60 protein-coding genes and 2 tRNA genes (1 of these 62 cut by a window edge) are annotated in these 54,295 nt (G+C 69.7%); 33 read left to right on the top strand and 29 right to left on the bottom strand.

From position 1 onward, the window contains the following. Positions 1 to 811, top strand: the 3' portion of a protein-coding gene (locus tag EDF64_RS14515; RefSeq protein ID WP_133520688.1) for an AI-2E family transporter. It extends 332 nt beyond the left edge of the window; only the last 811 of its 1,143 coding nucleotides appear in the window; the start codon falls outside the window, past its left edge; it ends in the stop codon at positions 809 to 811. 464 nt (positions 812 to 1,275) lie between these two features. Here EDF64_RS14515 and argG read toward each other — a convergent pair whose 3' ends face one another. The 3 genes from argG to EDF64_RS14500 form a co-directional block, all read right to left on the bottom strand. Continuing rightward, complete coding sequence (argG, locus tag EDF64_RS14510) at positions 1,276 to 2,718, bottom strand: argininosuccinate synthase (protein WP_133520687.1); 1,443 nt, start codon at positions 2,716 to 2,718, stop codon at positions 1,276 to 1,278. Between the two features lie 133 nt (positions 2,719 to 2,851). Next, positions 2,852 to 2,923 (bottom strand) — tRNA-Arg (locus EDF64_RS14505). Positions 2,924 to 2,936: 13 nt separating this feature from the next. Further along, a complete protein-coding gene (locus EDF64_RS14500; protein ID WP_133520686.1) occupies positions 2,937 to 4,040 on the bottom strand; it encodes an epoxide hydrolase family protein in 1,104 nt (367 codons plus the stop codon). Positions 4,041 to 4,145: 105 nt separating this feature from the next. On the opposite strand from EDF64_RS14500, the gene EDF64_RS14495 reads away from it, so the two are divergent. Continuing rightward, positions 4,146 to 5,015 (top strand): PrsW family glutamic-type intramembrane protease, encoded by an 870-nt coding sequence (locus EDF64_RS14495; protein WP_133520685.1) that lies wholly within the window; start codon positions 4,146 to 4,148, stop codon positions 5,013 to 5,015. A gap of 112 nt (positions 5,016 to 5,127) precedes the next feature. Next, positions 5,128 to 5,988 (top strand): CPBP family intramembrane glutamic endopeptidase, encoded by an 861-nt coding sequence (locus tag EDF64_RS14490; RefSeq protein WP_133520684.1) that lies wholly within the window; start codon positions 5,128 to 5,130, stop codon positions 5,986 to 5,988. Positions 5,989 to 6,075: 87 nt separating this feature from the next. On the opposite strand, the gene EDF64_RS14485 is transcribed toward EDF64_RS14490, so the two are convergent. From EDF64_RS14485 to EDF64_RS14475, 3 genes are all read right to left on the bottom strand, one after another. Beyond that, positions 6,076 to 6,570, bottom strand: a complete 495-nt coding sequence (locus EDF64_RS14485; RefSeq protein ID WP_071292221.1) for an HNH endonuclease — start codon at positions 6,568 to 6,570, stop codon at positions 6,076 to 6,078. A gap of 399 nt (positions 6,571 to 6,969) precedes the next feature. Beyond that, on the bottom strand, positions 6,970 to 7,902 hold the full coding sequence (locus EDF64_RS18610) for a C40 family peptidase (RefSeq protein ID WP_133520683.1): 933 nt from the start codon (positions 7,900 to 7,902) through the stop codon (positions 6,970 to 6,972). A gap of 320 nt (positions 7,903 to 8,222) precedes the next feature. Continuing rightward, entirely contained in the window at positions 8,223 to 8,918 is a 696-nt protein-coding gene (locus tag EDF64_RS14475) for a metal-dependent transcriptional regulator (RefSeq protein WP_133520682.1), read from the bottom strand. A 196-nt stretch (positions 8,919 to 9,114) separates the two neighbouring features. On the opposite strand from EDF64_RS14475, the gene serC reads away from it, so the two are divergent. Beyond that, entirely contained in the window at positions 9,115 to 10,230 is a 1,116-nt protein-coding gene (gene serC / locus EDF64_RS14470; protein ID WP_133520681.1) for a phosphoserine transaminase, read from the top strand. 113 nt (positions 10,231 to 10,343) lie between these two features. Here the strand turns inward: serC and EDF64_RS14465 are convergent, their stop codons facing one another. Together EDF64_RS14465 and EDF64_RS14460 are read right to left on the bottom strand one after the other, a co-directional pair. After that, the gene (locus EDF64_RS14465; protein ID WP_133520680.1) at positions 10,344 to 11,135 is read right to left on the bottom strand and encodes a DUF3027 domain-containing protein; all 792 of its coding nucleotides are present in this window, start codon (positions 11,133 to 11,135) and stop codon (positions 10,344 to 10,346) included. Beyond that, positions 11,135 to 11,512, bottom strand: a complete 378-nt coding sequence (locus EDF64_RS14460; protein ID WP_133520679.1) for a cold-shock protein — start codon at positions 11,510 to 11,512, stop codon at positions 11,135 to 11,137. Before EDF64_RS14460 ends, EDF64_RS14465 begins: the two co-directional genes overlap by 1 nt. Positions 11,513 to 11,568: 56 nt before the next feature. On the opposite strand from EDF64_RS14460, the gene EDF64_RS14455 reads away from it, so the two are divergent. From EDF64_RS14455 to EDF64_RS14430, 6 genes are all read left to right on the top strand, one after another. Further along, the gene (locus EDF64_RS14455; protein WP_133520678.1) at positions 11,569 to 11,868 is read left to right on the top strand and encodes a hypothetical protein; all 300 of its coding nucleotides are present in this window, start codon (positions 11,569 to 11,571) and stop codon (positions 11,866 to 11,868) included. A gap of 28 nt (positions 11,869 to 11,896) precedes the next feature. Continuing rightward, complete coding sequence (locus tag EDF64_RS14450; protein ID WP_133520677.1) at positions 11,897 to 13,687, top strand: helicase-associated domain-containing protein; 1,791 nt, start codon at positions 11,897 to 11,899, stop codon at positions 13,685 to 13,687. Between the two features lie 58 nt (positions 13,688 to 13,745). Continuing rightward, positions 13,746 to 15,443 carry a DNA repair helicase XPB gene (locus EDF64_RS14445; protein ID WP_133520676.1) on the top strand — a complete coding sequence of 566 codons (1,698 nt, stop codon included), beginning with the start codon at positions 13,746 to 13,748 and terminating at the stop codon, positions 15,441 to 15,443. A 51-nt stretch (positions 15,444 to 15,494) separates the two neighbouring features. Continuing rightward, positions 15,495 to 16,190 carry a response regulator transcription factor gene (locus EDF64_RS14440; protein WP_017888045.1) on the top strand — a complete coding sequence of 232 codons (696 nt, stop codon included), beginning with the start codon at positions 15,495 to 15,497 and terminating at the stop codon, positions 16,188 to 16,190. 61 nt (positions 16,191 to 16,251) lie between these two features. Further along, complete coding sequence (locus EDF64_RS14435) at positions 16,252 to 17,988, top strand: sensor histidine kinase (RefSeq protein WP_133520675.1); 1,737 nt, start codon at positions 16,252 to 16,254, stop codon at positions 17,986 to 17,988. Positions 17,989 to 18,283: 295 nt separating this feature from the next. Beyond that, positions 18,284 to 19,189, top strand: coding sequence for an endonuclease domain-containing protein (locus tag EDF64_RS14430; RefSeq protein ID WP_133520674.1), 906 nt, complete (start codon positions 18,284 to 18,286; stop codon positions 19,187 to 19,189). A gap of 164 nt (positions 19,190 to 19,353) precedes the next feature. On the opposite strand, the gene groL is transcribed toward EDF64_RS14430, so the two are convergent. The 6 genes from groL to EDF64_RS14400 all read right to left on the bottom strand — a co-directional run bounded on the left by groL (position 19,354) and on the right by EDF64_RS14400 (position 24,166). Beyond that, positions 19,354 to 20,976 carry a chaperonin GroEL gene (gene groL / locus EDF64_RS14425; protein WP_133520673.1) on the bottom strand — a complete coding sequence of 541 codons (1,623 nt, stop codon included), beginning with the start codon at positions 20,974 to 20,976 and terminating at the stop codon, positions 19,354 to 19,356. A gap of 281 nt (positions 20,977 to 21,257) precedes the next feature. Beyond that, on the bottom strand, positions 21,258 to 21,461 hold the full coding sequence (locus EDF64_RS14420) for a cold-shock protein (RefSeq protein ID WP_022903461.1): 204 nt from the start codon (positions 21,459 to 21,461) through the stop codon (positions 21,258 to 21,260). A gap of 214 nt (positions 21,462 to 21,675) precedes the next feature. Further along, positions 21,676 to 22,260, bottom strand: coding sequence for a LytR C-terminal domain-containing protein (locus EDF64_RS14415; RefSeq protein ID WP_133520672.1), 585 nt, complete (start codon positions 22,258 to 22,260; stop codon positions 21,676 to 21,678). After that, a complete protein-coding gene (locus tag EDF64_RS14410; RefSeq protein WP_243736403.1) occupies positions 22,257 to 22,586 on the bottom strand; it encodes a DUF3263 domain-containing protein in 330 nt (109 codons plus the stop codon). Before EDF64_RS14410 ends, EDF64_RS14415 begins: the two co-directional genes overlap by 4 nt. A 96-nt stretch (positions 22,587 to 22,682) precedes the next feature. Next, positions 22,683 to 23,678: a DUF2332 family protein gene (locus EDF64_RS14405; RefSeq protein ID WP_133520670.1), complete on the bottom strand. Its 996-nt coding sequence runs from the start codon at positions 23,676 to 23,678 to the stop codon at positions 22,683 to 22,685. Beyond that, on the bottom strand, positions 23,678 to 24,166 hold the full coding sequence (locus EDF64_RS14400) for a GNAT family N-acetyltransferase (RefSeq protein WP_133520669.1): 489 nt from the start codon (positions 24,164 to 24,166) through the stop codon (positions 23,678 to 23,680). Before EDF64_RS14400 ends, EDF64_RS14405 begins: the two co-directional genes overlap by 1 nt. 67 nt (positions 24,167 to 24,233) lie before the next feature. Here EDF64_RS14400 and msrB point away from each other — a divergent pair, with 67 nt between their 5' ends. Together msrB and EDF64_RS14390 are read left to right on the top strand one after the other, a co-directional pair. Beyond that, on the top strand, positions 24,234 to 24,653 hold the full coding sequence (gene msrB, locus EDF64_RS14395; protein ID WP_133520668.1) for a peptide-methionine (R)-S-oxide reductase MsrB: 420 nt from the start codon (positions 24,234 to 24,236) through the stop codon (positions 24,651 to 24,653). Positions 24,654 to 24,688: 35 nt separating this feature from the next. After that, positions 24,689 to 24,761, top strand: a tRNA-Thr gene (locus EDF64_RS14390). Between the two features lie 65 nt (positions 24,762 to 24,826). Here EDF64_RS14390 and EDF64_RS14385 read toward each other — a convergent pair. Together EDF64_RS14385 and EDF64_RS18295 are read right to left on the bottom strand one after the other, a co-directional pair. Beyond that, on the bottom strand, positions 24,827 to 25,921 hold the full coding sequence (locus EDF64_RS14385) for a site-specific integrase (protein WP_166645751.1): 1,095 nt from the start codon (positions 25,919 to 25,921) through the stop codon (positions 24,827 to 24,829). Between the two features lie 34 nt (positions 25,922 to 25,955). Further along, the gene (locus EDF64_RS18295) at positions 25,956 to 26,819 is read right to left on the bottom strand and encodes a hypothetical protein (RefSeq protein ID WP_166645750.1); all 864 of its coding nucleotides are present in this window, start codon (positions 26,817 to 26,819) and stop codon (positions 25,956 to 25,958) included. A gap of 123 nt (positions 26,820 to 26,942) precedes the next feature. Here EDF64_RS18295 and EDF64_RS14380 point away from each other — a divergent pair, with 123 nt between their 5' ends. From EDF64_RS14380 to EDF64_RS14320, 13 genes are all read left to right on the top strand, one after another. Beyond that, positions 26,943 to 27,152, top strand: coding sequence for a helix-turn-helix transcriptional regulator (locus EDF64_RS14380; RefSeq protein WP_243736402.1), 210 nt, complete (start codon positions 26,943 to 26,945; stop codon positions 27,150 to 27,152). Next, positions 27,152 to 27,601, top strand: a complete 450-nt coding sequence (locus EDF64_RS14375) for a hypothetical protein (protein WP_133520666.1) — start codon at positions 27,152 to 27,154, stop codon at positions 27,599 to 27,601. The genes EDF64_RS14380 and EDF64_RS14375 overlap by 1 nt, the downstream gene beginning before the upstream one ends. Next, complete coding sequence (locus tag EDF64_RS14370; protein WP_133520665.1) at positions 27,601 to 27,825, top strand: hypothetical protein; 225 nt, start codon at positions 27,601 to 27,603, stop codon at positions 27,823 to 27,825. Before EDF64_RS14375 ends, EDF64_RS14370 begins: the two co-directional genes overlap by 1 nt. Continuing rightward, the gene (locus EDF64_RS14365) at positions 27,825 to 28,127 is read left to right on the top strand and encodes a hypothetical protein (protein WP_133520664.1); all 303 of its coding nucleotides are present in this window, start codon (positions 27,825 to 27,827) and stop codon (positions 28,125 to 28,127) included. The genes EDF64_RS14370 and EDF64_RS14365 overlap by 1 nt, the downstream gene beginning before the upstream one ends. 78 nt (positions 28,128 to 28,205) lie before the next feature. Continuing rightward, entirely contained in the window at positions 28,206 to 28,532 is a 327-nt protein-coding gene (locus EDF64_RS14360) for a helix-turn-helix domain-containing protein (protein WP_133520663.1), read from the top strand. Positions 28,533 to 28,775: 243 nt separating this feature from the next. Continuing rightward, on the top strand, positions 28,776 to 29,195 hold the full coding sequence (locus EDF64_RS14355) for a hypothetical protein (RefSeq protein ID WP_133520662.1): 420 nt from the start codon (positions 28,776 to 28,778) through the stop codon (positions 29,193 to 29,195). 59 nt (positions 29,196 to 29,254) lie between these two features. Further along, complete coding sequence (locus tag EDF64_RS14350; protein ID WP_133520661.1) at positions 29,255 to 29,659, top strand: helix-turn-helix domain-containing protein; 405 nt, start codon at positions 29,255 to 29,257, stop codon at positions 29,657 to 29,659. Further along, positions 29,656 to 30,195, top strand: a complete 540-nt coding sequence (locus EDF64_RS14345; RefSeq protein ID WP_133520660.1) for a hypothetical protein — start codon at positions 29,656 to 29,658, stop codon at positions 30,193 to 30,195. Before EDF64_RS14350 ends, EDF64_RS14345 begins: the two co-directional genes overlap by 4 nt. Before the next feature lie 12 nt (positions 30,196 to 30,207). After that, positions 30,208 to 30,573, top strand: a complete 366-nt coding sequence (locus EDF64_RS14340) for a hypothetical protein (RefSeq protein ID WP_133520659.1) — start codon at positions 30,208 to 30,210, stop codon at positions 30,571 to 30,573. Positions 30,574 to 30,670: 97 nt separating this feature from the next. Further along, positions 30,671 to 30,913, top strand: a complete 243-nt coding sequence (locus EDF64_RS14335) for a hypothetical protein (RefSeq protein WP_133520658.1) — start codon at positions 30,671 to 30,673, stop codon at positions 30,911 to 30,913. A 253-nt stretch (positions 30,914 to 31,166) separates the two neighbouring features. Further along, positions 31,167 to 33,830, top strand: a complete 2,664-nt coding sequence (locus tag EDF64_RS14330) for a phage tail tape measure protein (protein ID WP_133520657.1) — start codon at positions 31,167 to 31,169, stop codon at positions 33,828 to 33,830. 465 nt (positions 33,831 to 34,295) lie between these two features. Continuing rightward, positions 34,296 to 35,150, top strand: coding sequence for a hypothetical protein (locus EDF64_RS14325; RefSeq protein ID WP_133520656.1), 855 nt, complete (start codon positions 34,296 to 34,298; stop codon positions 35,148 to 35,150). 73 nt (positions 35,151 to 35,223) lie between these two features. Continuing rightward, a complete protein-coding gene (locus EDF64_RS14320) occupies positions 35,224 to 35,523 on the top strand; it encodes a hypothetical protein (RefSeq protein WP_133520655.1) in 300 nt (99 codons plus the stop codon). Here the strand turns inward: EDF64_RS14320 and EDF64_RS14315 are convergent. Together EDF64_RS14315 and EDF64_RS14310 are read right to left on the bottom strand one after the other, a co-directional pair. After that, complete coding sequence (locus EDF64_RS14315) at positions 35,520 to 35,975, bottom strand: hypothetical protein (protein ID WP_133520654.1); 456 nt, start codon at positions 35,973 to 35,975, stop codon at positions 35,520 to 35,522. The genes EDF64_RS14320 and EDF64_RS14315 overlap by 4 nt on opposite strands. A 299-nt stretch (positions 35,976 to 36,274) precedes the next feature. Continuing rightward, complete coding sequence (locus EDF64_RS14310) at positions 36,275 to 36,571, bottom strand: hypothetical protein (RefSeq protein ID WP_133520653.1); 297 nt, start codon at positions 36,569 to 36,571, stop codon at positions 36,275 to 36,277. A gap of 320 nt (positions 36,572 to 36,891) precedes the next feature. On the opposite strand from EDF64_RS14310, the gene EDF64_RS14305 reads away from it, so the two are divergent. Beyond that, positions 36,892 to 37,617, top strand: coding sequence for a DUF2510 domain-containing protein (locus EDF64_RS14305; protein WP_133520652.1), 726 nt, complete (start codon positions 36,892 to 36,894; stop codon positions 37,615 to 37,617). 48 nt (positions 37,618 to 37,665) lie between these two features. Continuing rightward, positions 37,666 to 38,583, top strand: coding sequence for a hypothetical protein (locus tag EDF64_RS14300; protein WP_133520651.1), 918 nt, complete (start codon positions 37,666 to 37,668; stop codon positions 38,581 to 38,583). Positions 38,584 to 38,607: 24 nt separating this feature from the next. Here EDF64_RS14300 and EDF64_RS18290 read toward each other — a convergent pair whose 3' ends face one another. After that, positions 38,608 to 38,745: a hypothetical protein gene (locus tag EDF64_RS18290; protein WP_166645749.1), complete on the bottom strand. Its 138-nt coding sequence runs from the start codon at positions 38,743 to 38,745 to the stop codon at positions 38,608 to 38,610. Between the two features lie 108 nt (positions 38,746 to 38,853). Then, a complete protein-coding gene (locus EDF64_RS14295; protein ID WP_133520650.1) occupies positions 38,854 to 39,051 on the bottom strand; it encodes a hypothetical protein in 198 nt (65 codons plus the stop codon). A gap of 120 nt (positions 39,052 to 39,171) precedes the next feature. Between EDF64_RS14295 and EDF64_RS14290 the strand changes: the two genes are divergently transcribed. Next, complete coding sequence (locus tag EDF64_RS14290; protein WP_133520649.1) at positions 39,172 to 39,465, top strand: helix-turn-helix domain-containing protein; 294 nt, start codon at positions 39,172 to 39,174, stop codon at positions 39,463 to 39,465. A gap of 271 nt (positions 39,466 to 39,736) precedes the next feature. On the opposite strand, the gene EDF64_RS14285 is transcribed toward EDF64_RS14290, so the two are convergent. From EDF64_RS14285 to EDF64_RS14275, 3 genes are all read right to left on the bottom strand, one after another. Continuing rightward, a complete protein-coding gene (locus EDF64_RS14285) occupies positions 39,737 to 40,444 on the bottom strand; it encodes a DUF3800 domain-containing protein (protein WP_166645748.1) in 708 nt (235 codons plus the stop codon). 266 nt (positions 40,445 to 40,710) lie between these two features. Next, positions 40,711 to 41,742, bottom strand: a complete 1,032-nt coding sequence (locus EDF64_RS14280; protein ID WP_133520647.1) for an aldo/keto reductase — start codon at positions 41,740 to 41,742, stop codon at positions 40,711 to 40,713. A 142-nt stretch (positions 41,743 to 41,884) separates the two neighbouring features. Further along, on the bottom strand, positions 41,885 to 42,664 hold the full coding sequence (locus EDF64_RS14275) for an alpha/beta fold hydrolase (RefSeq protein ID WP_133520646.1): 780 nt from the start codon (positions 42,662 to 42,664) through the stop codon (positions 41,885 to 41,887). On the opposite strand from EDF64_RS14275, the gene EDF64_RS14270 reads away from it, so the two are divergent. Then, the gene (locus EDF64_RS14270; protein WP_243736401.1) at positions 42,663 to 43,475 is read left to right on the top strand and encodes an NAD(P)H-hydrate epimerase; all 813 of its coding nucleotides are present in this window, start codon (positions 42,663 to 42,665) and stop codon (positions 43,473 to 43,475) included. The two genes, EDF64_RS14275 and EDF64_RS14270, sit on opposite strands and share 2 nt — an antisense overlap. A gap of 22 nt (positions 43,476 to 43,497) precedes the next feature. Here the strand turns inward: EDF64_RS14270 and EDF64_RS14265 are convergent, their stop codons facing one another. Continuing rightward, positions 43,498 to 44,439: a 2-deoxy-5-keto-D-gluconate 6-phosphate aldolase domain-containing protein gene (locus tag EDF64_RS14265; RefSeq protein ID WP_133520645.1), complete on the bottom strand. Its 942-nt coding sequence runs from the start codon at positions 44,437 to 44,439 to the stop codon at positions 43,498 to 43,500. Positions 44,440 to 44,498: 59 nt separating this feature from the next. Here EDF64_RS14265 and ypfJ point away from each other — a divergent pair, with 59 nt between their 5' ends. Further along, positions 44,499 to 45,392: a KPN_02809 family neutral zinc metallopeptidase gene (gene ypfJ / locus EDF64_RS14260; protein ID WP_133520644.1), complete on the top strand. Its 894-nt coding sequence runs from the start codon at positions 44,499 to 44,501 to the stop codon at positions 45,390 to 45,392. Positions 45,393 to 45,411: 19 nt separating this feature from the next. Here ypfJ and EDF64_RS14255 read toward each other — a convergent pair whose 3' ends face one another. Then, positions 45,412 to 46,317, bottom strand: a complete 906-nt coding sequence (locus tag EDF64_RS14255) for a DsbA family protein (RefSeq protein WP_166645747.1) — start codon at positions 46,315 to 46,317, stop codon at positions 45,412 to 45,414. Positions 46,318 to 46,556: 239 nt separating this feature from the next. Between EDF64_RS14255 and EDF64_RS14250 the strand changes: the two genes are divergently transcribed. Further along, on the top strand, positions 46,557 to 47,657 hold the full coding sequence (locus EDF64_RS14250) for an ABC transporter ATP-binding protein (protein ID WP_133520642.1): 1,101 nt from the start codon (positions 46,557 to 46,559) through the stop codon (positions 47,655 to 47,657). Positions 47,658 to 47,806: 149 nt separating this feature from the next. Beyond that, positions 47,807 to 49,120 carry a DUF4032 domain-containing protein gene (locus tag EDF64_RS14245; RefSeq protein ID WP_133520641.1) on the top strand — a complete coding sequence of 438 codons (1,314 nt, stop codon included), beginning with the start codon at positions 47,807 to 47,809 and terminating at the stop codon, positions 49,118 to 49,120. Positions 49,121 to 49,194: 74 nt separating this feature from the next. Here the strand turns inward: EDF64_RS14245 and rlmB are convergent, their stop codons facing one another. The 4 genes from rlmB to EDF64_RS14225 all read right to left on the bottom strand — a co-directional run bounded on the left by rlmB (position 49,195) and on the right by EDF64_RS14225 (position 53,380). Then, positions 49,195 to 50,205, bottom strand: coding sequence for a 23S rRNA (guanosine(2251)-2'-O)-methyltransferase RlmB (gene rlmB / locus EDF64_RS14240; protein ID WP_133520640.1), 1,011 nt, complete (start codon positions 50,203 to 50,205; stop codon positions 49,195 to 49,197). Between the two features lie 28 nt (positions 50,206 to 50,233). Further along, entirely contained in the window at positions 50,234 to 51,643 is a 1,410-nt protein-coding gene (gene cysS / locus EDF64_RS14235; protein WP_133520639.1) for a cysteine--tRNA ligase, read from the bottom strand. A gap of 17 nt (positions 51,644 to 51,660) precedes the next feature. Further along, positions 51,661 to 52,836, bottom strand: a complete 1,176-nt coding sequence (gene ispF / locus EDF64_RS14230; protein WP_133520638.1) for a 2-C-methyl-D-erythritol 2,4-cyclodiphosphate synthase — start codon at positions 52,834 to 52,836, stop codon at positions 51,661 to 51,663. A 61-nt stretch (positions 52,837 to 52,897) separates the two neighbouring features. Continuing rightward, positions 52,898 to 53,380 (bottom strand): CarD family transcriptional regulator, encoded by a 483-nt coding sequence (locus tag EDF64_RS14225; protein WP_017888066.1) that lies wholly within the window; start codon positions 53,378 to 53,380, stop codon positions 52,898 to 52,900. A 162-nt stretch (positions 53,381 to 53,542) separates the two neighbouring features. Between EDF64_RS14225 and EDF64_RS14220 the strand changes: the two genes are divergently transcribed. Further along, a complete protein-coding gene (locus EDF64_RS14220; protein ID WP_133520637.1) occupies positions 53,543 to 54,136 on the top strand; it encodes a hypothetical protein in 594 nt (197 codons plus the stop codon). Positions 54,137 to 54,295: the final 159 nt, after the last annotated feature.

Genomic DNA, 54,295 nt, shown 5'->3' with positions numbered 1-54,295 from the left:
CGTGGTCTCGCAGTGGCCGGACCTGCAGAAGTCGGCGCTCCGCGGCTTCGACCAGCTGCAGGACTTCGCGTCGACGCTCCCGATCTCGATCGACCAGTCGCAGATCGACGAGGCCGTGAAGGGCATCCAGGACTTCGTCACCAGCTCGCAGTTCGGCTCCGGAGCCCTCGCCGGGGCCTCGGCCACGGCGAACTTCCTCACCGGCCTCGTGCTGATGATCGTCGTCCTGTTCTTCTTCCTCAAGGACGGCCCGCGCATCTGGGAGTTCCTGCTCCGCCCCTTCACGGGCGAGCGCTACCAGCGGGCCCGTCGCGTCGGTGACCGGGTCGTGCAGACCCTCGGCGGCTACGTCCGCGGCACGGCGACCGTCGCAGCCGTCGACGCCATCGGCATCGGCGTCGGCATCGCGATCGTCGGCGTCCCGCTCGCGCTCCCCCTCGCCGTCGTCGTGTTCATCACGGCGTTCATCCCGATCGTCGGTGCGACCGCAGCCGGCATCCTCGCGGCCCTCGTCGCCCTCGTCGCGCTCGGCCCCGTGCAGGCGCTGATCGTGGTCGGCATCGTCGTGCTCGTCAACCAGCTCGAGGGCAACCTGCTCCAGCCGGTCCTGATGGGCAAGACGCTCAAGCTGCACGGGCTCGTCATCCTGATCGGCCTGACCGCCGGTACCGTGCTCGCCGGTATCACCGGGGCGATCATCTCGGTGCCGCTGCTCGCCGCCGCGTGGGGCGCGATCCAGGTGTGGGACGGGCCGGACAAGCCCGCTCGTGCGTGGCGGCAGAAGCGCGTGGAGACCGCCGAGGCGCGCTGACGCGGGACGTCCGGACTCTCGACGGGGGGCGCGGTGCCGGCTGGCACCGCGCCTCCCGTCCGTCTGCGGGCGGGCGGGCGCGGGCGGTCGCGGTCGGTCGCGCCCGTCGCCTGCGCTCTGACGCGACAACGTCGATGTCGTACGACAACGGATGTGTCACTTGCGCGCGGACGCAACCGTTGCACGCGCCCCCAAGCGACAACGTCGACGTCGTACGACAGCGGATGTGTCACTTGCGCGCGGACGCAACCGTTGCACGCGCCCCCAAGCGACGACGTCGACGTCGTACGACAACGGATGTGTCGCTTGCGCGCGGACGCAACCGTTGCACGCGCCTCCAGTTGCACACGCCCCGGAGCGACAACGCCGACGTCGTACGACAACGGATGTGTCGCTCGACGCCGGCGCAGCACGACGAAGGGGGCCTCCGCACGACGCGGAGACCCCCTTCGAGTGCGCAGCGGTCAGTCCGTGCCGGAGTCGAAGGCCGCGCCCTCGGACGCGGCGTCCGTCGCACGGCCGAGCGCGTCGTCGGCATCCGACGTGACGACGGCGCCGCCGAGGATCTCCTCGGACTCGCCCGCCTCGAGCCGGCCAACCAGGTCACCTGTCGCGCCGCCGATCAGCCCGGCGGCGGCGTACTGCTCGAGACGCGCACGGGAGTCCGCGATGTCGAGGTTCCGCATCGTGAGCTGGCCGATCCGGTCGTCCGGGCCGAAGGCCGCATCGCCGACGCGCTCCATCGACAGCTTGTCCGGGTGGTACGACAGCGCCGGACCCGTGGTGTCGAGGATCGTGTAGTCGTCGCCGCGACGCAGACGCAGCGTGACCTCGCCGGTGACCGCCGAGGCGACCCAGCGCTGCAGCGACTCGCGGAGCATGAGGGACTGCGGGTCGAGCCAGCGCCCCTCGTACATGAGGCGGCCGAGACGGCGACCCTCGTTGTGGTACGACGCGACGGTGTCCTCGTTGTGGATCGCGTTGAGGAGGCGCTCGTACGCGATGTGCAGCAGTGCCATGCCCGGGGCCTCGTAGATGCCGCGGCTCTTCGCCTCGATGATGCGGTTCTCGATCTGGTCGGACGCACCGAGCCCGTGGCGACCGCCGATGGCGTTCGCCTCGTACACGAGCGCGACCGCGTCGGCGTACTCGACGCCGTTGATCGCGACCGGGCGACCGGCCTCGAAGCGGACGGAGACGACCTCGGTCGCGACGTCGACGTCGTCACGCCAGGCGGCGACGCCCATGATCGGCTCGACGATGTCCAGGCCGCTCGAGAGCTCCTCGAGGCTCTTGGCCTCGTGCGTGGCACCCCAGATGTTCGCGTCCGTCGAGTACGCCTTCTCGGTGGAGTCGCGGTACGGGAAGCCGCGTGCGACGAGCCACTCGCTCATCTCCTTGCGGCCGCCGAGCTCCTCGACGAACTCGGAGTCGAGCCACGGCTTGTAGACGCGCAGGCGCGGGTTCGCCATCAGGCCGTAGCGGTAGAACCGCTCGATGTCGTTGCCCTTGTAGGTGGACCCGTCGCCCCAGATGTCGACGCCGTCCTCTTTCATGGCGCGGACGAGCATCGTGCCCGTCACCGCGCGGCCGAGGGGCGTCGTGTTGAAGTAGGTCTTGCCGCCGGAGCGGATGTGGAACGCGCCGGTCTGCAGGGCGACGAGGCCCTCTTCCACCAGGGCGCTCTTGGCGTCGACCAGGCGGGCGATCTCGGCGCCGTACTCGTGGGCGCGGCTCGGGACGGCGTCGATGTCCGGCTCGTCGTACTGGCCGATGTCGGCCGTGTACGTGCAGGGGATCGCTCCCTTCTCGCGCATCCAGGCAACGGCGCAGGAGGTGTCGAGACCCCCTGAGAACGCGATGCCGACTCGTTCGCCGACGGGGAGACTGCTCAGGACCTTGGACACGGGGTCAATCGTACGGGGAGTCCGGGGCGTCCTACCGTCCAGCGCGACGGTTGTGGAGAACCGAGGCGACCCGATGTCGCAGAAGTGCCCCTGGAGGGTGCTGCAGGGACTCGAACCCCTTCGACCTGCGAAGTGCCCCTGGAGGGACTCGAACCCCCAACCGTTTCCTTAGGACGGAACTGCTCTTCCATTGAGCTACAGAGGCTGGCCCGACCACTCTACCGGCGGAACGGCTCCAGGAAGGTGCGGAGCTCGTCGACGAACACCTCCGGCTGCTCGAACGCCGCGAAGTGCCCACCGCGCTCGAGTTCGTGGTGGTACACGAGGTTCGTGGTCCGCTCGAACCACTCCCTCGGCGCCCGCACCAGGTCCCCCGGGAAGATCGAGAACCCCGACGGCACCTCGACCCGGCGTGCCATCTGCTCCGCCGGCACCGCGGCGTTCGCGTGGTACATCCGCATCGACGACCCGATCGTCTCGGTCGCCCAGTACTCGGTGAGGAGCGCGAGCACCTCGTCCCGCGTGTACACCGACCAGAGGTCCCCGTCGCAGTCGCTCCACGACCGGAGCTTCTCGACGATCCACGCCGCGAGCCCGGCCGGGGAGTCGTTCAGCGCGACCGCGACGGTCTGCGGTTTCGTCCGGTGCAGCATCGCGTAGGCGCCCTCGGCCGTCCGCCACCGATCGGTCTCGGCGACGAACGCCTGCTCGGCCGCGGTCAGCGTCGACGGATCGAGCCCCGGCCACGCGAGACCGCCGTCGATGCGGTGCACGGCCACGACCCGGTCCGGGTGGTCGAGCGCGAGGTACCGGACGACGTGCGTGCCGATGTCCCCGCCGGACACCGCGAACCGGTCGTACCCGATCTCGGTCATCAGCGTCGCCCACATCCCGGCGACCCGGCGGGCGTCGATCGGCTGCGGCGGCGCCTCGGAGAACCCGTAGCCGGGCATGTCCGGCACGATGACGTCGAACCCGGCCTCGACGAGCATCGGCAGCACCTTCCGGTACCGCCACCCGGAGTCCGGCCAGCCGTGGGCGAGCAGGAGCGGCAGGGCGTGCGGGGTACCGGCGCGGGCGTGCAGCACGTGGACGCGGATGCCGTCGACGACCACCCGGCGCGAGGGCAGCGCCGCCAGCGCGGCACGGTGCGCGTCGAAGTCGAAGCCGTCCGCCCAGTACTCGACGAGGGGCCGGAGCTCGTCGACGTCGACCCCGAGCGACCACCCGACCCCGGACGGTGCGTCGGGCCACCGGCTGGCACGGAGGCGTGCGCGCAGGTCGGCGATCGTCTCGTCGTCGATGAACGGGGTGTCTGCCATGGCCCGACGCTACGACGCACCCCCGACGAACGCACGCCGTGGAAGCACGGGCACGGACACGGCCAAGGCCCCCGGCATCCTCAGCCTGCTGATAGTTTCAGCATCATGTCGCGACCCCGGGGGACCGCACCGCTCATCGTCGGCCTCGGGGGCGCTGTCGTCGGTGCTCTCCTCGGGTACTGGGGTGGCAGCCTGATGCTCTCCGGCGGCCGCGAGGCCACGGTCGGGGACGGCCTGCCGCCGTACTCGCTCGTGGTGGTGGTCCTCGCCGCGATCATCGGCATCGGCGTGCCGCTGGTCGCGATCGCGTGGTACTTCCGGCAGAAGGTCTCGCTGACCGGGCACCCCCACCGCGTGCAGGCGCTGTGGATCGGCCTCGCCTGGGGAACCATCGCGATGCTGCTTGCCGGCGCCCTGAACGGCCCGGCCACGATGCTGCCGGGCGGCGCGATCTGGCCCGGCCTGGTCGAGGAGTTCCTGAAGCTCCTGGTGCCGGTCATCCTGCTGCTGTCCTCCCGCACGTACCGTTCGCCGCGGCTCGGCGCCTGGCTCGTGCTCGTCGCCGCAGCCTGGCTGGGGTTCCTCGAGGGGGTCAGCTACATCATCACCTCGCTGGACCCGATCCTCGACGGTGGCCCGGCGCCGTCCGACGCACCGTTCGTCATGATGATGGACGTCGTCGTCCGCATCATCGCCGAGGTCTCGCACCCGCTGATGACCGTGGGGGCCGCGGTGATCATCTGGCTCGCTGCGAAGACGCTGACGGCGGGCAGGGCGGTCGGTGTCGGCCTGCTCGCGTACCTCGGCGCCGCCGCGATCCACGGCCTCAACGACGCGGTGATCGACGGACCCATCCGCGACTGGAGCGTGCCGGCGAGCATCGTGCTCGAAGCCGTGTACGCGGTCGCCGTCTTCGTGTTCTGGTTCCGACCGCAGGTGCTCCGGCTGCAGCGGGACCGGAGCGACGCGCGGTGAGACCACGACCGGGACACCGCACGACGAACCGACCGAGCCAGCGCCCGACGAACCGACCGAGACACCGCACGACGAACCGACCGAACCAGCGACCGAGCCACCAGGGGATCAGATGACGGACCAGACGACGGACCAGACGCACGCGAACGCTTGGCAGCGGTTCTGGCAACGGGGCGGCTGGTGGCGCGCGGTCCTCCTCGCAGCCCTGTACCTGGCCGTGTACCTGGGCCTCGGCCAGCTCCTCGGCCTCGTCATCCGGCCGTACATCGACCTGGACGACCCGTACGGCGACACGACGAGCGTGCTCCTCGGGTCGATCCTGCCGATCGGCCTGATGGGGCTGCTGCTCCTGGCGTTCGCGGCGACGCTCGGCTGGGTGCCGCGGCTGTTCCACCGCCGTGCCGACCGGGCGCCGCGGTGGATGTGGATCGCCGTCGTCATCACGATCGTGCCGCCGGTCCTCAAGGTCTTCGGAACCGACTGGTCCCGCTTCACGCCGACGCTGGTGCTCGCGATCCTGTTCTTCGGCCTCTGCGTCGGGTTCGCCGAGGAACTCCTCACCCGCGGCTTCGCCGTCGAACTGCTGGAACGTCACGGGTACAGCGAGCGAGCGGTCTTCGTCCTGTCGTCGCTCGTCTTCGGACTGATCCACCTGCAGAACCTGCTCGGCGGCGGCAACCCGCTGCTCGTCTTCGCGACCGTCGGCTACGCGATGGGCTTCGGCGCGATGATGTTCCTCGCGCTCCGCGTCAGCCGCTGGTTGATCGCACCGATGCTCCTGCACGCGCTCACCGACCCGACGACCCTGATGGCGGTCGGCGGCCTCAACGACGCGCACGCGGTGGTCACGGGTGGCTCACACGCCCTCGTCACCTTCGCGTCGCTCTTCAACTTCGTCTACATCGTGTTCGGGATCGTCGCGATCTTCCTCCTGCCGGGCCGCCGGGCGCGCGCCCTGGACCGGACCAGCTGACGGACTGGAGGCGCGTGGCGAGCCCGCCACGCGCCTCCAGTCCGTCACGGCGACAGCCGCGACGACCGCGACAACCGCGACGGGCCGCTACGCGGCCACCAGGTACTCGTCCCACTCGGACTGCGGACGCTCGATGCCGCGCACCACCCACGACGACCCGTGCGGCGCCTTCGGGCGGAAGCGCAGTCGCCAGCCCATCTCCTGCGGGGTGCGATCGCCCTTGGTGTTGTTGCAGGCGAGGCAGCAGGCGACGAGGTTCTCCCACGAGTCCTCACCACCCCGGGAACGCGGCTGGACGTGGTCGATCGTGGTCGCGTGCCGGTCGCAGTACGCGCACCGGTTGGCGTCCCGGCGCAGGACCCCGCGCCGGGAGACCGGCACGAGCCGGGAGTGCGGAATCCGCACGTACCGGGTCAGGATGATGACGGACGGACGGTCGTAGGAGGACGTCGAGCCCGTGACCGGGTGTTCGAGGTCCGCGGCGACGATGGCGGCCTTCTGGTTCATGACGAGCACGAGGGCCCGACGGAACGAGATCACCGCGAGGGGCTCGTAACCGGCGTTGAGGACGAGAGTGCGCATGGGTTCCCTTCCGACGTGCCTGGACGGCTTCCAGGCGGTGCGGGTGCGTCGGGCCGGGGCGCCGCTCAGGTGACCGTCGCTCGCGTCCACGACCCCGGAACCACGAAGAGCACCACCCGGAAGGGCAGTGCTCGCGTCATGCGGGGGTGTGCTCGTGCACGCAGGCGGTGGTCGACCATATGTCGACGTGCGCGCGCCGACCCATGGTGCGGGTCGTGCGGAACGATGACATGAGGTCTCCCTGGGCGGACCGGATCGGACCGGTGCAGCGTCAGGGTACGTCAGAAACCGGCCCGGCACGAGGGTGTGCGGGCCGGTTTCGGCGATGTTCACGGGATCGACGCACCGCGGTCGTGCCCGGCGGCGGGCAGCTGGTGCGCCGGGCAGCGCTCGGCCGGGTCAGATGCCGAAGCGGACGATGTGGTAGTCGCTGGTCCAGATCGGGCGGATCGACACGGAGCCGCCGGGCTTCGGGGCGTCCATGATCATGCCGTTGCCCATGTAGAAGCCGTCATGCGCCTCGTTGTTGAAGATGACGACGTCACCCGGCTGCGCCTCGGACTCGGGGATCGTGGTGCCGGCCTGGTCCTGCAGCGGCACGGAGTGCGCGAGGTTGATGCCGTACTGCGCGTAGACGAACATGACGTAGCCCGAGCAGTCGAAGCCCGACGGGTCCGCGCCGCCGAAGACGTACGGGGTGCCGATGTACTGCTTGGCGGTGGCGACCACGGCCGGCAGCGAGAACGGCGTGTTCGCGGCGGTCGAGGACGCGACGTAGTCGGACGCGGTCGGGCCGGTGTAGGCCGCGTACTGCGACGCGGTCTGGGCACGCGCTGCCTGCGTGGCGGCGGCCTGGGACGCGGCCTGCTTGGCGGCTGCCGCTGCGGCCTTCTGCGCGGCCTCGGCGTCGAGCGTCGACTGCGCGGTGGCGCCGTAGCCGTCGCGGCTGGTGCCGGCGAGGGCGACCGCGTCGGACACGGAGAAGTTCTGCGCCTCGGTGGTGCGGATCGCACGCTGGGCGTTCGCGGCGTCGGTGGTGCTCGACTGCTGCGTGGCGGCGAAGGCCGGGGCGACCGCGACGGTGCCGAACATGCCCGCGGCCACGGTCAGGACGACCGGTGCGAGGAAGCGACGCTTGCGGGCCGACGAGCTCGCCTTCGTGGCGGCGGCGGTGCGAGCGGCCTGCGCGGCACGACGACCACCGGGGAGCGGTGCGTCACGGACGGGCGTCACGCGCGCCGTCCGGGTGCGGGTCGCGTCGGTCTCGCCCTGCCGGGCTGCGCGGCGCGAGAGCGGGGCATCGGTGGCGTTCGCGGTATTCGTCGGGTTCACGGGCGTCTGTGCGTCCGCGGCGGAACCGGTCTGCGTCAAAGGGGTGTCTCCGGCGTCTCGTCATCACGTCCGCGTGGGTGACCGCGGCCGCGCAACCCCATCCGTTCGTCATCGTTTCCGATCGAGACAGGAGACGGGTTCGAGACGTCCTGTCACGGGTCCTGGGCCTCGTGGGTGGCCGGCGGACTCGTCGAGTGTACGTGCCGACCGTTACCTTGTCGAGATGAAAACGCCGCTTTGTAACGGTTCGGTCAAGAAGCCCTGATCAGCGGGCAGAACGAACCGTTCCCCCAGTTGCGGGGGCGTTGCGGCCGGAACCGCTACGAGCGCTCGATGTAGACGTGCTGCGCGACCTCGCTCGGCAGCTCGATCCCCGAGTCCTCGCCGTCGACGCGGACGGCCACGTAGGCACCGGCCCGCTGCACGCTCGCCAGGCGACCCGGCATGACACCGGCCGACCGCAGCTGGTGCAGGAGCTCCGGCTCGAACTGGACGGGCTCGCCCAGGCGGCGGATGACCCCGGTCGCGACGGCGTCGGTGCCCTCGGTCGCGGCGACGATGTTCTGCACGCCGTCGAGGAACCCGGCGGCTGCGGGGCCGCCGATCTCGGCCAGGCCGGGGATCGGGTTGCCGTACGGCGACTCGGTCGGGTTGCCGAGCATCTCGAGCAGGCGGACCTCGACCTGCTCGCTCATGACGTGCTCCCAGCGGCAGGCCTCGTCGTGGACGAACGCCCAGTCGAGTCCGATGACGTCGGAGAGCAGCCGCTCCGCCAGGCGGTGCTTGCGCATCACGTGGGTCGCGCGGGAGCGGCCCTCTTCCGTGAGTTCGAGGTGCCGGTCGCCGGAGACGACGACGAGTCCGTCGCGCTCCATGCGGGCGATGGTCTGCGAGACCGTGGGGCCAGAGTGCCCGAGGCGCTCCGAGATGCGAGCGCGCAGCGGAACGATCGCCTCCTCCTCGAGGTCGAGGATGGTGCGGAGGTACATCTCCGTTGTGTCGACGAGATCGGTCACGGTCCGCCTCTCATGTCTGGGCCCAGCGCGCCCCACCCTACTTGTTCGAGGCGTCCAGGACTGACCAACACTTGCGTGGTGCAAGAAACTCCCGTCCGACGCGGGTCGGGGACGGCCTGGAGGCGCGGCGCACGTCCGCCCCGTCCGGCCGGTGCACGGTCACGAGCGCTGGGATACCGCTCGTTAGGATCGGTGCATGGCAGACATCGTCATCCCCGCCGACCTCCTCCCGACCGACGGACGATTCGGCTGCGGCCCGTCCAAGATCCGTGGCGCGCAGCTCGAGTCCCTCGTGACCCGCGGGGCGACGATCCTCGGCACCTCCCACCGCCAGAAGCCCGTCAAGGACCTGGTCGGCAGCGTGCGCGCCGGCCTCGCCGACCTGTTCGACCTGCCCGAGGGCTACGAGGTCGTCCTCGGCAACGGCGGGTCGACCGCCTTCTGGGACGCCGCCGCGTTCGGGCTCATCGAGCGCCGCGCCGAGAACCTGTCCTTCGGCGAGTTCGGCTCCAAGTTCGCCAAGGCCGCCGCAGCCCCGTGGCTCGAGGCGCCGCACGTGCTCGAGGCCCCCGGCGGCTCGCTCGCGTCGCTCGAACCCGTCGAGGGGGTCGACGTCTACGCCTACCCGCACAACGAGACCTCGACCGGCGTCATGGCGCCCGTCGTCCGCGCCGCGGGTGACGACGGCGCCCTCACCGTGGTCGACGCGACGAGCGCTGCCGGCGGCGCGGCGTTCGACGTCAGCGCCACGGACGTCTACTACTTCGCGCCGCAGAAGAACTTCGCCTCGGACGGCGGCCTCTGGCTCGCGCTGTTCTCCCCCGCCGCCCTCGAGCGCGTCGAGCGCATCGCGGCGAGCGGTCGGTACATCCCCGAGTTCCTGTCGCTCAAGAACGCCGTCGACAACTCGCGGCTCAACCAGACGCTGAACACCCCGGCGCTCGCCACCCTGATCCTGCTCGACGACCAGGTGCAGTGGATCAACCAGTCCGGCGGGCTCGCGTGGGCCGACACCCGCACGAAGACCTCGTCCTCGACGCTGTACGACTGGGCGGAGTCGGTCGACTACGCGACGCCGTTCGTCAGCGTGCCGGAGCACCGGTCGCAGGTCGTCGCCACGATCGACCTCGACGACTCGATCGACGCGAAGGCCGTCGCCGCGACCCTCCGCCAGAACGGCATCGTCGACACCGAGCCGTACCGGAAGCTCGGCCGCAACCAGCTCCGCGTCGCGACCTTCACGGCGATCGACCCGGACGACGTCGCCAAGCTCACCCGCGCGATCGACTACACGGTGACCGCGCTGCGCTGACCCGGCGTCGCGCGCACGAACGCCGACAGCCCCACGGGATCCCGTGGGGCTGTCGGCGTTCGTGCGTTCGCGGTGTGTTCGTGCGTTCGCGGTGTGCTCGTGTGTTCGCGGTGTCAGGACCGGTGGTGGTCCGGGTCGGTCTCGCCGGCGTCGAGCTGGTCGACCTCGAGGTCCTCGTCCGGGTCCACCGGACGGACGCGGCGAGCGCGGCGGCGAGCGCCACGGGACGGCTGCGGGGCGTCGTCGGTGTCCGTGTCGTCGTCCGCGTCGGCGTCGTCCTCGTCGGCGTCGAGTTCGTCGACGTCCACGCCGTCGATGTCGTCGTCGTCCGACTCGTCGAGGTCGTCCTCGTCGGTGTCGAAGTCGTCGTCATCGTCGGACTCGTCGTCGTCGGACTCGTCGTCGTCCGAGTCGTCGTAGTCGGCGTCCTCGTCGTCGTCGGCCTCGTCGTCGGTGTCGTCGTCGTCGGTGTCGTCGTCGTCGGTGTCGTCGGTGTCGTCGTCGCCGTCGAAGTCGTCTTCGTCGTCGGTGTCGTCCTCGTCGTCGTCGTGCGCGTGCTCGGCGTCCTGCCCGGCCCGGTACTCGGCGAGCCGGTCGGACCACGGCACCCACTCGGGCGCGACCAGCGAGCCGTCGCCCGGCATGAGCTCGACCTCGAGCACGCTCGGCTCGTCGCCCTCGACCTGGGCGATCGAGACGGTCCAGCGCCAGCCCGGGTAGCCGGGCATGCGGTTGGCGAACAGGACGGAGACGACGCCGTCGCCCTCGTCGACGGTGCCCGCGGACGCCCCGACCGTCGATTCCGGGGTCACCTCGAGCAGGGCCTGCCGCGCGAGCGCGGTGAGGTCGGGACCGGGAACCGGTGCAGTGGGCTCCGAGGCGGAGGAGGGATCGATGTCGGTCATCACGCGTCCAACTGGTCAGCGACGTGCCGCAGGATCGCGGCGATACGGGTGCCGTTCTTCGGGTACCGGCCGTGGCGGAAGTCGCCGCTGATCCGGTCGAGCTCCTTCACGAGGTCCTCGACGATCACGGCCATGTCGTCGGCCGAGCGCCGGGACATCTTCGCGAGGGACGGCTGCGGGTCGAGGAGCCGCACGGACAGCGCCTGCGACCCCTTCTTGCCCTGGACCACGCCGTACTCGAGGCGCGATCCGGCCTTCACCGACGTGACGCCCTCGGGCAGCGAGGACGCGTGCAGGAAGACGGGTTCGCCGTCGTCGCCGGTGATGAACCCGAACCCCTTCTGGTCGTCGTAGAACTTGACCTTGCCGGTGGGCATTCGTCGGTCTCCTCGTGGTCGTGGTTCGGCCGTGGTGCGTCGGATATCCTGGGTCGATGGCCAAGCCGACCCGATCGACCGGGAACCCGCAGGACTCCGCGGATTCCCCGGTGACGTTCAATCGTACCGAACGCGCACTCGCGTTCATGGTCGGCGGGATCTTCATCGCCGCGTTCCTCTGCATGGCAGCCATGATCGTCATGTGGCTGACCGTCCCGAGCGCCCAGGGTTCGATGCCCTGGCCCGTCATCATGGCGATCCCGCTCATCGGCTTCCCGATCGGCATGGTCCTCGTGTTCACGTTGCTCGGCATCACCTGGACGCGCCGGGCGCGAGCGAACCGGACGGCGCGCTGAGGCCCGCGCCGGACGATCGCGGCGGACGATGACGACCACCGCAGACCTCGCCGCCCGGCTCCGGGCGATGCCGGACGACGCCCTCGAGCGGCTCGTCCTGGCCCGACGACTCCCGACGGCGGTGTTCGGCGAGACCGGTCCGTTGCGCATCTCGGACTTCTTCGACCTCGCCGAGGCGCTCCGCACCGACGACGCGGTGGACGCCGCGATCGAGCACCTGCCGCGCGCCACGCTCCTGGCACTACGCGACGGCGCCGGTGACGACGGCGGAGTGGACGCCGACGCGCTCGCCCCGGCGGTCGCACTCGGTCTGGCCGACGACGACGGCCAGGTCGACGATGCGGTGACGGCCCGTCTGGCCGCCCACCCGGACCTCGTGGGCCTGTCTGGAGGCACGGCTCCCCTCCGGCCCGCCGCCCCGGTCTCGCAGGCGGTCGCCTCGCAGGCGGCCGACCCCACGACCGCACGGACGGTCGGCGCCGAGCACGCGTTCGCGACGATGACCGTGCTCGCCGAGCTCCTGCGCGCCGTCTCCGAGGGCGCGGTGCGCGAACTCGTGAAGGGCGGCATCGGCACACCGCTGGCGAAGGCGCTCGGCGAACGCGCCGGCGCCGATCCGCAGGTGGTGCCGCACCGGCTCGCACTCCTCGAGCGGATCGGCTTCGCGGACCCGGCGGACGGCACGTGGACGACGACGACCGCCGGCGACGCCTGGCTCGTCGCGAGCTGGCCTGACCGCTGGTCGTCCCTGGTCACGGCGTGGCGGGACGCGCTCGACCCCGCCGTGCAGGACGTCCTCGCCGTCGCGGGTGACGACCTCCGCGACCTCGTCGGCGTCGGCCGCTGGGCCTTCCCCGCGGGGGCACGGTGGCTCGACGCCGTGCTGCTCGACGTCGCCGGGACGGCCGACGCCCTCGGTCTGACGGTCGACGGGCTCGTGACGAGCACCGGTCGCGCCCTGCTCGACGGCGATGCGACCCCGGCCACGGCGGACCTGCCGCCGACGGTGGACGGCGTGTACCTGCAGCACGACCTCACGGTGATCGCCCCCGGGCCGCTCGCGCCCGTCGACGACGACGCGCTCCGGAGCGTCGCCGTGCTCGAGGCACCCGGGCTCGCCGCCCGGTACCGCATCTCCGAGGACTCGCTCCGACGCGCCTTCCGCGCCGGGCTCACCCGCGACGAGGTCGTCGCGCTGCTCGAACGCCTCTCGGCGACCGGGCTGCCCCAGCCCCTCGCCTACCTGGTCGACCAGGTCTCCTCGCGTGACGGCAGCATCGTCGTCGACGTCGGCACGGACGGCACGGGGACCCGGGTGCACGGCACCGCCGACCAGCTCGACCTCATCGGGGTCGACGCCGAGCTCCGGCAGCTGGCGTGGGAGCGCAGCGACCTGACGACGCTGCTGACCCGCTACCCACCGCACGTCGTCCACACGGCGCTGGAGGACCAGCGCTACCCGGCCGTGCTGACGGCCGCAGCCCGCCCCGCGACGGGATCCGCGCCTCCAGGCCGTCGACGCGGCGGCGGACGCAACCCGGAGCAGGCGGCGCACGCACTCGTGGAGCGGCTGCGGGTGACCACCGAACGCGGCGACGCCGAGCCGGAGCAGGAGTGGCTCGGGCGGCAGATCGACCTCGCCGTCCGCGGGCGCACCCCGATCCGTCTCACCGTGCGGATGCCGGACGGCACGGAACGGCCGTTCTCGATCATCCCGACGTCGGTCGCGGCCGGGCGCGTCCGCGGGCGCGACACGGCCGTCGACGTGGAGCGGACCCTGCCGCTCTCCCTCGTCGTGGCTGTGGAGAGCGACGCCTGATTCCACAGTCTGGCCGGTCCGCGCCGGTTCGCAGCCGCGCGGCATAGGCTCATCCGTCATGAACGGACCGCTGATCGTGCAGAGCGACCGCACCGTGCTGCTCGAGGTGGCACACCCTGACGCCGAGGACGCGCGGCACGACCTCGCGGTGTTCGCTGAGCTCGAACGCGCCCCGGAACACGTGCACACGTACCGGATCACGCGGCTCGGTCTCTGGAACGCGCGCGCGGCCGGACACGACGCCGAGAGCATGATCCACACGCTCGAGCACTTCGCGAAGTTCCCCGTCCCGCAGAGCGTCACGGTGGACATCCGCGACACCGTGGCCCGCTACGGTCGGCTCGTCATCCGGCGCGAGGAACGCCCGGACGCGCCCGCGATCGCGAACTCCCCGTCCGAAGAGCTCGAGCTCCAGCCGGTGCTGCTCCTGACCGCGACGGAGCCGTCGGTGCTGGCCGAGGTCATCCGGTCGAAGCGCATCAAGCCGCTGCTCGGCAACATGCGCTCCCCGGAAGAAGTGGAGCTGCTGCCGTGGGCCCGCGGGCAGATCAAGCAGGAGCTCGTGAAGCTCGGCTGGCCGGCCGAGGACCTCGCCGGCTACACGCCCGGGCAGCCGCACCCGATCGACCTCGACACGTCGGAGTGGAGTCTCCGGCCCTACCAGGAACAGGCCGTCGACACGTTCTTCGCGCAGGGGTCCGGGGTCGTCGTGCTGCCCTGTGGTGCCGGCAAGACCCTCGTCGGCGCCGGGGCGATGGCCACGGTCAAGGCGACGACGCTCATCCTGGTCACGAACACCGTCTCCGCCCGGCAGTGGCGGTCGGAACTGCTGCGCCGGACGACCCTCACCGACGACGAGATCGGCGAGTACTCCGGCAGCGTGAAGGAGATCCGGCCGGTCACGATCGCGACCTACCAGATCCTGACGGCTCGCCGGAAGGGCGAGTACACGCACCTGTCGCTGCTCGACGCGCTCGACTGGGGCCTCATCGTCTACGACGAGGTGCACCTGCTCCCCGCGCCGGTGTTCAAGCTCACCGCCGACCTGCAGGCCCGTCGACGTCTCGGCCTCACCGCGACCCTCGTGCGCGAGGACGGGCGCGAAGGCGACGTGTTCTCGCTCATCGGCCCGAAGCGCTACGACGCCCCGTGGAAGGAGATCGAGGCGCAGGGCTACATCTCCCCCGCCGAGTGCTTCGAGGTCCGCATCGACCTGCCGCACCAGGACCGTCTCGAGTACGCGGCGTCGAGCGACGACGAGCGCTACCGGCTCGCGGCGACGTCCCCGGCGAAGACCCCGGTCGTCCGCGAGCTCATCGAGAAGCACCGCGGCGAGCAGATCCTCGTCATCGGGCAGTACATCGACCAGCTCGACGCCCTCGCCGAGTCGCTCGACGCGGCGGAGATCACCGGCGCGACCCCGGTCGACGAGCGCGAGCGGCTCTACCAGGCCTTCCGCGAGGGCGCGATCGACGTGCTCGTCGTCTCCAAGGTCGCGAACTTCTCCGTCGACCTGCCAGACGCGACCGTGGCGATCCAGGTGTCCGGCTCGTTCGGCTCCCGGCAAGAGGAAGCACAGCGGCTCGGGCGTCTCCTCCGCCCGAACAAGGACGGCCTGCCGGCGTCGTTCTACACGCTCGTGACGCGGGACACCGTCGACCAGGACTTCGCGCAGAACCGGCAGCGGTTCCTCGCCGAGCAGGGCTACTCGTACACGATCCTCGACGCGGACCAGATCCAGACGCCCGTGGGCTGACGTACGCACCGCTCCCAGGAAACCCCGAGGGAACGGTCAGAAGATAGGACCATGAGCGATGGCCCCAAGATCCTGATCGTCGACGACGAGCCGAACATCCGCGACCTCCTGACGACCTCGTTGCGCTTCGCCGGCTTCGCCGTGCGTGCGGTGGGCAACGGTGCACAGGCGATCTCCGCCGTGCTGGAAGAAGAGCCGGACCTCATCATCCTCGACGTGATGCTCCCCGACATGAACGGGTTCGGCGTCACGAAGCGCCTCCGCTCGTCGGGCTACACCTCGCCGATCCTGTTCCTCACCGCGAAGGACGACACCGAGGACAAGATCACCGGCCTCACCGTCGGTGGCGACGACTACGTCACGAAGCCGTTCTCGCTCGACGAGATCGTCGCCCGCATCAAGGCCATCCTCCGTCGCACCATGAACGACGAAGAGGACGCGATCATCCGCGCCGGCGAGCTCACGATGGACCAGGACACGCACGAGGTGACCATCGGCGACGCGCAGATCGAGCTCTCCCCCACCGAGTTCAAGCTGCTCCGCTACCTCATGCTCAACCCGAACCGCGTGCTGTCGAAGGCGCAGATCCTCGACCACGTGTGGGAGTACGACTTCAACGGCGACGCCGGCATCGTCGAGTCCTACATCTCGTACCTGCGTCGCAAGCTCGACCAGTACTCGGCCGAGCCGATCATCCAGACCAAGCGCGGCTTCGGCTACATGCTCAAGGCATCCAAGGCCTCCTAGTCACCGCTTCACGGCGGCCGTCCGGTTTCACCGGGCGGCCGCTGTCTATCGTTGGGGCAGCATGCACACGCGAATGAGCCACTGGTGGGACGGGATCTCCCTCCGCACCAAGATCACCGGGATCACGGTCCTGCTGGTCGCGCTCGGCCTGCTCGTCGCCGGCCTCGGCACCATGACGGTGCTGTCCACCTACCTCATGTCGCAGCTCGACAACAGCGTGAAGAACACGACCGAGCAGCTCGAGGGCCAGAACATCAGCGACGGCGAGCAGTACTGCAAGCTCTCGGTCGTGCTCTCGCAGAGCGCCTACGTCGCGGCGTACAACTCCGACAGCGACCGGATCTGCCAGACGAAGGCGTCCAGCCGTCCGGACATCCGCCAGCTCGACTTCTCCGCCGCGGCGCAGAGCGGGGTGCGGTTCTCGCTGTACGACAGCCAGCACAACCACGAGTGGCGCGCGCAGGTCATCCCGGCGTCGCTGCAGGACCAGACGAACGGCAGCACCGAGACCGGGTACGTGCTCGTCGCCGTGTCGAGCGCCGACACCGACCAGACCATCGCGCGCTTCACCGTCATCTTCCTCGGCTTCGGCATCTCGGTGATCCTGCTCGGGGCGATGCTCACCCGGCTCCTCGTCACCGCCACGTTCGACCCCCTGCGCGACGTCGAGGACACCGCTGCGCGCTTCGCGGCCGGCGACTTCAACCAGCGCCTCGAAGCGGACACCCCGAACACCGAGGTCGGCCGCCTCAACCGCTCCCTCAACTCCATGCTCGAACGGATCGACTCCGCGTTCGAGGACCGGCAGCGCACCATCGACCAGATGCGCCGGTTCGTCGGCGATGCCTCGCACGAGCTCCGGACGCCGCTCGTGTCCCTCCGCGGGTACGCCGAGCTGTACCGCATGGGTGCGCTCCGCAAGGAAGAGGACGTCGCCCAGGCGATGGAGCGCATCGAGAAGGAAGCCCAGCGCATGGGCCTCCTCGTGCAGGACCTCCTCCAGCTCGCCCGCATCGACGAGTCGAAGCCGCTCGAGCTCGGCCCGGTGGACCTCGTGGCCATCGCACGCGACTCCGCGCTCGACACGATGGCGTCCAACCCGGACCGCGAGATCCAGGTGCTCGTCGAGGACTCGGTGACCGGCGAGAGCGTGGCACAGGCCGTGCGTCCGCCGATGTCCGCGTTCGGGTCGGCGGCGTCCACGTCGCCGTTCTCGGAGACCGGCGAGGTCCCCCCGACGTCACCCACGTCGGCGAACACCACCGGTCCGATCGCGTTCTCGCGGCAGACCATCGCGCGGCTCCGTGCCCGCCGGACCCGGGCGATGAGCGTCGACGCCCTCGCCCCGACCGACGAGACCACACCGCTCCCCACCGTCGTGCTGCCGAAGCGTCCGCCGATCGTCCTGGCAGAGGAGAACAAGATCCGGCAGATCGTCACGAACCTCATGGGCAACGCGATGCGGTTCACCGAGCACGACGACCCGATCGAGATCGGCATCGGCGTGGACGACGACCGCGGCATGGCGCACCTCGACGTGATCGACCACGGCGAGGGCATCCCCCCGCAGCTCCGCGACAAGATCTTCCAGCGCTTCTGGCGTGCGGACACCTCGCGCGCCCGTGACACCGGCGGCTCGGGGCTCGGCCTCGCCATCGTGTCGGGCATCGTCGCGGCGCACAACGGCTCCGTCGAGGTCTTCGACACCGAGGGCGGCGGCGCCACCTTCCGCGTCTGGCTCCCCCTGCTCCCGCGCGACTACGCCGCCCCCACCCCGCCCGCTCCCCCCGCCGCCTGACCCGCGAGCTCCCTCGGCCCGCCGCTGCCGGCCCGCCGCGCCGCGCGCCGGCCCGCCGCGCCGCGCGCCGGCCCGCCGCGCCGCGCGCCGGCCCGTCTTCCGCCGAGATCGCATTTCGTGCCGCATCGCCGCCGCGCGAGTCCGCCGAAGTGCGATCTCGCCGCGGCCGAAGCTGCGCTCAACCGACACAGACTGCGATCTCGCGAGTCCTCCACAGGGGGCGCCTGCTGACACCTCGTCCACGACGAAGGCACCACTCGGCGGCGCGTGTCGGACCGTGTCCAGGCTGGACCCCATGGCCCGCCGACCCCGACCGCTGCCGAGCAGGTTCGCGAACACGCCCTTCCTCGTCCGGGATGCGCTCGCATCGGGCGTCGCGAAGGACCGGCTCCGCCGCCGCGACCTCATAACACCCGCACGTGGCGTCCGTCTCCCTGCCGGCGCGGACGAACTCCTGCATCGGCTGATCGCCATCGGCCTCCTGCTCCGCTCCGACCAGCACCTGAGTCACGTCTCGGCCGCGGTGCTCTGGAACTGCCCGCTCCCGCAGGCGCTCACTCGTGTCGATTCGACGGCCCACGTCTCGACCGTCGGAGCGGGGCCGATCGAACGACGCCAGCAGGTTGTCGGCCACCGTGTCGCTGCCGACCGAGCTCGCTCCACAACGGTCTTCGGCACCAGGGTCAGCACGCCCGCTGCGGCCTGGTACGAGTGCCGGACGGTGCTGAGCACACGTGACCTGGTGATCCTTGGCGACCACATGGTGGGCGTCGGTCGCCTCACCACCCTCGAACAGCTCTCGGTGACGATCAGAGCGGGCGACCGCGGCGTCGTGCGCGCTCGATCAGCGGTCGAGCGGATCCGGACCGGCGCGGAGTCGCCGACGGAGACGAATCTGCGGCTGATGGTCGTCGATGCCGGCTTTCCCGAGCCCGCCCTCAACGTCGACGTGCACGCCGCCGACGGTCGGTTGATCGGCCGCGCGGACATGGCATGGCCGGATCTGCGCATCGCTCTCGAGTACGACGGTGATCACCACCGAACCGACCGGGACGCATTTCGACGAGACCGGAGCAGGGGCAACGACTTCACCTCCGAAGGCTGGGTCGTGATCCGGGCGACATCCGTCGACCTTGCTCGACCAGCGACGGTGTTCGAGCACCTTCGTCGCGCGTTCGAGCATCGACGCCGGTCGTCCTGACGGCATCGGCCGACGCCGAAGTCGCACTTCCGCTGGTGATCGGCCCGCCGATGGCCGCCGAAGTGCGATCTCACCGGAGCGTGTGCGCACGAAGTGCGATCCCGGGCCCGGCACGCGGAAGAGCCCCGCACGCGCAGCGTGCGGGGCCCTTCCGGTACGACGGACTAGAAGTCCATGCCACCCGTGGGGTCGCCGGCCGGCATGGCCTGCGCCTTCTCGGGCTTGTCGGCGACGACGGCCTCGGTCGTGAGGAACAGGCCGGCGATCGACGCAGCGTTCTGCAGCGCCGAGCGCGTGACCTTGGCCGGGTCGATGATGCCCGCGGCGATGAGGTCGACGTACTCGCCGGTCGCGGCGTTGAGGCCCCAACCCGACTCGAGCTCGCGGACCTTCGCAGCGACGACACCCGGCTCGAGACCGGCGTTCAGCGCGATCTGCTTGAGCGGCGCGTCGATCGCGACGCGGACGATGTTCGCACCGGTCGCCTCGTCACCCTCGAGCTCGAGGGCCTCGAGTGCGACGGCACCGGCCTGGATGAGGGCGACGCCACCACCGGCGACGATGCCCTCTTCGACGGCAGCCTTCGCGTTGCGGACGGCGTCCTCGATGCGGTGCTTGCGCTCCTTGAGCTCGACCTCGGTCGCGGCACCCGCCTTGATGACGGCGACGCCACCGGCGAGCTTCGCGAGGCGCTCCTGGAGCTTCTCGCGGTCGTAGTCGGAGTCGGTCGCGTCGATCTCGGAGCGGATCTGACGGACGCGGCCGGCGATCTGCTCGGCGTCGCCGGCACCCTCGACGATCGTGGTCTCGTCCTTGGTGATGACGACCTTGCGGGCACGACCGAGCAGGTCGAGCGTCGCGTTCTCGAGCTTGAGGCCGACCTCTTCCGAGATGACCTGGCCGCCGGTGAGGATCGCGATGTCCTGCAGCATGGCCTTGCGGCGGTCGCCGAAGCCCGGGGCCTTGACGGCGACGGACTTGAAGATGCCGCGGATCTTGTTCACGACGAGCGTGGCCAGGGCCTCGCCGTCGACGTCCTCGGCGATGATGAGGAGCTGCTTGCCGGCCTGGATGACCTTGTCGACCACCGGCAGGAGGTCCTTGATGTTCGAGATCTTCGAGTTGACGATCAGGATGTAGGCGTCCTCGAAGACGGCTTCCTGACGCTCGGGGTCGGTCACGAAGTACTGCGACAGGTAGCCCTTGTCGAAGCGCATGCCCTCGGTGAGCTCGAGCTCGGTGCCGAAGGTGTTGGACTCCTCGACGGTGACGACGCCTTCCTTGCCGACCTTGTCGATCGCCTCGGCGATGAGCGCGCCGATCGTCGGGTCAGCAGCGGAGATGGACGCGGTCGCGGCGATCTGGTCCTTGGTCTCGATCTCCTTCGCGTTGGCGAGCAGCTGCTCCGAGACGGCCGCGACGGCCTTCTCGATGCCGCGCTTCAGGGAGATGGGGTCCGCACCGGCCGCGACGTTGCGCAGACCTTCACGGACGAGCGCCTGGGCGAGGACGGTCGCGGTGGTCGTTCCGTCACCGGCGACGTCGTCGGTCTTCTTGGCGACCTCCTTGACGAGCTCCGCACCGATCTTCTCGTACGGGTCGTCGAGCTCGATCTCCTTGGCGATGGAGACACCGTCGTTCGTGATCGTGGGGGCGCCCCACTTCTTCTCGAGGACGACGTTGCGGCCGCGCGGGCCGAGCGTCACCTTCACGGCGTCAGCCAGCTGGTTCAGGCCGCGCTCGAGGCCACGGCGGGCCTCCTCGTCGAAAGCAATGATCTTAGCCATGTGAGTTCTTCGTCCCTCCCGGACGTCGTCATGGGGGTCGTGCTGGCACTCAGCGTGAGCGAGTGCCAACGCCGATTCTGGCACTCGGAGGGTGCGAGTGCAACACAGGACGGAGGCGCGGGTCGAGTTCCCAGGACTTCGCCCGACGCACGACGAACGCGCCGCCCCTGACGGGACGACGCGCACGACGAACGCGCCGCCCCTGACGGGACGACGCGCACGACGAACGCGTCGCCCCTGACGGGACGACGCGTTCGCGAGGTGGTGCTGCCGGTGTCGGCTCAGGCGGGACGGACGGACTCGGCCTGCGGGCCCTTCGACCCCGTACCGACGTCGAACGTCACTGCCTGGCCCTCTTCGAGGACCTTGTACCCCGACATGTCGATTGCCGAGTAGTGCACGAACACGTCCTGGCCCCCTCCATCGACGGTGATGAAGCCGAAGCCCTTCTCGGCGTTGAACCACTTCACGGTTCCGTTGGCCATGATCTCTTGCTCCCTGCGGTGGTGCTGTGCGGACGGCGCTGTCGCCGTCTTGGCACGACTCTTACCGAACAATGCCGACAGGGCAAGAGGTGTGACGTTCTTTCACGTCGATTCCGTCAGAAATCAACGTGCCGGAAACACGACCGTCACAAATGCACCCGGAACCGGCACCCGAGCCACCCCGGAACGTCGACGGAACCGCCGCAGGAATGCGTCAGCCGGCGTAGTCCGCGCCGAGCACGACACTGATGTCCGCGTTCGGGAACGCCGCCGACTGCTGCACCGCGGTGACACCGAGCGACTTCGCGATCCCCTGCGCGACGGCCGCCTGGGACGCCTGCTGGTAGTAGACGATCGTCGAGGTGCTGCCGGTGGTGCCGGCGTCGCCCGTCGAGGTGACCTTCCACCCGGCGGCGGTCAGCGCGGCACTGCCCTTCGCGGCGAGGCCGGTCGTGGTCGTGCCGTTCAGGACGACGAGCGTGCTCGACCCCTGGTCCGCCGGGGTGCCGGCGGCCGGCGCCTGCGACGCGGGAGCGGAGGGGGTCGACGACGCCGACGGCTTCGCGGTGGCGGACGCCGACGACGACGCGGACGGCGAGGTGGTCGACCCGGGGAAGGAGTAGCTACCGTTCAGCAGGGCGAGGGCGAGCACCCCGAGGCCGACGAGCACCCCGGTGGCGAGGGCGGCCCAGGCGAACGCGATCCAGCCGCGCCCACGCCGCTGCGCGCCACGGTGTGCGCCGACCCGCGGGCCGACGGCGACGTCGTCGAACCGGTCACGGGGGTGTCTCGTGCTCATCGTTCCTCTTCACGTCCTTCGGGAGCCGCGCCGGGGGCGACGAAGCTGCGCGCCGCCCGGGCACTGGTGCGCGCGTGCCGCAGCCGCTGCAGCCGGGAGACCAGCTGCGGGTCGTACGCGAGCGCCGCGGGCGAGTCGATCACACGGTTCAGCACCTGGTAGTACCGCGCCGGCGACATCTCGAACTCGACCCGGATCTCCGCTTCCTTCGTGCGGTCGTGCCGCGAGCGGTCCTGCCGTGCCCGTTCGTGCTCGAACGCGAGCACGTGCACGGCGAGTTCGCTGAGCTGGTCAGCACTGCGCTCGTCGGCGGGGGTGGCGGTCACTGCGGTTCCGATCACGGTCGGGTAACGGGTCTCGCACATCGTAGGGGTGGAGCGCAGCACGACCCTGGCACGCCGCTGGACTGTCGCGAAGACGGGTCACAGGTTCGGGTCGCGGAGCCACCGGACGCGGACGCCGAACGGGTCCGACACGGCACACGCGACACCGTCGAGCGACGCCGTCGCGAAGGCGTCGGGGTCGCCGGGGTCGACGTCGGTGGGCAGGGTGTCGGCGACGGCGGTCACGATGCCGGTGCGTTCCAGGGCGATCCAGTGCACGCCGCGGTCGCGGACGCGGTCCACGAACCGCTGCCGCTCCGCCCCCGGCACGTAGACGAGGGTGCCGGTGGTGAGGACCACGGGTTCCGTGCCGTCCGGCAGGGCGTCCAGCGCACGATCCAGGTCACCGGGCAGCGTGCCCGTGATCCGGACTGGAGGCACGGCGAGCGTCGCGCGCGCCGCCTCGCGCATCAGGGCGGTCCGGTCCGTCGCCTCGGGCGGGACGGCCTCGACCAGCCGGTCGAACGCGTGCGGTGCCGCCAGGTCGATCGGGTTCGGGTCGAGGGCGATCCGCGCCGCGATCCGGATCGGCGTCGTCGTCGGCCCGATCGGCACCCCGGTGACGTCGGCGGTGAGGTGGAGCGACGGGTCGGACGGCGCGGTGTGCACCCGGACGACGTCCTCCCCGGAGCGGTGGTCGAGCGTCACGCGGTCGGGGATCGAGCAGAGCCCCGCCGCCGCACCCGCGTCGACGAGGCCGAGCGGTCGGCCGACCCGCGCCGCGAGCGCTGCGAAGAGCGGGACGACGGGACCGAGCCGCCGCGGGTCGTTGGCCTGCACCGTGGCGGAGGCGAGGGCCGCGACCAGGGCGGGTCGCGCCTCCAGGCCGACGGCGCGGAGCGCACCGGGGTCCGCGGGGTCCGCGCCCAGCCGCCGGGCGACCGCGAAGAGGAGTTCCGGCTGCCGCTTCGGTTCCGGCACCTCGCCGAGGAGCGCGACCAGGTCGTCGTCGAGCGACCGCGCCCAGGCGGCGTAGGAGGGCGAGACGGACGCGATGCGCTCGGCGTACGCGGCGTACCGCTCGCGGGTGTCCATCAGCCGGCCGCGCGGGCAGGACCCGTGCGCGCCATCCCGACGTGCCGGATGCCCGCTTCGTCGTAGGGCTCGCCGAACCGGACGAAGCCGTGCCGCTCGTACAGGCCTGCGACGTACTCCTGGGCGTGCAGGACGATCGGCTCGTGCCCGTGCACCGCGAGCACCGCGGCGACGAGGCTGCCGGCGATGCCGTGCCCCCGGTGCGCCGGATCGGTGGCGACGCGTCCGATCACCCATGCGGGCGGCGACGCTCCGGCCGGGTGGTCCTCGTCCGGAGCGGGCCGGATCAGACGCAGGTACCCAACCGCATCGCGGTCCGTGCCGAACCACCAGTGCTCGGTGTCCGGCGCACGGTCGCGGCCGTCGAAGTCCTCGGCGGTCACCCGCTGCTCCAGCGCGAACACGCGGTTCCGCAGGACCACGATGCCGTACAGTTCGTCCGTCGTCAGACGGTCCCAACGAGCGTGGTGCACGGAATGTTCGGACATCGTGGCGAGTTTAGTGGAGTGGTCGGGAATGCCCCGTGATGAACCCGGCCGGAAGCAGGAGGAAACAATGGCATACAACGTCGACAAGTCCGACGCCCAGTGGCGCGAGGAGCTCTCCCCGGACCAGTACGCCGTCCTCCGTCAGGCGGGAACCGAGCGCCCCTGGACCGGTGAACTCCTCGACGAGGAGCGCGCCGGCGTCTACACGTGTGCGGCCTGCAACGCGGAGCTGTTCAAGAGCGGCACGAAGTTCGACTCCGGCTGCGGATGGCCGTCGTTCTACGAGTCGGTGAACCCGGAGGCGGTGCAGCTCATCGAGGACAACTCGCTCGGCATGGCGCGCACCGAGGTCCGGTGCGCGAGCTGCGGTTCGCACCTCGGGCACGTGTTCCCCGACGGGTTCGGCACCCCCACCGGTGACCGCTACTGCATGAACTCGATCTCACTGAACTTCGAGGCGAAGGCCGCTGCCGAGACCGACGCGTGAGCCCCGGCCCGCTCGTCGGTAGGATGAGCGGGTCAGCCGGCATGGCGCAATTGGTAGCGCACCGTACTTGTAATACGGGGGTTGCGGGTTCAAGTCCCGCTGCCGGCCCGAAAGCCCCGATCAGAGGCCGCTTACCTCGGCCTCTGATCGGGGCTTCTTCGTTTACCCCGCGGTTACCCCGCAGATTGCGTTCCGTGCGTGAGCGCCGACAGGGCTCGCGCCGCGGCCGCGCTGCCCGTGTTGCGCCCCATGTACCTGTCCTGTGTCATGGACGGGTTCTTGTGCCCGAGGTACTCCGCGATGTCGCGCGCCGACAGGCCAGCACCGTCAAGGAGCGTTGCGACAGTCTTCCGGAAGGCGTGAAGCTTGACGCCGGGGAACCCGAGGGACTCGCGAACGCCACGCCAGTCGGCCTGGGTGTTATTCGGGTCGCGAAGATTGCCGAGGACGGACGGGAAGACGAGGGTCCCTACCCCGCGATCGGCGGCCCGGCGCTTGAGCATCTCATCGACGTGCTCTGGGATGGCAATGCGGCGATCGGATCCCTGCGTCTTACCGTGCTCCTGGCGGAGTAGTCCCTGCCCCCGAAGCCGGACCACGGTCGAGTGGATGTGGACCGCGCCGGGGTAGACGTCTTCCCAGACCATCGCGCAGGCCTCGCCGATGCGACAGCCGGTGCCGGCCATGAACCGGAGGAGGTCGGCGAGGTCGAGGGCCTGCACCCGCTCGTCGAGGTCCGCCCGCGTCAGCAGCGCCTGCAGCTGTTCCGCGTTGAGCGCAGTTGCACCATCACGGCGCTGCGAGACGCGCTCGAGCTCGCGTACCGCGTTCGTGCGTGCAGCGTCGTTGCGGACCGCCAGGCCGAGCATTCCGCTGAGGACGGCGCGACACATCTTCGCGGATGCGGGGCCATGCTTTGCGATGACCTGGTCCATGAAGCGCTGCAGTCGCTCAGGGGTCGCCTCGAGCACGGCCAACTCCCCCAGCGCCGGCAGGACGATCTTGCTCAGCGTCCGTTCGTAGGCAGCCAGCGTCGTCGGCGCGACTCCGCCAGTCCGCTTGTTCTCGACGTAGCGATCGGCCAGCCGGTTGAGCGGGGTGTGCTGATTGATGGTCCCGCTCGTCGTCGCCTTGATCGTGGTGAGGGCTGCGAGCAGCTTCCGGCGAGCCTTGGGACCGCTGGTGTCGAATCGCTCGACCTGGCGTAGCCGGCCGTCCTCGAAGCGGAAGCGAGTTCGCGCTCGCCAGGGCCCGTCATCCAACTGCACGACGGAGATGGCTCCGTGCGCGCCGATGGGTGTCCTAGGCCTCGCCACTGATCCCCCCTTCGAGCAGCTTCTTGCGCGACACCTCGAGCTGGTCCAGCTGCCCAGACGAGTCAGCACGCTGCTGAGGGGTAGCCGACTGGTCACGAAGAGCAAGTCGCAGCTCATGGTCCGTCGTGAACTCCGCGAGGGGCAGCGCGGGCCAGTTGCGCTTCGGCTGGTCTACAAACGCGAGTGCCGGCCGAACGGTGGGTAGCGCGGCTTCGGGGTGAAAGACACGGAGGTAGCGCCGGCGCTCCGCCAGGGCTTCGAGGGCAGCCTGAGCTTGATCGAGCGTCGATGCGACGTCATCCCCGCGCTGCTCGGCGGCGAGCAAACCAGCGTGCAGGTCCCGGAAGGCGCGAGCAGCCTCGTCGATCTCCTCGGTGCGCGCCACGATGTCACCGACCTCGTAGTAGTCATCGGCCAGGTCGACGAAGTCATCGTCGAACGCGGCGAGCGGAAGCGCTGAGGACCCGGAGAACCACTTGACGGCCTGGTACGGCGGAACCGTTCGGGTGGCCGCCGGGTAGAGACGCAGCTCTTCACCCCTGTGAGTCGAGAACAGCAGCGCCGCGGGTGGCACGTTGAGCGCCGCGGCGAAGAGCATCACGTCAGTGACGGGCATACTCGTGCGCTTCTTGCTGAGGATGCCGGCGAGGGTGTTGGAAGTCACTGTCCAGCCGAGTTGATCAAGACGCGCCATGAGGTCGGAGTTCCTCATGCCCCGTTTGTCGCGGTAGTGGAGAACGCCGTCGACGACGGCATCGCTGTACGCCTTCGCCCACGCCGCTAGGCGCTCACGTGCGGCGATGTCTTCGGGCTGCTGCGATCGCGCGCCGCGTCCAGTCGGGGGTGTCATAGAAAGACCATACAGCAGATTCCGCCGTGTTGTGTTGACACTCACCGACTCTTGTGCGTAACATCCAGACACGGCTTCAAACGTTGACACCGTCAGCGGCCCTAGTGTCAAAGAAAGACTGATATGACGATGCAGGCGATTCGGCAGGTGGAAGACCTTCCCGAGTGGTCCACCCGTGTGCAGCTCTCCCAGTTCATCGAGGTCTCGGTTCAGACGCTGGCTCGATGGAAGGTCGAAGGACGGGGGCCGCGCGTCACGAAGATCGGGCAGGCCGTCCGATACCGCAAGGCCGACGTCCTCAGCTGGCTCGATTCGCTGAGCGAGGCGTCTTGATGCCGCTGTCCGCAACGAAAATCGCCCCCGAAGCCGGCCAGGGCTTCGAGGGCACCGCCCACAACATCCCCGCAGGAGACACTATGAACAAGACGATTCTGACCGTAGCAGACGCCCACGACATCCGTTGGCACGAGATCGACAGCGACGTCGTCGTCCTCGTCCCGTGCAATGAGCCCGGCTGCTACATCTACGGCACCCAGCACCTGCTCACTTGGGGCGACCTGCTGCAGCACAAGGCCTCCGTCGTGACCGCCCAAGACACGCGCATCGAGGTCGCCAAGTTCGCCGCGTCCGACGAGGTGCCCGAATCCGAGTCCCGTTGGTACGTGTCGGGGTTCCTCTGCGACGACGACATCCGCCTCACGCCCGAGCGCGTCGCGTTCTTCACCGCCCACTACAACAGCGCCGTGGCGCTCGCGGCCGAGCTGAACGGGGAGTCGCACTGATGGGCGACGTCACCAAGCTCGTCGAGGTCGAGAGCACCGCCACCGGCCGATCGGAGATCCTCATCGACGCACAGCCCAGTCAGTTCAGCGATGGCTACTCGCTCGTTCTCACCCCCTCCGAGGCGCTGCGCCTGGCGCACGCGCTCATCGCCCGGGTCACAGACATCCGGACGGCCCCGCTCGCTGTTCCGCTGCTCGCGCCGACTCTGCAGGTGGCCGCGTGATGGACAAGAGCACTCAGGCCCGATGCCGGCAGCGCGGATGTGTGCACTACGGGCTCTGGCACTCCGCAACCGACTACGCGCACCGCTTCCGTACCGTCCACACGGCGATCGCCACCGTGACGATCGAGAAGCGTGCGGAAGACGACCCGTGGTCCGTGTGGATGACCCGACACGGCGAGCAGCCGGAACAGGTGAACGGGCCTCCAGAGCCCTCGACGGAGACCTCACACCCCGAGTACATGGAGCTCCGTGCCGCAGTCCTCTACGCCCTCCGCAGTGCCGAGCAGTTCAACGCCGCCTGACATGAGAGAGGGCGGGGCCGACACCACGCGGCCCCGCCCGAAGGGGAACAACTCAATGGTCACACACACCACCGACAGATGCCCGGAGGCCACGTGAGCTTCAACGCGATCAAGTGGGCTGTCGGCCAGGAGACCTCCCCCACGCAGAAGTCGGTACTCATGATCATCGCCTTCCACTTCAACGACGCAGAGCACTGCGCATGGCCGTCGCACAACCTCATGGCGGCGGAAAGCAACCTGGGCCGCTCGACCGTCATCCGTACCGTCGCGTCGCTGCAGGACGAACTCGGACTCGTCGAGATCGAGGCTCGCGAGGATCCCAGCGGCCGGAAGACGAGCAACCGGTACTACCTGCCCGACTACGACTCAGCGTCCCGAGCGCCAGCCCTCGAGCCTGCAGCGTGAGGGTCCCGGAGCGAGACCTACCTAGTCCCGCTCCGGGACCCTCCCGTCCCGGAGCGGGACAGAGGTGGTCCCGTTCCGAGACGTACGTAGGTCCCGGAGCGGGACCCGAATGGAAAGAAGAACCACAAGAGAACCGCAACAGAACCGGAAGTGAAGTCGGGGCGGTCGGTTCGAGCTCATCGGCTCGCGTCGGTCGCGTCCCTCAGCATCACCCTCAACCGCATCCAGTGAAGGAGAACACTCGTGACGAATACACCACCCGAAATCGCGCAGTGGCTGCAGGAGCAGTTCACGAAGATCGAGGGCCTCGGGAACGAGCTGCTCGACCCGCAGCTCTACACCGACGCCGACAACATCCCCACCGCGATCGCTGGCACAGGAACCGTCAGCATCGCCGGCTTCTACCTCGCCGCCGAGCTCGCCGCACGCTCCGACGAGCAGGTGACCGGCCTCGCGGAGATCCTCGCCCGCCACCAGAACCACATCGAGGGCTTCATCGGCCCGGAAGCGTGGCCGAACGTCCTCCTCGCAACCGTGCTGTACCTGACCGTCCAGCACCTCGAGCCGGCGCTGGCCCTGCTCGACGACACCAGCACACCGATGCGCGTCGTCGAGCAGGACTACCTCAAGGCCATCCGAGCTGCAGCCGCCACCGACAGCTAGTAACCGCGGCACCCCGCCGACGACCAGCCACCAGACCCGAACACACCGAAGGAGGACGCGTGCACCGCCCCCCAGAGCATCTCGTCCTCGGCGGTCGAGGGCCCGAAGCAGTAGTCACGGGAAGAGTCGCCGCCTACCTGCTTCGGCACGCCGGCCTCGACGACTACCGGCGTCGGCACCGCGGCGAAGACCCCGAGGTCGACAACACGCTCGTCGCCCTCACCCTCGTCGCGCTCACCTGGCGCAGTTCCGCTACCGGAACGCGACAGGCCGCGACCCCGGAACTCGATCACACTGCGGACTGGATGAGCACCCGACAAGCAGCCGAAGCCCTCGGACTCTCGGACCGCGGCATCCGCAAAGCAATCCAGGAACGTCGGCTCCACGCCGTACGCGTCGGACGCGCATGGCGTGTGGACCGCGAACAACTCGCCCAGTACACCGAACGAACGGACAAGACATGATCACCCCAGAACTCGAAGCAGAAGTGCTCGGTCTCCGCGCCGAGGCCGCCGAGATCCAGAAGGACTACGGCCGACAGCGGAAGAACATCGAGAGCGACGGCAACCTCAGCGACGCCGGCAAGGTCGCCGAGCTCGCGGACGCCAAAGCACAGGCCAAGGCCGAGGCAGCGCAGCTCCGCGACAAGGAGATCGGGCTGGTCAAGGGCCGGATCCGCAACCTGCAGACCAAGCTCGACGCGAAGATCGGGTACGGCGCAACCGACATCATCGCGTTCCGCGACGCCCAGGACCGTGCAGAGCGAGTCGCGGACAAGGACATGGCCGCTCGGCTGATGGGCCAGGCACTCCGAAGTAACGACCGCACCATGGCCCACGCGCTCTTCCGCAAGGCCTCCGAGAACGGATGGTCGGAAGCGGTCAAGCAGTTCGCCGCCGAGCACCCCGACTCCGCCGCCGCAGCCGAGGAGATCGAAAGCCTCGAGAAGGTGCTCACCTCCGGCAGCTTCCAGCGCACGCTGTCCTACCTGATCGCCTAAAGCAGGACGGCAATGACGGACACGGAACCTTCGACCCCTGCCGAACTACAGGCTCAACTCGCGGAGATGCAAGGGCGCCTAGCGGACTCCGAAGCGCAGGCCCGAGAAGCAGAGCTCAGCACACTCCGGGCTCGCATCGCCGGCCAGCACGGCATCAAGGCCGAGTACCTCGACTTCCTCAGCGCGACCGACGAAGAAACCCTCCAACACCAGGCGGAACGTCTCGTCGTGCTCGGCGGCGGACCCGGTGCACGGCTCGGCAACGTCGCCCCTCGCGAAGGCTCGACGGCTGTGATCCACACACGCCACTCACCTCGGGAGACGAAGCGATTCGTCAACGAGCTCTTCGGCCGCGACCCCGATCTGTACTACGACTGACGACCCCCACCCCGGGGTCCCCCCACGCCACACCTGGAAGTACCACAGGGGATAGGCACCGTCTCTCCCCGGCTCAGAAAAACGAAAGGAGGACACCGTGCCCAGAGCCCAGAAGGTCAAGATCGCACCAGCGGTCGAGGGCAGCAGACGGGGGGTTCTCGAGGCTCTCCGGCGTCGCATCGCGGAGGAGATCGACGGCGGCACCGTAGCGTCGCACGCTCTCGCTCGTCTGATCGCGGAGCTGTCTCGGATCGACGCCGAGCTGCGGACGCCGATCGTGGATGACGTCAACGACGAGGAAGAAGTGGAGGACGGGGTGTTCGATCCGAGCACGATCTGACGTCCCGAATCGGAACCGCGGTCCGCCCTGATGGGTGGCCGCGGTTCCTTCGTTTCGTCCCCAGTCACCGGTAGAATAAAGGTGACGGACACCACTGCCGAACACGTCGCGGGTGGGTCAGACAGCATCGCTGGCTGGCCGGAGGACAACCCCTAGCAACTCCCGGGGGAAGCGCTAGGAAGCGTGTCCTCCGTTGGCGAACCGCACCGTCAAGACTTCCCTCGTAGCCGAGGTTTCCGGCTACCTCTCCGGCATGGATGCCGCCGCGCGCAAGACGCGTGAGCTCGGCTCCGAAGCTGAGAAGCTCGGGCAGAAGCGCGAGGCCCTCGACGGCCTCGGGCGCGCATCGTTCGCGTTCGGCGCGGTCGCGGCGACTGCTGTGGCGCTGGCGGTGGCGAAGTACGCCGAGTTCGACCAGGCGATGTCGTCCGTTCAGGCGGCCACCCATGCCTCCGCCGGTGAGATGAACCAGCTCCGCGACGCTGCGATCGACGCCGGCGCGCGGACCGTGTTCTCCGCCACCGAGGCGGCGAACGCGATCGAGGAGCTCTCGAAGGCCGGTGTCGGCACGAAGGACATCCTGGGCGGTGGACTTGCCGGCGCGCTCGACCTCGCCTCCGCAGGTGAGCTCAAGGTCGCCGACGCGGCCCAGATCGCCGCGACTGCGATGACCCAGTTCAAGCTCGAGGGCAGCGAAGTCCCGCACGTCGCCGACCTCCTCGCCGCCGGAGCAGGCAAGGCGCAGGGCTCCGTGCAGGACTTGTCGCAGGCACTCAACCAGGGCGGCCTCGTCGCTTCGCAGGCCGGGTTCAGCATCAACGAGACCACCGGCGCGCTCGCGGCGTTCGCGTCCGCGGGCCTCCTCGGCTCTGATGCTGGTACTTCGCTCAAGACCGCCATCATCGCCCTGCAGAACCCGTCGAAGAACGCTGCTGGGACGATGAAGCAGTACGGCATCGACGTCTACGACTCGTCCGGCAAGATGCTGTCCTTCGGCGGCATCGCCGCGCAGCTGCAGGACAAGCTCGGCGGCCTGTCCGATGAGCAGCGGAACGCTGCCCTCGCGACGATCTTCGGCAACGACGCAGTGCGCGCCGCGAACGTCCTCTACGCCGAGGGTGCAGACGGTATCGCGGAGTGGACCGGCAAGGTCAACGACAACGGCTACGCCGCGGAGACCGCCCGCATCAAGCTCGACAATCTCAAGGGCGACGTCGAGCAGCTCGGCGGCGCGTTCGACACCGCGCTGATCAAGACCGGGTCTGGCGCGAACGCGAGCCTCCGCGACATCACCAAGACCGCGACCGGTCTCGTGCAGATGATCGGTGACCTTCCCGAGCCTGTGCTGAGCGCCGGGCTCAGCGTGACGGCTCTCGCTGCCGGCGTGACATTGTTCGGCGGTGCCGTCTTCACGGCCATCCCGAAGATCGGCGCGATGAAAGTACAACTCGCGTCGATGGGGACCTCGTTCCGTTCCACGGCGGCGCTGTCAGGGGTGGCGGGCGCAGCGTTCGGTGCCCTCGCGCTCGGTGTCTCCACTTGGGTGTCGATCGCTGCGGAAGCGAAGGCCAACACGGAGGAACTGACCGAGACCCTCGACAAGCAGACCGGGGCACTCACCAAGAGCACCCGGGCGGTGATCGTCAAGAACCTCGCCGACAAGGGTCTGTTCGACGACGCGAAGAAGGCAGGCGTCTCTCAGAAGGAGCTCACCGACGCTGTCATCGAGGGTGGGGACGCCTTCGAGCAGATGCGCGACAAGCTCGGCGGCACGTCGAACCTGATCGCCGCCCTGCAGGGCTACAACATCGTCAGCGGCAAGTTCAACAACGCTCGCGTCTCGCTTTCCCAGATCCGCCAGGAGCTCGTGGACTCGCAGGGGGACTGGAAGAACGCCAGCGCCGCGAACGGTGAGGCGGGCGATACCGCCGCGACCGCGTCGCAGCAGTACCAGCAGGAAGCGACGACGGTCTCCGATCTCGCGTCCGAGCTCTCGGATCTGATCGCCCAGTTCGACAAGGTCAACGACGTCAACCAGGACGCCATCAGCGCGAATGCCTCCTACCAGGAGTCCCTCGCTGGCCTGTCGGATCAGGTGAAGCAGCAGCGGGAGAACACCAAGGGCTACACGACGTCGCTCGACGAGAACACTGCGGTCGGTGCGGGCAACGCGTCGATGCTGTCTGATCTCGCCGGGAAGGCGCAGGAGGCTGCGTCGAAGCAGTACGCGGTGGACCAGTCGACGATGGGTGCGAAGGAGGCGGCGGAGAAGTACGCCGGTACCCTGGCGGCGCAGCGGCAGAAGTTCATCGAGTCCGCGACTGCAGCTGGTTTCAACGCCGGTGAGGTGCAGAAGCTCGCGGACAAGGTGTTCCAGCTGCCGTCGGCGAAGCAGATCAAGATCCTCGCCGAGACGAACACTGCTGGGTTGGCGCTCGACGAGATCAAGCGCCGGCAGGACCAGATCCAGCGGAACATCGACATCTCGATCAACGTGCACAAGATCGACCCGGAGAACCTGTACACCACGGGTGGCCTCAAGGTGCCTCGCGCGGGTGGCGGTCCGGTCTACGGGCCGGGGACGTCGACCTCGGACAGCATCGACGCGAAGCTCTCGAACGGTGAGTTCGTCGTGAAGGCGTCGGCTGCCTCCAAGTACGGCATGGGGTTCCTGCATGCGGTCAACCAGGGACTGTACAACCCGGCTCAGTACGCCGGTGGAGGGCCCGTGCAGCGGGAGACCTACGTGCCGACGCCCCCACAGATCGTCTACGCGCAGCAGGGCGTCGCTACGGGCAGCACCGGCGCGGGCGGCTTCCACGTGCACCTCGAGAGCAAGGGCAACACGAAGCGGGACCTGGAAGAGGCCCGCTGGACCTACGACCGGTACGAGAGCAAGCGCAGTGGCGGACGGTGAACGTCAGGGATCATTCCTGATGCATCGACGCACTTGTCGGCACGACAGCGTCCGTGTACTTCAAGGGCGTGTGACCACACCCAACGATGGAAGACCCCCACCAGTCTCCTGGTGAGGGTCTTCCGTCGTTGGGTCACCCGACTTGGGGCGAGCGACGTACGTGAGGCAGACGTCAGCATGATCGGGTGCACCCGAACCTTTGCCCCGCCTGCGAGCGGCACGTCCCTGCCCACGGGGCCGATTCGCTCGTCCTCGACGACGGGCAACGAGTGCATGTGTCTTGTACCGCAAAGTGGCTGGGCCTGCCCTGGCCAGACCGTGCTGACTGATCGGCCGCGGGCGAATAGAAGACCCTTCACCGATCCCTGCGGGAGCCCGGTGGCGGTCTCTCGTCATCGGTGACTTCTGGATGCGGTTCCAGGAGCCGAGCTGCACGACTCTCGCGGAACAGTGGGGCATACTCAGGTGTCAGAGAAGGCGGGCGCGGGCGGGGACGTGGCAAGAGACATTAGGCCAGTTGGGTCCTTCGGCAGCAACAACATGCATGCCGCGTTCGAGAAGGCTCGCGCTCGCGGGGTCATGACTGCGGACCTCTCCGACTTGGGATTCGTGACGCCTGCGGGGCTCGTGGCAATCGCGGCCTACGCGCACAAGGCACGGACGCGTGGCCGGGCAGTTCACGTGCTGCGTCCCAAGAGCGACGACGTTGCGAACTACGTTGCTCGGGCGCGACTCGGCAAGCAGCTTGAAGACGTGGGCGCTACGCATGATCTGCCCTCGGTTCGGGAACATGAGGTCGGCGACAGCTTGCTCACTGTGACGCCGTTCGTCGACGCACGAGGCGCGGAGGAACTGGCGACGCGTGTCTGGGAGGTGGTTCACGACCAGGACGAAGACGCCGCCGCGATCATGTTCATGAGCCTCACCGCGATGGGAGAGAACGTCCTCGAGCACTCGCGGTCCCCGCGCGGCTACGCAGCCGCCCAGAAGACGCACGGGGGGACGGTCTTCCGTTTCGCTGTGGCCGATGCGGGCCGGGGCTTTGCGCGCGCGCTTCGCCGACACAAGCCGCGCGATGACAGCCACGCCCTCAAGATCGCGCTGGAGCCTGGCGTGAGCGGGGTCGATGAAGAGAACCGCGGGTACGGGTTGACCGAACTCAGAGACAAGGTTCGGGACATGGGCGGTACGCTTCGCCTACGATCCGGACGCGGTCAGTTCCTCGTCTTCCCGAGAAGCACGAGCGAGACGCTCTTCGACGAGCCGCTACCGGTCTCCGTTCTCGAAGGAGAACTGCGGGTACGGAACCGCCGAAAATGAGCCGTACACGCTGCGGATACTGTGGAAGACTCAACGCACTAGAGGCGTTGAACTCGGGTGAGGTGAAGGGATCATGACTCTGAAGATCACACTGCCCCGGTTGGTTGGCACGCGCGAAGCGGCAGACGACTTGGTGGAGAACGCCAGCGGCACGCCTGAAGGCGGCGTCGTGTACGTCAACGGTCGGGCGCTCGCAACGTCGACGATCTCGTTCGCGGACGAGCTAGTGAAGAAGCTCGCTGAGCGCGGCGCGAGCAACATCCTGCTGGTCTCAGCTCCGGAGCGGTTTGAGCGGCAGATGACCGACGCCAGTAAGCACCACAATCACGTCGCGGTAAACATCGCTAGCGCTGCGGATCTAGCGGCGATCTAGCGCACTGACTTCCGGCTCTGCGCGATCTTCTTCATGAGGATGTTGAAGGCCTTGATCTCAGCATCGGCCGTTGTCTCCTCATCGTGCAGCGCGAAGAGGTCCCCTGTGTCCACGTATGCCTGCGCGGTATCCGAGAGTTCTCCGGCCCCAATCAGGGAGCACGCTATGAGGAGAGAACTGCCGCGTCGAGCGAGTTCACGGTCGCGCTCCGGGTCATTGGTGCTGTTGTCCCCCTGGCCGTAGCGCAGAACGAGGCGGCGGTACTTGCGGAGCGCTGCCGCGGCGTGCGACGTCTCGTCGTAGCTGCGCGAGCGGCGCAGGGCTCGCTTCTCTCGTGAGCCTACGATCAGCGCCGTGCTGAGCGCGCTGATTGTGCCAGACGTCAGGATCGTGGCCACAGTTGGGCCAGCAGAGCCCACGAAATCGCCAATCGCTGTCCATCCGTCTGCCATTCCTGCAGACTACCGACAGCCCGCAGGCGACGATGATCCTGGTGGTCCCTACGGGTGACGGACTGCATCCCGCCACACCCAAGCGCAGTTAGCCACCTGCCCGAACCCCCACTCGACGAGCACCGCGCGTTCCGTGTACGCGATGACCCGCCCCTCCACCTCGAGGATGCGGTCGGGGAACTGCAACCAACAGAGAACCGGGTCCGGAGCGGGCAGGTCGACCTCGGGCCCGCCGCGGGCGAGCTCTGGCAGCGAGTACGCCGGTCCGAGCGTCCAGCGATCGCGTCGCCGGTGGGCCATCAGTCGCGTCGCGGGGTGAGCCGTCGGACGGTCACGCTCGAGCGGGGAACCCACGCGCGCTGCGGGCGGCCCTGCCAGGCGATCTCGACGAACACGGCGACGTCGGACCGTGCCACGGCAAACGCCTTCACCTTCACGAGCTGGCCGATCTGCTCGAACTCGAGCCGGTCGATCCACACGGGCTGGGGCGGGTCGACGGACTCGGGGCTGCCGATCTCGTCGAGGGGCAGCGAGTCGGCTGCGTAGATCGGGACGTCCTGGTGTTCGGGCGGCCCCCACCGGTGTTCCTCGCTCACCTGCGAGGTGCCAGCCCGACAAGTCGGTATCTCACCAAGTGGTGCTGGTCTTCTTCGCCCCAGCGCTCGAAACGGTAGGCGGGGCCGCCGGTCGCCAGGGGTGCGTCAAGAACCTCAGCAGGGTGGCCGAGTGATGAGCGGGGCCAGCAACCCCAGCCTTCGGGCGTGATGTCCACTCCTCCGTCGAATACCCGAGCGACGTAGTGGGTCGTGAAGTCCATGACGAACATGATCACGGGATCCGCTGACATGCCCCGGACGTGGGCTTCCGAACAGGGTTGGCCGCTCGATACGCTGCGGTCAACTCGAGAGGAATGACGATGACCGACACCGCTCCGCCGCCGGCTGGCTGGTACCCAGACTCGCAGGGCACGACTCGCTGGTGGGACGGTCAGCAGTGGACCGAGCAGACGCAGACTCCCGCCTCGCCTCCTACCGCTCCGCAGCGCACCGGGCTTGGCTCGAAGATCGCTGACGCAGGCCGGAACCTTGTTACCCGCACCGACCCCGCAGCTCGAGCGGACGTTCTCTGGTCGGCGGTCGGGAAGCCAATCACGCAGATCGGCGGCGGCCGGTACACGTTGACGCCGGAGTACCTCCACTTCGAATCCGGGACCCTCCGCACCAACGCGCAGCAGATCCGGACGCACGAGATTCACGACGTCGACGCGAAGCAGTCGATGGCGCAGAAAGCCCGCGGCCTCGGCACCATCACGCTGTGGGCGGAGCGCTCGGGCGGCGGCGAGCAGGTGCGGCTTGAAGACATCCCGAACTTCCGCGAGGGCGTCAACGCGATCAACGACGCCGCGTTCAAAGCACGTGAGGGGCTACGCGTGCGCGAGCAGACCTCGCACGTGAACTACCAAGGCACACCGTTCCCTGCAGCAAGTCCTGCGAATCCCGTGACGGCGGCCGCTCCGGCCGCACCCGCTTCCACGGCGTCTGACCTGAACGGTGAGCTCGAGCGTCTCGCTGGATTCCACCAGGCAGGCATCCTCACAGACGAAGAGTTCACCGCCGCGAAGCGGAAGCTGCTCGGGCTTTGAGACCGACCCGCTCGCCTGTTCACGCTACAGCTTGCGTTTCGGTGCCGAATGGCTGAGCGTGCCTCCGAGCAGGACGACATCCTTCAGTCGAATACCGCGGCGCTCAAACGCCTGCGAGGGCAGGAGACTGAAGACGAACTGCGATCCGCCGCGGAACTAATCCGGCTGCTTGAAACGATCCCCGACCTGTTTGCGAAAGCCGAGCAGCTGTCCAAGGTCCGGTCGGAGCGCCGCAGCGTCATGTCGGCCGACGACGCGCGCTCCAACCCCCTGCAGCTTAGCCACATGGTGCAATTCTGCATGCTGGTCGGCATCGACAACCTACAAGCGCTGCGGCAGCTGATGCACCCGGATGATGCCGAGCAATTGACCGTCCCAATCGTCGCGATGTACCCGCTGCTCCGGAGCGTCATCGAGTCCGCTGCGCAGGCTTTGTGGTTGCTCGACTCCGAGTCGCAGCGCGAACGGCTCACGCGATTGGTCCGTGCCCGATCGACGGAACTCGCGTACGAGCAGGAACTGGCGCGGGAGATCGCCCGATCGTTACCCGCCGGCAGCGAGCGGCAAGAGATGGAGAAGAAGGCGAAGCAGAATCGCCGGCGCGGCCGGTCGTACATCGTCGACGTGATCGAGCGCAATGGGCTGGACCGCTCCGAGTGCGACGTCACGATGCCGGGGTACGGCCCTCTCGTGGAGGCGGCGGGCGACCGGGTAGGGATCAACGGCAACCTCCTGCGGTCCGTCTGGCAATACGTCAGCGGGCTCACACACCCATCCACCGCTCGCGCGACTAGCGCGGCAACCCTCATCGAGATTGCCCCACCCCGCGGCAACATTCGCAGCACTCGGATGGAGGCAAACGTCGGCCAGCTGACCATCATCCTGCCGATCGCACTGAAGATGTATCGATCAGCTGACCGGCTCCGCCGATTCAGGATGCTGCAGGTGCCACGTGCTGACTCCTGACCGACACTTCATAACCGCTCTGCACTAGCGCCTCCGTCCGCGCTTCATCTTGTCCGCAGTCAACTGCTCCGTGTACGCCTTGACCCGCCCCTCGACCTCGAGAGAGCGATCGGGGAACGTCACCCACACGAACACCGGGTCGGGCGCTGCGAGGTCGTACACGGGCCCCCATAGGCCGCCTCCGGCAGGCTTAGCGCTGGCCCGAGCGCCCACCTGTCACAACGTCTCCGAGCCACCCGGTGACGGTAACCGAACCTCCGACATGCAGGGCTACAGACATCGTGGCTCATCGGGGAGCGACTGCAGCCAGCGCTCCCCCTCCTCACGCAGGATGAGCGCCTTCTTCTTCCCCGGGAACTTCGGCACCAGCTCACCCCTCCGAATCGCTTCGCGGATCGTCCAGTCGGATAGGTCGCAGACTGCTGCGAAGTGATCGATCGAATACGCGAGTTGCCCCTTGTCTTCCATGCATCGATCGTCGCCCCCTCGACGCTGACCGGCAATCGACAGATCTGAGGAGGCGGTCGAAGACATGCGCGAACTCTTGGACGTCCCGCGCACCGGTAGCTACGCACGTACGGTTCACCCGTGAAGGACGCACCGGACGACAGCCATGCCCTCGACGTACCGGAGCTCGCGAAGTGGCTCAACATCTCCGAGTGGAAGGCCCGCGAGCTCGGCAACGACCTGCTGTTTCCCTCGTTCCGGGTCGGCAGGGCACACCGCTTCTGGCCGTCGGAGGTGCGGGCGTACCTGTCGGAGCCGAGTGATCCGTGGAAGCAGTCACCGCAGTCGCGAGGTCGGAAGCGCGTTGGACGCGCGCAAGCGGCGGGGTATCGCGGTCAGTGGCCGTCGCCGAGGCCACCTCACCCGATGGAGTGACGAACCCGCACTTACCCCGCAGATTCTCCGCCATAGCGCGGAATTTGCCGGAACCTCACGAGCAGGAGAAGCCCAGTTGAACGCACAAGTCGCCATCTAGGGGAAGTAGCTGGAATGCACCGTCAGGTAATACGGGGGTTGCGGGTTCAAGTCCCGCTGCCGGCCCCATATACTGAGCCCGCAGGCCGCGACATCGTCGCCGCCCGCACCGCCTTCAGCCCCGCCGCGAGCGGGGCTGTCGTGCATCCGGTGCCGGTGCCAGTGCCGGTGCTCAGGGCCACGTGCCCGCCCCGGACGCGCACCCCTGGATGTCCGCGACCAGCGACGCCATCACCCGCGCCTGCCGAGCATCCTGTTCGGTGACGGTCTGGGAGCGCACCCACACGAACGCGATCAGGTCCGCGATCTGCAGCATCCGCGAATGGTGACTCGGAGCGAAGTGCACGGTGTCGAGGAGGCGCTCGAGCCGCGTGTGCATGTACGTGCCCGGCGTTCCGTACGCCTGGTAGACGGCGACGCGCTCGCGGTGCCGGTCGCGATCTGATCGCTCGTCAGCGATGACGAGCGCGTACGTCTCGTTCGCCGCGGCCGTGCGGTCCGCACGCTGCAACAGGTGCTGGAACGCCACCTGCTCGGGCGCGTGCCGGTCGGGGTACGCGCGCGCGTCCTGGTGGCGACGGAGTCGCTCCGGCCGGACACCGCGCAACAGCACCGTCGCACCGGAGGCGCGCACGGCTTCGACGACGTCGATGAACACCTTCGCCCGCACCCGCGGCGGAACGCCGGTCCACGCGTCCTTGCCGTGGAAGAGGGGATGGGCGTGGATCTCGGTCCGCGGAGCGACCCCGTACCCGTCGAGGGCCGCGACGATGCCGTGCACGTGTGCGGTGAGGGCCCGGGTCTGCTCCGCATCGGCCATCACCGCACCGAAGCCGTAGAAGTCGGCCTTGAACGATTCGTCGACGAAGCAGAGGAGCACGGTGGAATACTGCCGTACGCATGCGCGGGATGCACGGCGGCGCTCCCGGACGTGCGGAAGCCCCGGGCGAGTGATCGCCCGGGGCTTCCGGCGCGTGGAACGCGGATCAGGGGGCGTTCCGAGCGCTCGACGCGGTAACCAGCCGGTCGTGCAGCGATGGTGACACCTCATCGAGCACCGTGTCCAGGCGCGTGCACATCCTCGCGGAAAGCCGCAGAAGGCGGACAGCGGGCGCCCAGTGACCGGGCCGTCCCCTGCCCGTCCGTTCAGCGTCCGCCGGTGATCTTGCGCTCGCGCTGCGCGACGCCGGCCGTGCCGTACGGGTAGTCGTCGACCCGCGGGGCGCTCACGTCGGTCAGGGTCTGCAGTTCGGACTCGTCGAGCACGAGGTCGGCTGCGCCGAGGTTGTCCTCGAGCTGCGAGAGCGTGCGGACGCCGAGGATGACGCTCGTGACCGCCGGACGCGCGAGGAGCCACGCGAGCGCGACCTGCGAACGGGAGACCCCGTGGGCGTCGGCGATCGTCGACACCGCGTCGAGGACGGCCCAGGTGCGTTCGTCGCCGTTGCGGGCCTCCCACGCCTCCATGCCGCGCTGCGGGTTCTCGCCGAGGCGCGTGGTGCCGGTGGGGGCCTCGTCGCGCTGGTACTTGCCGGTGAGCCAGCCGCCGGCGAGGGGCGACCAGGGCAGCAGGCCGATCCCGGCGTCGAGGCAGGCCGGTACGACCTCGTGCTCGATGTCGCGGACGAGCAGGTTGTACTGCGGCTGCAGGGTGACGGGCGGGGCGAAGTGGTGCGCCTTCGCCTCGTACACGGCCTTCGTGATCTGGTAGCCGAGGTAGTTCGAGAACCCGTAGGAGCCGATCTTGCCCGCGGACACGGCGTCGTCGAGGAAGCGCAGGGTCTCCTCGATCGGGGTGAGGGCGTCCCAGGCGTGCATCTGGTAGAGGTCGATGTGGTCGACGCCGAGCCGTTCGAGCGAGGCGTCGAGGGCGACGCGGAGGTGCCGGCGCGACAGCCCGAGGTCGTTCGGTCCGTCGCCCTGCGGGAAGCGGCCCTTGGTGGCGAGGACGACCTGCGCCGCCTCGGTCGGGTGTGCTGCGAGCCAGCGGCCGATGATCCGCTCGGACTCGTTGCCGGAGTACACGTCCGCCGTGTCGACGAGCGTGCCGCCGGCCGCCACGAAGGCGTCGATGATGGCGTGTGAGGTGGGTTCGTCGGCTTCGCTGCCGAACGTCATGGTGCCGAGGGTCAGCGTCGACACCGATGTCCCGCTGTTGCCGAGGAGTCTGTAGTCCATGGGCGGGACGGTACGCGCGTCGCGCCGGAACAGAGGGGACCTGCCAATACCCGTCAGGGTTCGGGCGGCGCGGCCTCGTCGGCCCGCGGTGGACAGGTCGCGGCGACCAGCGCCCGACGGCTCAGGCCCGCAGGAACGCGATTCAGGCCCGCAGGAACGCGATCGCCGCCTCGCGGAACGCCCGCGACGTCGGCGCGTTGAAGTGGTTGCGCCCCGGGATCTCGAAGAACGACGCGTCGGGCGCGGCCGCCGCGAGCCGCACGGCGCTGTCCCGGATGCCGTCCTCGCTGCCCGCCGCCATCAGGATCGGCTGCGTCGGGGCGTTCGAGGGCGTCGGCTCGATGCTGTCGCGCATGCCCTCGACCATCGCCACGAGCGCCGCGAGGTCGTTCCCCTCGACGTTGCCCGCCATCGTCAGGTACCCGTTCGTCACCCGGTCCTCGATCGGGGTGCCGTCGGCGAGGTACGCCTTCGCCTGGTCCACCCGCACGCGGCGCATCGGGTCGGCGTCCGGGATGCCGCCGAAGACGGCGCGGGTGATGCGGTCCGGCAGCCGCTCGGCGGTGTGCCAGCCGACCCGTGCGCCGAGCGAGTAGCCGAGGAACGCGACGTCGTCGAGCAGGTAGGTGTCGATGACGGTGGTGACGTCGGCGACGAGGAGGTCCATCGAGTACGCGCCCGGGTCGCGCGGCTTGGCGCTGGCGCCGTGTCCGCGCTGGTCGAGCGCGACGACGCGGTACCCGGCACGGACCAGGTCGCGGGTCCAGCCGGAGGCGTGCCAGTTGAGCACGGCACCGGAGGCGAAGCCGTGCACGGCGACGACGGCCGGCGCTTCGGGATCGCCGAAGTCGTAGGTCGCGATCGGCAGGCCGTCCGGGGACATCACGGCACGGGGTCGGGGCGCTTCGGGGACGAGTGACATGTCCTCTCAAGGCTACCGGGGCACTGTGGTCGTCATGGACGGCTACGGCGGCGATCAGATCCGGGCGGCGGAGCGGCCGCACCTCGACGCGGGGGAACCCCTCATGCAGCGTGCGGCCGACGGGCTGGCAGCGATCGTCGGCGACCTGCTCGACGACCCGGCCGTGCGGCCCGGTGACGGACCGGGGTCGGTCCTGGTGCTGGCCGGCAGCGGCGACAACGGTGGTGACGCCCTGTTCGCGGGTGCTCGCCTCGCGGCGGCCGGGAGGCACGTGGCGGTCCTGCGCGTCGGCGCACGTGTGCACGAGGCGGGCCTGGCAGCGGCGCTGGAAGCCGGCGCGCGCCTCCTGGCCGGCCCGTCCGGCACCTCGGGACCGGAGCCTCGCGCAGGTGCCGGTGCTGCGGACATCCTGCGCGCCGCGGTCCCGCGCGACGGCGAGCGGCTCGCCGCGGTGGCGACCGAGGCCGCGCTCGAGGCGGACCTCGTGCTCGACGGCATCCTCGGCATCGGGGTGCACGGGGCGTCGGCCCTGCGGTCGCCCGCGCGCGAGGTGGTGGAGTCGATCCGCGAACTCGCCCGTGACCAGCGCGCGCCGTTCGTCGTCGCGGTCGACGTGCCGAGCGGCATCGACGTGGACACCGGCGGGATCGCCGACGACCACGTGCTGCACGCCGACGTCACGGTGACGTTCGGCGGTGTCAAGGCGGGTCTGCTGGCCGGTCCCGCCGCGACGCTCGCCGGGCGGATCGAGCTCGTCGACGTGGGGATCGGCGAGGACCTGGCGGCCGTGGAGCCGCTGATCCGCACCTGAGGGGCTGATCCGCGCCCGGGGCTCAGACCGCTCCGGCGTCCACCCCGTGCTCGACCCCGCCGCGGGCTTCGAGCCACGTGTCGACGAAGTGCCGGTAGTTCGCCGCGATGAGCTGTTCCGCGGCCTCGGTGTCGAGGTGCTCGCGCACGACGTCCTCGAGCGGTTCCTGCCAGTTGCTCCGGCCGATCGCGAACCCGACGAAGCCGTCGACCGGTGCCGCGGTGCGCAGCCAGTGGTCGAGCTGCTCCTCGGGGGCGTCGCGACCGAGGACGATGCACTGCACCGCGTCACGGCCGCCGCGTCGCGCGGTGGCGACGACCCGTTCGGCGTCCTCGCGCGTGTCGAGGCCCTCGAGCTTCCACACGTCGGCCTCGACCCCGCGGTCCTGCAGGTACTCGAGCACATGCACGACCAGGTCGGGGCGCAGGTCGCGGTCGTAGTCGTCGACCGAGGCCTGCTGGTCGTCGGTCCCGGGGACGAGCAGTTCGACGAGGAACGGCCGCCCGGCGTCGTGCAGCGCGGCCGACACCGCAGCCAGGTCGCTCGCCTGCTGCTCCCGACGGTCCGCGTCGAAGGCGGGGTTGTCCCGCACGAGCACCTTGACGAAGTCGGGGTCGAACGCGTCGACGTGGGCCAGCCAGTCGTCGCCGTACTCGAGCTCGAACCACTCGCGACCCGAGCGCTCGACCGGCATCGCGAGCTGCAGCCCGGCGTCCTTCGCGAGCCGCGCGACGTCCGCGCCGTACCGCTCGTCGACCAGGACCCCGGTGCGGTCGCGGGAGGCTCCGGCGGCGAGTGCCGTGAGGACGCCGCGGTACACGAGCTGCTTGCCGGCACGGACCCGTTCGGCCTCGGCCTCGTCGACGGGCTCACCACCGGACTCGTCGTACGTGTGCTCGAGGAGCGACGAACGCTGGTCCATCGCGAACAGGAACAGGGGGTGTGCTTCGTCGAGGTTCGCCATGTGCCCGTGTCTACTCGCCGTGCCGGGCACGTCGCTCGGAGCATCCGTACATTCGGGGCATGACGTTCAACGAGGACTCACAGCTCAAGGGCGGCAAGGTCACGCGGCGGGGCCGGGGCGCGGCGATCGGCGGTGGCGCGGTCGGCGTCGGCGCGATCCTGGTGTTCCTCATCGCCCAGTTCACCGGTGTGGACCTGAGCGGCATCGTCGGCGGCGGGGGCGGCACGACCGAGATCCAGCAGACGGGTGAGACGGCCGATCCCGCGGCGGAGTGCCGCACCGGGCGGGACGCCAACCTCAAGGTCGAGTGCCGCATGGAGGGCGCGGCCGAGTCGCTCGACGCCTACTGGACCACGGAGTCCCGGCAGCTCGGCATCGCGTACACGACCCCCGGGTTCGTCCTCTTCACCGGGTCGACCGACACCGGGTGCGGGCAGGCATCGGCCTCGACCGGGCCGTTCTACTGCCCGCCGGACCGCTCGATCTACCTCGACACCGCGTTCTACGACGACCTGCAGTCGCGGTACGGATCGTCCGGCGGCCCGCTCGCCCAGATGTACGTCGTCGCGCACGAGTGGGGCCACCACGTCCAGCAGCTCCAGGGCGCCTTCGCCTCGACGGACCGTTCGGGCACGGGAGCGTCGTCCGGCAGCGTCCGCGTGGAACTGCAGGCCGACTGCTATGCCGGCGCCTGGGTGGGCGACGCCGCGACCACGAAGGACGCCGACGGCGAGACCTTCTTCGAGCCGATCACCCGCGCGCAGATCGACGACGCGCTGTCCGCCGCGAGTGCCGTGGGCGACGACAGCATCCAGGAGCGCTCGAGCGGCCGGGCCGACCCGGACTCGTTCACGCACGGGTCGAGCGAGCAGCGCCAGAACTGGTTCCTGCGCGGCTACCAGCGGGGCGCGACGTCCTGCGACACCTTCAGCATCCCGGGTTCGTCGCTGTAGCCGGCCCCGAGTCCATCGGTCAGCTGGACGGCGTCGCGCTGACCGATGCGGTCGGCGTCGGCGTCGGCGTGGTGTCGGTCGCACCGGCCGCGGTCACCACGAAGGTGCGGAAGTCGTCGTTCGTGATCGGCGACGTGAGCTCGTAGCGCTGTCCGTTCACGAGCACGAGCGGCACCCCGGGGAACTCGTTCAGCGTCGAGCCGGGGATGTCCCCGCTGGTCACCGAACTCGTCCGCTCGTCCACCCACTTCGCGTACGTCTGGTCCTGGATGCAGTTCCGGATCGCGCTGCGCTTCGTGAGTCCGTCGACGCCGGTCACCACGCGGGTGAGCTGGGCGTCGGTCAGGCCGGCCGTGTTCTGCTCGGGCTGTGCCGCGAAGAGCGCCTCGTGCACGGCGAAGAACTGGTCGGGGGAGTCGTTCGCGACGCAGGCGGCGGCGTTGGCGGCCCGAAGCGAGTACTTCGTGCCCTGCGACCGGTTCGACAGGGTCGCGATGGGGTGGATGTCGACCGTCGCGGCGCCGGACTCGACCAGGCTCTGGATGTACTCGCCGTTCGCCTTCTCGAACTGCCCGCACGTGGGGCAGAGGTAGTCGACGTACATCGTGATGCGCACCGCGCCCGAGCCGTCGGTGGCGCTCGGCGACGGTGCGGCGCTGACCGCCTTGAGGTCCTGCCCGATCGTGATGCCGCCCTGCGAGGTGTTCGCGGGACCGGGCCCGGCGGGCTGCACGGAGTCGACGAGCACGAGCGTGACGATGGTCGCTGCGGCGAGCAGCACGACGCCGAGGCCGATCTGCAGGCCGAGACGCACACCCCGCTGCCGGCGCTTCTGCTGCGTGCGTGCGCGCTGCGCCCGCTGCCTGGCTGCTTCTCGTCGCTCGTTCCGCGCGGCGCGGGCGTCACCCTCGGGGCGGTTGGTCATCGAGTGGTCCTCCTGGTTCGGCGTCCGCCGTACCTCCCCCGAGCGGCGGACGGACCCGGCGATTGTAGTGGGACGCTCTGGGAACCAGCCAACCAGCGGCCCAGCACTGGCGCATCGCAGGGAACTCGTGTTGTATGAACACCGATGGTCGACGACGACCATCCGGGGCCCCCACGGGCACACCGCTTCACTCGGATCGTCCGGCACGTACCTGCCGGTGAAGAAAGGACCGAACGCTCATGGCGTCCGTCACCTATGACAAGGCAACCCGTCTCTACCCCGGAGGCAACCGTCCCGCGGTCGACTCCCTCGACCTGGACGTCGCCGACGGCGAGTTCCTCGTCCTCGTCGGCCCCTCGGGTTGCGGCAAGTCGACCTCCCTCCGCATGCTCGCCGGCCTCGAAGAGGTCAACTCCGGCGCGATCCGCATCGGCGACCGCGACGTCACCGACGTCCCGCCGAAGGACCGCGACATCGCGATGGTGTTCCAGAACTACGCGCTGTACCCGCACATGACCGTCGCCGAGAACATGGGCTTCGCGCTCAAGATCGCCGGTGTCGGCAAGGACGAGCGTGCGACCCGCGTGCAGGAAGCCGCGAAGCTCCTCGACCTCGAGGACTACCTCGGCCGCAAGCCGAAGGCGCTCTCCGGTGGTCAGCGTCAGCGCGTCGCGATGGGCCGTGCGATCGTTCGTCAGCCGCAGGTGTTCCTCATGGACGAGCCGCTGTCGAACCTCGACGCCAAGCTCCGCGTCCAGACCCGCACCCAGATCGCCTCGCTGCAGCGTCGTCTCGGCGTCACCACGGTCTACGTCACGCACGACCAGACCGAGGCCCTGACCATGGGTGACCGCATCGCGGTCCTCAAGGACGGCATCCTGCAGCAGGTCGGCACGCCGCGCGACCTGTACGAGAAGCCGAACAACGTGTTCGTCGCCGGCTTCATCGGTTCGCCCGCGATGAACCTCCTCCCGGCCGACGTGGTCGAGGGTGGCATCAAGTTCGGCACGCTCAACCACGCGATCGACCGCGACACGCTCTCCAACGCGCGTTCGGCCCAGATCACGGTCGGCATCCGCCCCGAGGACGTCGTCGTCGCTCAGTCCGGCGAGGGTCTGCCGGTCACGGTCGACGTCGTCGAGGAGCTCGGCGCGGACGGCTACCTCTACGGCCACGCTGACGTCAAGGGCCAGCGCGTCGACATCGTCGCGCGCGTCGACGGCCGCTCGCACCCCTCGATCGGCGACACCATCGTCGTGACGCCGAAGTCGGGCCACGTGCACGCCTTCGACACCGAGTCGGGCGAGCGCCTCGACGACAAGGCCGTCGTCAGCGCGTAACGGCGGAAGGTCACTCACAGGAGGCGCGGTGCCAGCGGGCACCGCGCCTCCCGTCCGTTCGCAGTCCGGTCCCGATCCGCACTCCAGCACCCCGCGCTCCAGCACTCCGCCCTCCAGCACCCCGCGCTCCAGCACCAAGAGGAACCCTCGTGTCCGACTCGTTGTCCATCACCGCAGCCACCGTCGACCCCGGACTCCTCGACCTGCCCTGGGACGTCCCGCTCGCCGACTGGCCGGACGACGCCATCGTGGCGCTGCCGAAGGGCATCTCGCGGCACCTGGTCCGGTTCGTGCACCTCAGCGGGTACGTCGCCGCCGTGAAGGAGACCGGGGAAGAGGTCGCCCGCTCCGAGTACGAGATGCTCCGCACGCTGCAGCGCATGGACGTGCCCTGCGTCGACCCGGTCGCGGTCATCACCAACCGGGTGAGCGCCGACGGCGAGCCCCTGCACCCCGTCCTCGTGACGCGGCACCTGCGCTTCTCGCTGCCGTACCGCGCGCTCTACTCGCAGACCCTCCGACCGGAGACGGCAACGCGCCTGGTCGACGCCCTCGCCCTGCTCCTCGTGCGCCTGCACGTCATCGGCTTCTACTGGGGCGACGTCTCACTGTCGAACACCCTGTTCCGTCGGGACGCCGGCGCCTTCGCCGCGTACCTCGTCGACGCCGAGACCGGCAAGCTCTACCCGGGTGGCCTGTCGAACGGACAGCGCGAGAACGACCTCGAGGTGGCCCGGGTGAACATCGCCGGCGAGCTCCTCGACCTCGAGGCCGGCGGCCGGCTCGACGAGAACGCCGACGCGGTGGACGTCGCGAACCGGATCGTCGCCCAGTACCGGATCCTCTGGAAGGAACTCACCGGCACCGAGCAGTTCGACATCAAGGAGCGCTGGCGCATCAACGACCGCGTGGAGCGGCTCAACGCGCTCGGGTTCGACATCGAGGAGCTGTCGATCCACACCACCGAGGGCGGTTCGCAGGTGCGCATCCAGCCCAAGGTCGTCGACGCCGGGCACCACCAGCGGCGGCTGCTGCGGCTCACCGGCCTCGACGCCGGCGAGAACCAGGCACGGCGGCTCCTCAACGACCTCGACTCGTACCGGGCCCGCAACGGCCGCGACCTGCTCGACGAGGAGATGGTGGCCCACGAGTGGGTGTCGAAGGTCTTCGAGCCGGTCATCCGGTCGATCCCGCGGGAGCTCCGCGGACGACTCGAGCCGGCCGAGGTCTTCCACGAGCTCCTCGAGCACCGCTGGTTCATGTCCCAGCAGGAAGAGCGCTCGGTCTCGCTGCCCGAGGCCACGACCGCGTACATCAACGACGTGCTGCGGCACCGTCGTGACGAGCGGCTGCTCATCAACCCGCCGACGTCGTCGATGACGCTGCCGATCCCCGTCGTCGCGGACGCCGAGGTGGACGACTCCGACACCGACGACGTCGAGGACTGGCGCGCCAGCGTCTGAGTGCCGCCGGCGGCTGCGGGCGCCAGCGTCTGCGTGGGCCAGCGGCTGCGTCTGCGTGCGCCAGTCGCTCGGCGTTACGACGCGCGACGGCGCCGAGCCACCTCCCACAGGGTGACGCTCGCGGCGATGCCCGCGTTGAGGGACTCGGTCGCACTCGAGATCGGGATCGACACGATCGCGTCGCAGGTCTCGGTGACCAGGCGCGACAGGCCCTTGCCCTCTGACCCGACGACGATCACGATCGGGCGGTCGGCGAGCTCGAGGCCGTCGAGCTCCACGTCGCCGTCGCCGTCGAGGCCGAGGACGAAGAGGCCCATCGACTTGAGCGACTTCAGCGTCTGGGTGAGGTTCGGCGCCATCGCGACCGGCGTGCGGGCGGCGGCACCGGCGGAGGTCTTCCACGCGCTGGCGGTCACGCCGACGGAACGACGCTGCGGCACGATGACCCCGTGACCGCCGAACGCCGCGGTGGAGCGGATGATCGCACCGAGGTTGCGCGGGTCCGTGATGCCGTCGAGGGCGACCATGAGCGGCACCTGGTCGCGCGAGAACGCGCGCTCGACGATGTCCTCGGCGACGGCGTACTCGTACGCCGGCACCTTGAGCGCGACGCCCTGGTGCACGCTGTCGTGCCCGGTGATGCGGTCGAGCTCGGGGCGCATCAGCTCGATGATCGGCAGGCCGCGGTGGTTGGCGAGCGCGAGGATCTCCTTCACGCGGTCGTCGACCTCGATGCGGGTGGCGATGTAGAGCGTGCTGGAGGGGGTCTTCGTGCGCAGGGCCTCGAGCACCGAGTTGCGACCGGTGACGAGCTCGTGGTCGTCGGTCTTCCGTGTCGGCGGACGACCGGTCCGCTGCTGCGGCGAGCTCGACGCACCGTGACGACCGCGCGCGGCTTCGAAGCGCTCCTTGGCGGCCTTGCGCTTGCCGGCCGGGTGGTACGGCCGGTCCTCGGCCTTCGGTGTGGGCTTCCGACCCTCGAGCGCCTGCGCGCCCTGGCCGCCGGAGCCGACCTGCTTGTTGCCCTTGCGGCCGGAGCGGACGGCGCCGGGCCGACCCTTCTTGCTCCCCGAGACGTTCTTCATTGCTCTCTCCTGTCCGGCACTGCCGTTGTCAGGCGATGCTCCAGCGTGTACCTGCTGCGGTGTCTTCGATGGTGATGCCCGCGGATGCGAGATCGTCTCGCACGCGGTCGGCCGTGGCGAAGTCGCGTGCTGCCCTGGCGTCGGTCCGCTCCTGCACGAGGCGTTCGACGAGGGCTGCGAGTGGTGCGGCCGATGCGTCGTGGCCACCGCCAGACCAGTGGGCGGCCCGCGGGTCGATGCCGAGCACCTCGACCATCGCGGCCACCTGATGGTACGCGGTTCCGAGCGCTTCCGCATCGTCCGCGTCCAGCGCAGCGTTGCCGGCACGCACGGTGTCGTGCAGGACGGCGAGTGCCTGGGGCACCGCGAGGTCGTCGTCCATGGCGTCCGCGAAGGCGTCGGGGACCCCGGGGGCGTCGGCCAGCCGGACCCCTTCGAGGCGCGTGGCGGCACGGGACAGGAAGCCGTCGATGCGGTCGAGCGCCGCCTCGGCCTCGGCCAGGGAACCGTCGTGGTGGTCGATCGTCGAGCGGTAGTGGGCGGCGCCGAGCGCGTACCGGACGACGATCGGTCGCGCGGACCCGAGCATGTCGGCGGCGAAGACCGAGTTGCCGAGCGACTTCGACATCTTCTGGCCGCCGACCGACACGAGCCCGTTGTGCAGCCAGTACGACGCGAAGGGGTCACCGGCCGCCGTCGACTGCGCGAGCTCGTTCTCGTGGTGCGGGAACCGGAGGTCGAGTCCGCCGCCGTGGATGTCGAACGCCGGTCCGAGGTAGCGGCGCGACATCGCGGAGCACTCGATGTGCCAGCCGGGGCGCCCCGGCCCCCAGGGCGAGTCCCAGTTCGCGGTCGACGGCTCCCCCGGCTTCGCCCCCTTCCAGAGCGCGAAGTCGCGGGGGTCGCGCTTGCCGCGGGGGTCGGCGTCGGCGGCCTCGACCATGTCCTCGCGACGCTGGCGGGTGAGCGCGCCGTAGGACTCCCAGCTGCCGGTGTCGAAGTACACGTCGCCGGAACCGTCCGCCGCGGCGTAGGCGTGCCCGCGGTCGATGAGCTTCGCGATGATGTCGTGCATCTGCGGCACGCTGGCGGTCGCACGCGGCTCGTAGGTCGGGGGCAGGATGCCGAGGGCGTTGTAGGCGGCGGTGAACTCGAGCTCGACGCGGTACGCCCGGGCGAACCACTCCTCGTCCGTGGTGGCGGCGAGGTCGAGCACCTTGTCGTCGATGTCGGTGACGTTCCGCACCAGGGTCACGCGCAGCCCGCGGTGGGTGAGCCAGCGACGCCAGATGTCGTAGACCAGGGCGGACCGGAGGTGGCCGATGTGCGGCGACGACTGCACAGTCGGACCGCAGACGTACATGCTCACGTGTCCGTCGACCAGCGGGACGAGGTCGACGACGGCTGCGGCGCGGGAGTCGTAGAGGCGTACGGTCACGCCCCAAGCCTAGGACGTCAGGCCGGTCGGACGAGGGCTGTCGCGATCGCGGCGAGCCCTGCACTGCGTCCGGTGAACCCGAGCCCGTCGGTCGTCGTGCCGGACACCGCCACGGGAGCCCCGACGACCGCCGACAGCGCGTCCTGCATCTCCGTCCGGCGACCGCCGATGCGCGGGCGGTTCCCGATGACCTGCACCGTCACCGACGTCGGGACGAGCCCGGCCGACGCCAGCGCGTCCACGGCCCCGCGGACGAAGACGTCGCCCGCTGCCCCGGCGTACGCCGGGTCCGAGGTGCCGAACCGACCGCCGATGTCCCCGAGGCCACCCGCCGACAGCAGGGCGTCGCACACCGCGTGCGCGACCGCGTCGCCGTCGCTGTGCCCGGAGAGCCCGGCCTCGCCCGGGAAGTCGAGGAGCCCGACCCGGCAGGGCGCGTCGGCGTCGAACGCGTGCACGTCGACACCGAGCCCGACCCGGATGCCGTCCGGGGCCGGGGTGCGCGACCGCACGACCGACTCGGCCCGTGCGAGGTCCCACGCCGTGGTGATCTTGAACGCGTCGGCGTCGCCGGGGACGAACCGCACGGTGCCGCCGGCCGCCTGGAACACGCCCGCGTCGTCGGTCTCGGCCCGCTCCGCCACCGCGTACGCCTGCCGGAGTGCGGCGAGCGGGAAGCCCTGCGGCGTCTGCACCCCGACCAAGGCCGCGCGGTCGACGGTCTCGACGACGGCGTCGCCCTCGACGCGCTTCACGGTGTCGGTCACGGGCAGCGCCGGGACGAACCCGGCGGGGCTGCCAGCGGCGACCGCCGCGGCGACCGCGTCGAACACCCTCGTGAACTGGCCCGCCGGCGTCAGGCACCGTGCCGCGTCGTGCACCAGCACCGAGGTGACGGAGTCCGGCAGGACGGCCAGGCCGGCCTCGACCGAACCATGGCGATCCGTGCCTCCCGGGACGACCGCCGTGTACGCGACCGCGGCGCCCGCGACGGACGCGACCAGCTGTCGGCACTCGTCGACCAGCGGAGCCGGGGCGACCACGACGACGAGCGTCGGCGACGGCAGGGTGAACAGCGGCTCGAGCGCCCGCGCGAGCATGAGCGAACCGGCCACCGGGACGAAGGCCTTGGCGGTCCCGATCCCGAGCCGCGTGCCGGAGCCGGCTGCAACGACGACGACCGCCCGGTCCACCCCGGAGGGGAACCGTGCGGTCGTCGTTCGTGCTGCTGCGTTCAGTGCGCTGGTGTCGGGCTCAGGAAGCCAGGACCTCGTCGAGGACGGTCGATGCCTTGTCCTCGTCGGTCTTCTCGGCCAGTGCCAGCTCGGAGATGAGGATCTGCCGCGCCTTGGCGAGCATCCGCTTCTCACCCGCGGACAGGCCGCGGTCCTGGTCACGTCGCCAGAGGTCGCGGACGACCTCGGACACCTTGATGACGTCACCGGAAGCGAGCTTCTCGAGGTTCGCCTTGTAGCGCCTCGACCAGTTCGTGGGCTCTTCGGTGAAGGGGGCCCGGAGGACCTCGAACACCTTGTCGAGCCCTTCCTTGCCGATCACGTCGCGGACACCGACCAGGTCGACGTTGTCCGCCGGTACCTCGATCGTCAGGTCACCCTGGGTGACCCGCAGCTTCAGGTAGACCTTTTCCTCGCCCTTGATGACGCGCGTCTTCACTTCAGAGATGGTTGCCGCCCCGTGATGGGGGTAGACCACGGTCTCGCCGACCTCGAATTGCATGTATCAGGCTCCGTTCCGAGACACCCAGTTTACCACAAGCGAAATTGGGGTAAGGGGTACCTAACCACGACGGCCTCCAGGTGATCGCTAGGATGGTGGAGTTCGGACCGTCCGGTCCACATCGTGATCTTCCGGAGGAATCTCTTGCGAGCTCGGGTACTCGTGTCCGTCGCCGTTGCGGCAACCATCGCGCTCGGCGCCACCGGGTGCGAGTTCATGTCGCCCGCCCAGACCACGGAGATCAAGCAGATCACCGACGGTGTGGACGTGTCGACGGGCAAGATCGACGTCCGCAACGCGCTGCTCATCTCGGACGACGGCGAGCAGGCCCGCTTCATCGGCACGCTCGTCAACAACGCCGAGAAGGACGACATCACCGTCTCGATCGAGATCGGCGGCGACACCCAGACCGTCGAGGTCCCGGCGAACACGCACGTCGACCTCGCGATGACGACCGACACCACGGCTGAGGGCGCCACCGAGGACACCGGCTCCACCACGCAGGGCACCGAGGCCGGCGCGGGCACCGACGTCATCTTCGACAACGCCGACGCGAAGCCCGGCTCGCTCGTCAAGGTCTACTTCTCGTACTCCGGCGCCGAGGGCGTCTCCGCCAGCGTGCCGGTGCTCACCAGCTCGCAGGAGGAGTACCAGACCCTCGCGCCGACGCCGACCCCGACGAGCACGTCGACGTCCCCCTCCGAGAGCGGCTCCGAGCCGACGGGCGACGCGACGGACACCCCGATCAACCCGTAGCGCACAGCGCAACGCCTGGAGGCGCGGGGGGGGGGGCCGGGGGCCGGCCCCCCCCCCCCCCCCGGGGGGGGGGGGGGGGGGGGGGGTGAGGGGGGGGGGGGGGGGGGGCCGGGCGGGGGGGGGGGGGGGCGGGGGGGTGGGCGCCGGGGGAGGGAGGGG

Origin of the sequence: Curtobacterium flaccumfaciens (assembly GCF_004361695.1) — a bacterium.
GTDB lineage: Bacteria > Actinomycetota > Actinomycetes > Actinomycetales > Microbacteriaceae > Curtobacterium > Curtobacterium flaccumfaciens_B.
This window is presented reverse-complemented; position numbering and strand designations above follow the sequence as displayed.

What these genes read in the sequence shown, in the direction of transcription:
- EDF64_RS14490 (WP_133520684.1), top strand. Translation starts at nt 5,128, where the DNA reads ATGACGGACCAGACGACGGACCAGACGCACGCGAACGCTTGGCAGCGG.
- EDF64_RS14305 (WP_133520652.1), top strand. Translation starts at nt 36,892, where the DNA reads ATGACCGACACCGCTCCGCCGCCGGCTGGCTGGTACCCAGACTCGCAG.
- EDF64_RS14345 (WP_133520660.1), top strand. Translation starts at nt 29,656, where the DNA reads ATGATCACCCCAGAACTCGAAGCAGAAGTGCTCGGTCTCCGCGCCGAG.
- EDF64_RS14360 (WP_133520663.1), top strand. Translation starts at nt 28,206, where the DNA reads ATGCCCGGAGGCCACGTGAGCTTCAACGCGATCAAGTGGGCTGTCGGC.
- EDF64_RS14275 (WP_133520646.1), bottom strand. Translation starts at nt 42,664, where the DNA reads ATGTCACTCGTCCCCGAAGCGCCCCGACCCCGTGCCGTGATGTCCCCG.
- EDF64_RS14270 (WP_243736401.1), top strand. Translation starts at nt 42,663, where the DNA reads ATGTCCTCTCAAGGCTACCGGGGCACTGTGGTCGTCATGGACGGCTAC.
- EDF64_RS14330 (WP_133520657.1), top strand. Translation starts at nt 31,167, where the DNA reads ATGGATGCCGCCGCGCGCAAGACGCGTGAGCTCGGCTCCGAAGCTGAG.
- EDF64_RS14450 (WP_133520677.1), top strand. Translation starts at nt 11,897, where the DNA reads ATGACGACCACCGCAGACCTCGCCGCCCGGCTCCGGGCGATGCCGGAC.
- ypfJ (WP_133520644.1), top strand. Translation starts at nt 44,499, where the DNA reads ATGACGTTCAACGAGGACTCACAGCTCAAGGGCGGCAAGGTCACGCGG.
- EDF64_RS14415 (WP_133520672.1), bottom strand. Translation starts at nt 22,260, where the DNA reads ATGAGCACGAGACACCCCCGTGACCGGTTCGACGACGTCGCCGTCGGC.
- EDF64_RS14460 (WP_133520679.1), bottom strand. Translation starts at nt 11,512, where the DNA reads ATGCCCACCGGCAAGGTCAAGTTCTACGACGACCAGAAGGGGTTCGGG.
- EDF64_RS14400 (WP_133520669.1), bottom strand. Translation starts at nt 24,166, where the DNA reads ATGTCCGAACATTCCGTGCACCACGCTCGTTGGGACCGTCTGACGACG.
- EDF64_RS14300 (WP_133520651.1), top strand. Translation starts at nt 37,666, where the DNA reads ATGGCTGAGCGTGCCTCCGAGCAGGACGACATCCTTCAGTCGAATACC.
- EDF64_RS14315 (WP_133520654.1), bottom strand. Translation starts at nt 35,975, where the DNA reads ATGGCAGACGGATGGACAGCGATTGGCGATTTCGTGGGCTCTGCTGGC.
- EDF64_RS14430 (WP_133520674.1), top strand. Translation starts at nt 18,284, where the DNA reads ATGGCCCGCCGACCCCGACCGCTGCCGAGCAGGTTCGCGAACACGCCC.
- groL (WP_133520673.1), bottom strand. Translation starts at nt 20,976, where the DNA reads ATGGCTAAGATCATTGCTTTCGACGAGGAGGCCCGCCGTGGCCTCGAG.
- EDF64_RS14435 (WP_133520675.1), top strand. Translation starts at nt 16,252, where the DNA reads ATGCACACGCGAATGAGCCACTGGTGGGACGGGATCTCCCTCCGCACC.
- EDF64_RS14255 (WP_166645747.1), bottom strand. Translation starts at nt 46,317, where the DNA reads ATGACCAACCGCCCCGAGGGTGACGCCCGCGCCGCGCGGAACGAGCGA.
- EDF64_RS14380 (WP_243736402.1), top strand. Translation starts at nt 26,943, where the DNA reads ATGACGATGCAGGCGATTCGGCAGGTGGAAGACCTTCCCGAGTGGTCC.
- EDF64_RS14280 (WP_133520647.1), bottom strand. Translation starts at nt 41,742, where the DNA reads ATGGACTACAGACTCCTCGGCAACAGCGGGACATCGGTGTCGACGCTG.
- EDF64_RS14375 (WP_133520666.1), top strand. Translation starts at nt 27,152, where the DNA reads ATGCCGCTGTCCGCAACGAAAATCGCCCCCGAAGCCGGCCAGGGCTTC.
- EDF64_RS14445 (WP_133520676.1), top strand. Translation starts at nt 13,746, where the DNA reads ATGAACGGACCGCTGATCGTGCAGAGCGACCGCACCGTGCTGCTCGAG.
- serC (WP_133520681.1), top strand. Translation starts at nt 9,115, where the DNA reads ATGGCAGACATCGTCATCCCCGCCGACCTCCTCCCGACCGACGGACGA.
- EDF64_RS14320 (WP_133520655.1), top strand. Translation starts at nt 35,224, where the DNA reads ATGACTCTGAAGATCACACTGCCCCGGTTGGTTGGCACGCGCGAAGCG.
- EDF64_RS14365 (WP_133520664.1), top strand. Translation starts at nt 27,825, where the DNA reads ATGGACAAGAGCACTCAGGCCCGATGCCGGCAGCGCGGATGTGTGCAC.
- EDF64_RS18295 (WP_166645750.1), bottom strand. Translation starts at nt 26,819, where the DNA reads ATGACACCCCCGACTGGACGCGGCGCGCGATCGCAGCAGCCCGAAGAC.
- EDF64_RS14250 (WP_133520642.1), top strand. Translation starts at nt 46,557, where the DNA reads ATGGCGTCCGTCACCTATGACAAGGCAACCCGTCTCTACCCCGGAGGC.
- msrB (WP_133520668.1), top strand. Translation starts at nt 24,234, where the DNA reads ATGGCATACAACGTCGACAAGTCCGACGCCCAGTGGCGCGAGGAGCTC.
- EDF64_RS14440 (WP_017888045.1), top strand. Translation starts at nt 15,495, where the DNA reads ATGAGCGATGGCCCCAAGATCCTGATCGTCGACGACGAGCCGAACATC.
- EDF64_RS14265 (WP_133520645.1), bottom strand. Translation starts at nt 44,439, where the DNA reads ATGGCGAACCTCGACGAAGCACACCCCCTGTTCCTGTTCGCGATGGAC.
- EDF64_RS14340 (WP_133520659.1), top strand. Translation starts at nt 30,208, where the DNA reads ATGACGGACACGGAACCTTCGACCCCTGCCGAACTACAGGCTCAACTC.
- EDF64_RS14455 (WP_133520678.1), top strand. Translation starts at nt 11,569, where the DNA reads ATGGCCAAGCCGACCCGATCGACCGGGAACCCGCAGGACTCCGCGGAT.
- EDF64_RS14495 (WP_133520685.1), top strand. Translation starts at nt 4,146, where the DNA reads ATGTCGCGACCCCGGGGGACCGCACCGCTCATCGTCGGCCTCGGGGGC.
- EDF64_RS14225 (WP_017888066.1), bottom strand. Translation starts at nt 53,380, where the DNA reads ATGCAATTCGAGGTCGGCGAGACCGTGGTCTACCCCCATCACGGGGCG.
- EDF64_RS14370 (WP_133520665.1), top strand. Translation starts at nt 27,601, where the DNA reads ATGGGCGACGTCACCAAGCTCGTCGAGGTCGAGAGCACCGCCACCGGC.
- EDF64_RS14295 (WP_133520650.1), bottom strand. Translation starts at nt 39,051, where the DNA reads ATGGAAGACAAGGGGCAACTCGCGTATTCGATCGATCACTTCGCAGCA.
- EDF64_RS14500 (WP_133520686.1), bottom strand. Translation starts at nt 4,040, where the DNA reads ATGGCAGACACCCCGTTCATCGACGACGAGACGATCGCCGACCTGCGC.
- EDF64_RS14465 (WP_133520680.1), bottom strand. Translation starts at nt 11,135, where the DNA reads ATGACCGACATCGATCCCTCCTCCGCCTCGGAGCCCACTGCACCGGTT.
- EDF64_RS14405 (WP_133520670.1), bottom strand. Translation starts at nt 23,678, where the DNA reads ATGGACACCCGCGAGCGGTACGCCGCGTACGCCGAGCGCATCGCGTCC.
- rlmB (WP_133520640.1), bottom strand. Translation starts at nt 50,205, where the DNA reads ATGAAGAACGTCTCGGGGAGCAAGAAGGGTCGGCCCGGCGCCGTCCGC.
- EDF64_RS14420 (WP_022903461.1), bottom strand. Translation starts at nt 21,461, where the DNA reads ATGGCCAACGGAACCGTGAAGTGGTTCAACGCCGAGAAGGGCTTCGGC.
- EDF64_RS14485 (WP_071292221.1), bottom strand. Translation starts at nt 6,570, where the DNA reads ATGCGCACTCTCGTCCTCAACGCCGGTTACGAGCCCCTCGCGGTGATC.